General features: G+C 65.3%; 65 protein-coding genes, 1 tRNA gene and 1 pseudogene (1 of these 67 running past the window's edge). 31 read left to right on the top strand and 36 right to left on the bottom strand.

Annotated elements, in window-relative coordinates; translation table 11 throughout:
• The 5 genes from hisF to EJC47_RS16025 form a co-directional block, all read left to right on the top strand.
• Positions 1-599, top strand: the 3' portion of a protein-coding gene (hisF, locus tag EJC47_RS16045; protein ID WP_126848902.1) for an imidazole glycerol phosphate synthase subunit HisF. Its footprint begins 169 nt before the window's first position; the window shows 599 of its 768 coding nt (coding positions 170-768); its start codon lies beyond the left edge, outside the window; its stop codon occupies positions 597-599.
• A gap of 74 nt (positions 600-673) precedes the next feature.
• Entirely contained in the window at positions 674-928 is a 255-nt protein-coding gene (locus EJC47_RS16040) for a hypothetical protein (RefSeq protein ID WP_260591613.1), read from the top strand.
• Between the two features lie 31 nt (positions 929-959).
• On the top strand, positions 960-1,280 hold the full coding sequence (locus tag EJC47_RS16035; RefSeq protein WP_126848901.1) for a phosphoribosyl-ATP diphosphatase: 321 nt from the start codon (positions 960-962) through the stop codon (positions 1,278-1,280).
• 147 nt (positions 1,281-1,427) lie between these two features.
• Positions 1,428-1,805, top strand: a complete 378-nt coding sequence (locus EJC47_RS16030; RefSeq protein WP_126848900.1) for a histidine triad nucleotide-binding protein — start codon at positions 1,428-1,430, stop codon at positions 1,803-1,805.
• Between the two features lie 91 nt (positions 1,806-1,896).
• Positions 1,897-3,486, top strand: a complete 1,590-nt coding sequence (locus EJC47_RS16025; protein WP_126848899.1) for an amino acid permease — start codon at positions 1,897-1,899, stop codon at positions 3,484-3,486.
• Between the two features lie 100 nt (positions 3,487-3,586).
• Here EJC47_RS16025 and EJC47_RS16020 read toward each other — a convergent pair whose 3' ends face one another.
• From EJC47_RS16020 to EJC47_RS15940, 16 genes are all read right to left on the bottom strand, one after another.
• Positions 3,587-4,585: an adenosine kinase gene (locus EJC47_RS16020; RefSeq protein WP_126848898.1), complete on the bottom strand. Its 999-nt coding sequence runs from the start codon at positions 4,583-4,585 to the stop codon at positions 3,587-3,589.
• A 70-nt stretch (positions 4,586-4,655) separates the two neighbouring features.
• Positions 4,656-5,588 carry a 50S ribosomal protein L11 methyltransferase gene (locus tag EJC47_RS16015; protein ID WP_126848897.1) on the bottom strand — a complete coding sequence of 311 codons (933 nt, stop codon included), beginning with the start codon at positions 5,586-5,588 and terminating at the stop codon, positions 4,656-4,658.
• 216 nt (positions 5,589-5,804) lie between these two features.
• Positions 5,805-7,013 carry an ABC transporter permease gene (locus EJC47_RS16010; protein ID WP_126848896.1) on the bottom strand — a complete coding sequence of 403 codons (1,209 nt, stop codon included), beginning with the start codon at positions 7,011-7,013 and terminating at the stop codon, positions 5,805-5,807.
• Positions 7,013-7,801: an ABC transporter ATP-binding protein gene (locus tag EJC47_RS16005; RefSeq protein WP_231565285.1), complete on the bottom strand. Its 789-nt coding sequence runs from the start codon at positions 7,799-7,801 to the stop codon at positions 7,013-7,015. The genes EJC47_RS16010 and EJC47_RS16005 overlap by 1 nt, the downstream gene beginning before the upstream one ends.
• Entirely contained in the window at positions 7,776-9,161 is a 1,386-nt protein-coding gene (locus EJC47_RS16000; protein WP_126848895.1) for an efflux RND transporter periplasmic adaptor subunit, read from the bottom strand. Before EJC47_RS16000 ends, EJC47_RS16005 begins: the two co-directional genes overlap by 26 nt.
• Positions 9,162-10,631, bottom strand: a complete 1,470-nt coding sequence (locus EJC47_RS15995; RefSeq protein WP_126848894.1) for an efflux transporter outer membrane subunit — start codon at positions 10,629-10,631, stop codon at positions 9,162-9,164.
• Between the two features lie 77 nt (positions 10,632-10,708).
• Positions 10,709-12,796, bottom strand: a complete 2,088-nt coding sequence (locus EJC47_RS15990) for an acetyl-CoA carboxylase biotin carboxylase subunit (protein ID WP_126848893.1) — start codon at positions 12,794-12,796, stop codon at positions 10,709-10,711.
• Between the two features lie 113 nt (positions 12,797-12,909).
• Positions 12,910-13,209 carry a hypothetical protein gene (locus tag EJC47_RS21580; protein ID WP_409574490.1) on the bottom strand — a complete coding sequence of 100 codons (300 nt, stop codon included), beginning with the start codon at positions 13,207-13,209 and terminating at the stop codon, positions 12,910-12,912.
• 28 nt (positions 13,210-13,237) lie between these two features.
• Positions 13,238-13,621 carry a lysozyme inhibitor LprI family protein gene (locus EJC47_RS15980; RefSeq protein WP_126848891.1) on the bottom strand — a complete coding sequence of 128 codons (384 nt, stop codon included), beginning with the start codon at positions 13,619-13,621 and terminating at the stop codon, positions 13,238-13,240.
• Positions 13,621-14,613: a biotin synthase BioB gene (gene bioB / locus EJC47_RS15975; RefSeq protein ID WP_126848915.1), complete on the bottom strand. Its 993-nt coding sequence runs from the start codon at positions 14,611-14,613 to the stop codon at positions 13,621-13,623. The genes EJC47_RS15980 and bioB overlap by 1 nt, the downstream gene beginning before the upstream one ends.
• Before the next feature lie 98 nt (positions 14,614-14,711).
• Positions 14,712-16,853: a methylmalonyl-CoA mutase gene (scpA, locus tag EJC47_RS15965; protein WP_126848890.1), complete on the bottom strand. Its 2,142-nt coding sequence runs from the start codon at positions 16,851-16,853 to the stop codon at positions 14,712-14,714.
• A gap of 143 nt (positions 16,854-16,996) precedes the next feature.
• Complete coding sequence (locus EJC47_RS15960; RefSeq protein WP_126848889.1) at positions 16,997-17,779, bottom strand: enoyl-CoA hydratase-related protein; 783 nt, start codon at positions 17,777-17,779, stop codon at positions 16,997-16,999.
• A gap of 42 nt (positions 17,780-17,821) precedes the next feature.
• Complete coding sequence (gene mce, locus EJC47_RS15955; protein ID WP_126848888.1) at positions 17,822-18,250, bottom strand: methylmalonyl-CoA epimerase; 429 nt, start codon at positions 18,248-18,250, stop codon at positions 17,822-17,824.
• A 31-nt stretch (positions 18,251-18,281) separates the two neighbouring features.
• On the bottom strand, positions 18,282-18,812 hold the full coding sequence (locus EJC47_RS15950; RefSeq protein WP_126848887.1) for a hypothetical protein: 531 nt from the start codon (positions 18,810-18,812) through the stop codon (positions 18,282-18,284).
• Complete coding sequence (cobS, locus tag EJC47_RS15945; RefSeq protein WP_126848886.1) at positions 18,812-19,813, bottom strand: cobaltochelatase subunit CobS; 1,002 nt, start codon at positions 19,811-19,813, stop codon at positions 18,812-18,814. The genes EJC47_RS15950 and cobS overlap by 1 nt, the downstream gene beginning before the upstream one ends.
• Before the next feature lie 70 nt (positions 19,814-19,883).
• Positions 19,884-20,561 carry a winged helix-turn-helix transcriptional regulator gene (locus tag EJC47_RS15940; RefSeq protein ID WP_260591612.1) on the bottom strand — a complete coding sequence of 226 codons (678 nt, stop codon included), beginning with the start codon at positions 20,559-20,561 and terminating at the stop codon, positions 19,884-19,886.
• 81 nt (positions 20,562-20,642) lie between these two features.
• Here EJC47_RS15940 and EJC47_RS15935 point away from each other — a divergent pair, with 81 nt between their 5' ends.
• The 3 genes from EJC47_RS15935 to EJC47_RS15925 are packed head-to-tail and all read left to right on the top strand — an operon-like array spanning position 20,643 to position 22,283.
• The gene (locus EJC47_RS15935; RefSeq protein ID WP_126848884.1) at positions 20,643-21,074 is read left to right on the top strand and encodes a VOC family protein; all 432 of its coding nucleotides are present in this window, start codon (positions 20,643-20,645) and stop codon (positions 21,072-21,074) included.
• A gap of 46 nt (positions 21,075-21,120) precedes the next feature.
• Positions 21,121-21,471, top strand: coding sequence for a DUF1428 domain-containing protein (locus EJC47_RS15930; RefSeq protein WP_033967136.1), 351 nt, complete (start codon positions 21,121-21,123; stop codon positions 21,469-21,471).
• 23 nt (positions 21,472-21,494) lie between these two features.
• Positions 21,495-22,283: a VOC family protein gene (locus EJC47_RS15925; RefSeq protein ID WP_126848883.1), complete on the top strand. Its 789-nt coding sequence runs from the start codon at positions 21,495-21,497 to the stop codon at positions 22,281-22,283.
• 4 nt (positions 22,284-22,287) lie between these two features.
• Here EJC47_RS15925 and EJC47_RS15920 read toward each other — a convergent pair whose 3' ends face one another.
• Positions 22,288-22,908, bottom strand: coding sequence for a J domain-containing protein (locus EJC47_RS15920; RefSeq protein ID WP_126848882.1), 621 nt, complete (start codon positions 22,906-22,908; stop codon positions 22,288-22,290).
• 39 nt (positions 22,909-22,947) lie between these two features.
• Between EJC47_RS15920 and EJC47_RS15915 the strand changes: the two genes are divergently transcribed.
• The 5 genes from EJC47_RS15915 to EJC47_RS15895 all read left to right on the top strand — a co-directional run bounded on the left by EJC47_RS15915 (position 22,948) and on the right by EJC47_RS15895 (position 26,307).
• A complete protein-coding gene (locus EJC47_RS15915; protein ID WP_033967138.1) occupies positions 22,948-23,250 on the top strand; it encodes a BolA family protein in 303 nt (100 codons plus the stop codon).
• A 3-nt stretch (positions 23,251-23,253) separates the two neighbouring features.
• Positions 23,254-23,964 carry a glutathione S-transferase gene (locus tag EJC47_RS15910; protein WP_126848881.1) on the top strand — a complete coding sequence of 237 codons (711 nt, stop codon included), beginning with the start codon at positions 23,254-23,256 and terminating at the stop codon, positions 23,962-23,964.
• Positions 23,961-24,404: an NUDIX hydrolase gene (locus EJC47_RS15905; RefSeq protein WP_126848880.1), complete on the top strand. Its 444-nt coding sequence runs from the start codon at positions 23,961-23,963 to the stop codon at positions 24,402-24,404. Before EJC47_RS15910 ends, EJC47_RS15905 begins: the two co-directional genes overlap by 4 nt.
• Complete coding sequence (locus tag EJC47_RS15900; RefSeq protein ID WP_033967142.1) at positions 24,401-25,303, top strand: pirin family protein; 903 nt, start codon at positions 24,401-24,403, stop codon at positions 25,301-25,303. The genes EJC47_RS15905 and EJC47_RS15900 overlap by 4 nt, the downstream gene beginning before the upstream one ends.
• Before the next feature lie 116 nt (positions 25,304-25,419).
• The gene (locus EJC47_RS15895; RefSeq protein WP_126848879.1) at positions 25,420-26,307 is read left to right on the top strand and encodes an alpha/beta fold hydrolase; all 888 of its coding nucleotides are present in this window, start codon (positions 25,420-25,422) and stop codon (positions 26,305-26,307) included.
• A gap of 3 nt (positions 26,308-26,310) precedes the next feature.
• On the opposite strand, the gene EJC47_RS15890 is transcribed toward EJC47_RS15895, so the two are convergent.
• Complete coding sequence (locus EJC47_RS15890; protein ID WP_126848878.1) at positions 26,311-27,414, bottom strand: DUF2332 domain-containing protein; 1,104 nt, start codon at positions 27,412-27,414, stop codon at positions 26,311-26,313.
• 66 nt (positions 27,415-27,480) lie between these two features.
• Here EJC47_RS15890 and hisG point away from each other — a divergent pair, with 66 nt between their 5' ends.
• The 4 genes from hisG (at position 27,481) to EJC47_RS15870 (ending at position 30,370) form a co-directional block, all read left to right on the top strand.
• On the top strand, positions 27,481-28,143 hold the full coding sequence (hisG, locus tag EJC47_RS15885; protein ID WP_126848877.1) for an ATP phosphoribosyltransferase: 663 nt from the start codon (positions 27,481-27,483) through the stop codon (positions 28,141-28,143).
• Positions 28,144-28,255: 112 nt separating this feature from the next.
• The gene (gene hisD, locus EJC47_RS15880; RefSeq protein ID WP_126848876.1) at positions 28,256-29,542 is read left to right on the top strand and encodes a histidinol dehydrogenase; all 1,287 of its coding nucleotides are present in this window, start codon (positions 28,256-28,258) and stop codon (positions 29,540-29,542) included.
• Positions 29,543-29,720: 178 nt separating this feature from the next.
• Positions 29,721-30,191, top strand: coding sequence for a transcription antitermination factor NusB (gene nusB, locus EJC47_RS15875; RefSeq protein ID WP_126848875.1), 471 nt, complete (start codon positions 29,721-29,723; stop codon positions 30,189-30,191).
• A 2-nt stretch (positions 30,192-30,193) separates the two neighbouring features.
• Positions 30,194-30,370 (top strand): DUF4169 family protein, encoded by a 177-nt coding sequence (locus EJC47_RS15870; protein WP_126848874.1) that lies wholly within the window; start codon positions 30,194-30,196, stop codon positions 30,368-30,370.
• A gap of 83 nt (positions 30,371-30,453) precedes the next feature.
• Here the strand turns inward: EJC47_RS15870 and EJC47_RS15865 are convergent, their stop codons facing one another.
• The gene (locus tag EJC47_RS15865) at positions 30,454-30,816 is read right to left on the bottom strand and encodes a Rap1a/Tai family immunity protein (protein ID WP_126848873.1); all 363 of its coding nucleotides are present in this window, start codon (positions 30,814-30,816) and stop codon (positions 30,454-30,456) included.
• A 117-nt stretch (positions 30,817-30,933) separates the two neighbouring features.
• Between EJC47_RS15865 and EJC47_RS15860 the strand changes: the two genes are divergently transcribed.
• On the top strand, positions 30,934-31,989 hold the full coding sequence (locus EJC47_RS15860; RefSeq protein ID WP_126848872.1) for a thiamine-phosphate kinase: 1,056 nt from the start codon (positions 30,934-30,936) through the stop codon (positions 31,987-31,989).
• A gap of 113 nt (positions 31,990-32,102) precedes the next feature.
• Complete coding sequence (locus EJC47_RS15855; RefSeq protein ID WP_126848871.1) at positions 32,103-34,226, top strand: sodium-translocating pyrophosphatase; 2,124 nt, start codon at positions 32,103-32,105, stop codon at positions 34,224-34,226.
• A 58-nt stretch (positions 34,227-34,284) separates the two neighbouring features.
• On the opposite strand, the gene EJC47_RS15850 is transcribed toward EJC47_RS15855, so the two are convergent.
• Together EJC47_RS15850 and EJC47_RS15845 are read right to left on the bottom strand one after the other, a co-directional pair.
• Complete coding sequence (locus EJC47_RS15850; protein WP_126848870.1) at positions 34,285-34,572, bottom strand: hypothetical protein; 288 nt, start codon at positions 34,570-34,572, stop codon at positions 34,285-34,287.
• Complete coding sequence (locus EJC47_RS15845; RefSeq protein ID WP_148110555.1) at positions 34,572-35,372, bottom strand: hypothetical protein; 801 nt, start codon at positions 35,370-35,372, stop codon at positions 34,572-34,574. Before EJC47_RS15845 ends, EJC47_RS15850 begins: the two co-directional genes overlap by 1 nt.
• A 429-nt stretch (positions 35,373-35,801) precedes the next feature.
• Between EJC47_RS15845 and EJC47_RS15840 the strand changes: the two genes are divergently transcribed.
• The 8 genes from EJC47_RS15840 to EJC47_RS15805 all read left to right on the top strand — a co-directional run bounded on the left by EJC47_RS15840 (position 35,802) and on the right by EJC47_RS15805 (position 40,991).
• Positions 35,802-37,754, top strand: a complete 1,953-nt coding sequence (locus tag EJC47_RS15840) for an alpha/beta hydrolase family protein (protein WP_185867697.1) — start codon at positions 35,802-35,804, stop codon at positions 37,752-37,754.
• A 329-nt stretch (positions 37,755-38,083) separates the two neighbouring features.
• On the top strand, positions 38,084-38,299 hold the full coding sequence (locus EJC47_RS15835) for an AbrB/MazE/SpoVT family DNA-binding domain-containing protein (protein ID WP_126848868.1): 216 nt from the start codon (positions 38,084-38,086) through the stop codon (positions 38,297-38,299).
• 13 nt (positions 38,300-38,312) lie between these two features.
• On the top strand, positions 38,313-38,666 hold the full coding sequence (locus tag EJC47_RS15830) for a type II toxin-antitoxin system PemK/MazF family toxin (protein ID WP_221885180.1): 354 nt from the start codon (positions 38,313-38,315) through the stop codon (positions 38,664-38,666).
• A gap of 271 nt (positions 38,667-38,937) precedes the next feature.
• Positions 38,938-39,156 (top strand): translation initiation factor IF-1, encoded by a 219-nt coding sequence (infA, locus tag EJC47_RS15825; protein WP_010162480.1) that lies wholly within the window; start codon positions 38,938-38,940, stop codon positions 39,154-39,156.
• A 13-nt stretch (positions 39,157-39,169) separates the two neighbouring features.
• Positions 39,170-39,751 carry a Maf family protein gene (locus EJC47_RS15820; RefSeq protein ID WP_126848866.1) on the top strand — a complete coding sequence of 194 codons (582 nt, stop codon included), beginning with the start codon at positions 39,170-39,172 and terminating at the stop codon, positions 39,749-39,751.
• A complete protein-coding gene (locus EJC47_RS15815) occupies positions 39,744-40,700 on the top strand; it encodes a ribonuclease (protein ID WP_126848865.1) in 957 nt (318 codons plus the stop codon). The genes EJC47_RS15820 and EJC47_RS15815 overlap by 8 nt, the downstream gene beginning before the upstream one ends.
• The gene (locus EJC47_RS15810) at positions 40,700-40,885 is read left to right on the top strand and encodes a DNA gyrase inhibitor YacG (protein WP_029622962.1); all 186 of its coding nucleotides are present in this window, start codon (positions 40,700-40,702) and stop codon (positions 40,883-40,885) included. Before EJC47_RS15815 ends, EJC47_RS15810 begins: the two co-directional genes overlap by 1 nt.
• Before the next feature lie 30 nt (positions 40,886-40,915).
• Positions 40,916-40,991: transfer RNA gene (locus EJC47_RS15805), tRNA-Phe, on the top strand.
• Positions 40,992-41,012: 21 nt separating this feature from the next.
• On the opposite strand, the gene EJC47_RS15800 is transcribed toward EJC47_RS15805, so the two are convergent.
• From EJC47_RS15800 to EJC47_RS15780, 5 genes are all read right to left on the bottom strand, one after another.
• Positions 41,013-41,519 (bottom strand): hypothetical protein, encoded by a 507-nt coding sequence (locus EJC47_RS15800; RefSeq protein ID WP_126848864.1) that lies wholly within the window; start codon positions 41,517-41,519, stop codon positions 41,013-41,015.
• 269 nt (positions 41,520-41,788) lie between these two features.
• On the bottom strand, positions 41,789-42,586 hold the full coding sequence (locus tag EJC47_RS15795) for a hypothetical protein (RefSeq protein ID WP_260591611.1): 798 nt from the start codon (positions 42,584-42,586) through the stop codon (positions 41,789-41,791).
• Between the two features lie 2 nt (positions 42,587-42,588).
• A complete protein-coding gene (locus EJC47_RS15790) occupies positions 42,589-43,419 on the bottom strand; it encodes a hypothetical protein (RefSeq protein ID WP_126848863.1) in 831 nt (276 codons plus the stop codon).
• A gap of 40 nt (positions 43,420-43,459) precedes the next feature.
• The gene (locus EJC47_RS15785; RefSeq protein ID WP_126848862.1) at positions 43,460-44,347 is read right to left on the bottom strand and encodes a 3'-5' exonuclease; all 888 of its coding nucleotides are present in this window, start codon (positions 44,345-44,347) and stop codon (positions 43,460-43,462) included.
• Between the two features lie 113 nt (positions 44,348-44,460).
• Entirely contained in the window at positions 44,461-45,228 is a 768-nt protein-coding gene (locus EJC47_RS15780; protein WP_126848861.1) for a hypothetical protein, read from the bottom strand.
• Positions 45,229-45,421: 193 nt separating this feature from the next.
• Here EJC47_RS15780 and EJC47_RS15775 point away from each other — a divergent pair, with 193 nt between their 5' ends.
• Positions 45,422-45,739 (top strand): ArsR/SmtB family transcription factor, encoded by a 318-nt coding sequence (locus EJC47_RS15775; RefSeq protein WP_126848860.1) that lies wholly within the window; start codon positions 45,422-45,424, stop codon positions 45,737-45,739.
• Here EJC47_RS15775 and EJC47_RS15770 read toward each other — a convergent pair.
• From EJC47_RS15770 to EJC47_RS15755, 4 genes are read right to left on the bottom strand one after another with little or no spacing between them, the layout of a single operon-like run.
• Positions 45,736-45,921 carry a DUF6961 family protein gene (locus EJC47_RS15770; protein ID WP_126848859.1) on the bottom strand — a complete coding sequence of 62 codons (186 nt, stop codon included), beginning with the start codon at positions 45,919-45,921 and terminating at the stop codon, positions 45,736-45,738. The genes EJC47_RS15775 and EJC47_RS15770 overlap by 4 nt on opposite strands.
• A complete protein-coding gene (locus EJC47_RS15765; protein ID WP_126848858.1) occupies positions 45,918-46,142 on the bottom strand; it encodes a type II toxin-antitoxin system Y4mF family antitoxin in 225 nt (74 codons plus the stop codon). Before EJC47_RS15765 ends, EJC47_RS15770 begins: the two co-directional genes overlap by 4 nt.
• Complete coding sequence (locus EJC47_RS21065; protein WP_185867696.1) at positions 46,139-46,675, bottom strand: hypothetical protein; 537 nt, start codon at positions 46,673-46,675, stop codon at positions 46,139-46,141. Before EJC47_RS21065 ends, EJC47_RS15765 begins: the two co-directional genes overlap by 4 nt.
• 3 nt (positions 46,676-46,678) lie before the next feature.
• Positions 46,679-46,855, bottom strand: a complete 177-nt coding sequence (locus tag EJC47_RS15755; RefSeq protein WP_126848857.1) for a DUF3606 domain-containing protein — start codon at positions 46,853-46,855, stop codon at positions 46,679-46,681.
• Positions 46,856-47,432: 577 nt separating this feature from the next.
• Here EJC47_RS15755 and EJC47_RS15745 point away from each other — a divergent pair.
• Together EJC47_RS15745 and EJC47_RS21575 are read left to right on the top strand one after the other, a co-directional pair.
• Positions 47,433-47,906: an Hsp20 family protein gene (locus EJC47_RS15745; RefSeq protein WP_126848856.1), complete on the top strand. Its 474-nt coding sequence runs from the start codon at positions 47,433-47,435 to the stop codon at positions 47,904-47,906.
• A 924-nt stretch (positions 47,907-48,830) separates the two neighbouring features.
• A pseudogene (locus EJC47_RS21575) lies at positions 48,831-49,612 on the top strand (IS5 family transposase).
• A 48-nt stretch (positions 49,613-49,660) separates the two neighbouring features.
• On the opposite strand, the gene EJC47_RS15735 reads toward EJC47_RS21575, so the two are convergent.
• The 6 genes from EJC47_RS15735 to EJC47_RS15710 form a co-directional block, all read right to left on the bottom strand.
• Positions 49,661-50,107, bottom strand: coding sequence for a nuclear transport factor 2 family protein (locus EJC47_RS15735; RefSeq protein WP_185867695.1), 447 nt, complete (start codon positions 50,105-50,107; stop codon positions 49,661-49,663).
• Positions 50,108-50,112: 5 nt separating this feature from the next.
• The gene (locus tag EJC47_RS15730; protein ID WP_126848854.1) at positions 50,113-50,982 is read right to left on the bottom strand and encodes a fumarylacetoacetate hydrolase family protein; all 870 of its coding nucleotides are present in this window, start codon (positions 50,980-50,982) and stop codon (positions 50,113-50,115) included.
• 67 nt (positions 50,983-51,049) lie between these two features.
• Positions 51,050-51,466: a nuclear transport factor 2 family protein gene (locus tag EJC47_RS15725; protein ID WP_126848853.1), complete on the bottom strand. Its 417-nt coding sequence runs from the start codon at positions 51,464-51,466 to the stop codon at positions 51,050-51,052.
• 49 nt (positions 51,467-51,515) lie between these two features.
• A complete protein-coding gene (locus tag EJC47_RS15720) occupies positions 51,516-52,445 on the bottom strand; it encodes a 3-keto-5-aminohexanoate cleavage protein (RefSeq protein ID WP_126848852.1) in 930 nt (309 codons plus the stop codon).
• A gap of 28 nt (positions 52,446-52,473) precedes the next feature.
• Positions 52,474-52,830, bottom strand: a complete 357-nt coding sequence (locus EJC47_RS15715; protein WP_086486214.1) for a hypothetical protein — start codon at positions 52,828-52,830, stop codon at positions 52,474-52,476.
• Positions 52,827-54,083, bottom strand: a complete 1,257-nt coding sequence (locus tag EJC47_RS15710; RefSeq protein ID WP_126848851.1) for an aromatic ring-hydroxylating oxygenase subunit alpha — start codon at positions 54,081-54,083, stop codon at positions 52,827-52,829. Before EJC47_RS15710 ends, EJC47_RS15715 begins: the two co-directional genes overlap by 4 nt.
• Positions 54,084-54,121: 38 nt before the next feature.
• Between EJC47_RS15710 and EJC47_RS15705 the strand changes: the two genes are divergently transcribed.
• On the top strand, positions 54,122-54,218 hold a 97-nt coding region (locus EJC47_RS15705), incomplete at its 3' end, for a glycosyltransferase (protein ID WP_260591615.1).

Genomic DNA, 54,218 nt, shown 5'->3' with positions numbered 1-54,218 from the left:
ACGAAGCGCGCGGCACGATCCTCGAGGTCGTGCGCCGCACCGCCGAAGTGTGCTTCATGCCGCTGACGGTCGGCGGCGGGGTGCGCTCGGTCGAGGATGCGCGCGCGCTGCTGCTGGCGGGCGCGGACAAGGTCGCGATCAACAGCGCGGCGGTGGCGCGGCCCGAACTGGTCGCGGATCTCGCCGACCGCTTCGGCAGCCAATGCGTCGTCGCCTCGGTCGATGCCCGGCGGGTGGATGGCGGCTGGGAAGTGTTCACCCATGGCGGCCGGCGCGCGACGGGCATCGATGCAGTCGCGCACGCGCTGCGCCTGGCCGAGCTCGGCGCGGGCGAATTGCTCGTCACGTCGATGGACCGTGACGGCACGCGCCAAGGCTTCGACCTCGCGCTCACCCGCACCATCGCCGATCAGGTGCGCGTGCCGGTGGTCGCCTCGGGCGGGGTCGGCGGCTTGTCCGATCTCGTCGCGGGGATCAGCGAGGGCCATGCCAGCGCGGTGCTCGCCGCCTCGATCTTCCATTTCGGCGAAGCAAGCATTGCCGACGCCCATGCCGCGCTGGCGGCGGCGGGCATCGCGGTGCGACGGCCGGTCGCATGAGGTTTCTTTTCCGCCACCACCCCGGCGCACGCCGGGGCCCAGATGCGCCAGCGTCGGCAAGCCAGGACCGCACCATGATTTCCGAAGTTTCACGACTGGGCCCCGGCGTGCGCCGGGGTGGTGCTATGATGCAGCGCGCCTGTTCAGCAGCGATTCTCAGTCTGCAATTGGCCACCCCCGCCCTCGCCGCCCCGCATAGCGGTGTGCCAAAGGTTCGCACCGGGCCCGAACTCTCGGACATCGCCTTGTTCGTGGTCGCCGCGATCGGCGTGTTCGTGGTGCGCCGGGCCTTGCGCAAACGCTTCCTGAAGCGCCCGCCCAAGGATTGACGCGCGGCGGCACTTGCGCCAGCCGTGGCGCATGGCCCAAGACCCGATCGACCAGCTCGAAGCGACGATCCACGCCCGCAAGGGTGCCGATCCCGCAACCTCCTACACCGCCAAGCTGTTCGCGCGCGGCCGCCGCAAAATCGCGCAGAAGGTGGGCGAGGAAGCGGTCGAAACCGTCATCGCCGCTTTGGTCGAGGATAAGGCCGCGCTGGTGGGGGAGGCGACCGACCTCGTCTTCCACCTGCTCGTGCTGCTGGCCGATTGCGACGTCACGCTCGACGACATCCGTGCCGAGATCGCCCGGCGCGAAGGCGTGTCGGGGATCGACGAAAAGGCCGCGCGAAGGGCCTAATGCTCCCCTCCCGCTTGCGGGGGGCCTCTTCTTTCTCCCCTCCCGCTTGCGGGAGGGGCTGGGGGAGGGCATGAACCTCCAGCACCGCCGGGAGCCCCAGGAGGACAGCCCCTCCCCTAACCCCTCCCGCCCGCGGGAGGGGAATCTATGCCCGTCGACGCAACACTGCCCTATGACGACCAGAACGTCTTCGCCAAGATCCTGCGCGGCGAGATTCCGGCGACGCGGCTGTACGAGGACGACTACGCCCTCGCCTTTCCCGACATCAACCCGCAATCCCCGACGCACATCCTGGTGATCCCCAAGGGTGCCTATGTCTCGTGGGATGATTTCAGCGCAAAGGCGTCCGATGCCGAAATCACCGGCTTCGTCCGCGCGGTTGGCAAGGTCGCGCGCGACGCCGGATTGGTCGCCTCCGGATACCGGCTGCTCGCGAATACCGGCACCGATTCGCACCAGGAAGTGCCGCACCTTCACGTCCATATTTTCGCCGGACGCGCGCTTGGGCCGTTGCTCGCGCGCTAAGGGGATTGCGCGCGCCCGTTTTGGCTTTAGGCTCGTATAGTAAGCGCGCGTATCGGTGGATCGCGCAGCACACACGTGGGGATCCAACTGCATGATTTTTGACAGGGTGAAATCTCTGGACGCGATTCTCGCGACCGCCGAAAAGAAGGGTCTGCATCGATCGCTGGGCGCGTTCCAGTTGACGATGCTCGGCATCGGCGCGGTGATCGGTACGGGTATCTTCGTGCTCACCTCCGAAGCCGCGCAAAAGGCCGGGCCGGGCATGTTGCTCAGCTTCGTCGTGGCGGGCTTCGTCTGTGCCGTCGCCGCGTTATGCTATTCCGAACTGGCTTCGATGGTGCCGGTCTCGGGCTCCGCTTATACCTACACCTATGCCGTTACCGGCGAATTGCTGGCGTGGATGGTCGGCTGGGCGCTGATCCTCGAATATGCCGTCGGCGCGAGCGCGGTCGCGGTCGGCTGGTCGAACCATTTCGTCGGCTTGCTTACGGGTCTCGGCGTGCACGTGCCCGCCGCGATCAGTAACGCCGACGCTTTGATGGCGCATGTCGCGGTCGCCTTCGGTGCGACGCCCAATGCCGATCTGACCACGGCAATGGCGACAGGCGGCTGGATCAACTTTCCGGCGGTCGTGATCGTCGGCCTGGTGACCTGGCTGCTGGTGATCGGCACCACCGAGAGCGCGCGCGCCAACGCCGTGCTCGTCGCGATCAAGATCACCGCGCTTACCGCGTTTATCATCCTGACCATTCCGGTCCTCAAATCGAGCAATTTCAACCCGCTGATCCCGACCGGCACCGCCGGTGTGTTCGGCGCGGCGGCGTCGATCTTCTTTGCCTATGTCGGCTTCGACGCGGTTTCGACGGCGGCCGAGGAAACCAAAAACCCGCAGCGCAACGTGCCGATCGGCCTGATCGCGTCGCTTGGCGTGTGCACCATCTTCTATCTGCTCGTCGCCACCGGTGCGATCGGTGCGATCGGCGCGCAGCCGGTGATGAGCGGTGGCATTCCGCTGTCGCCGGGCTCGCCCGAGCTTGCTGGCCGCTGCGCCAGCATCGTCGCCAGCGGCACCTTGGAACCGCTCGTCTGCTCCAAGGAAGCGCTGGTGCATGTGCTGACGTCGATCGGCTGGCCCGCCATCGGTCGCCTGGTTGGCCTCGCCGCCGTGCTGGCGCTGCCGTCGGTCGTGCTGATGATGATGTTCGGCCAGACCCGCGTATTCTTCACGATGGCGCGTGACGGTCTGCTCCCGGCCAAGCTCGCTTCGGTCCATCCGAAGTTCCGGACCCCGCATGTGGTGACCGTCGTCACCGGCATCGGCGCGGCGCTGGCGTCGGCGGTGCTGCCGGTCGGCAAGCTTGCCGATTATTCCAACTCGGGCACGCTGTTCGCCTTCTTCATGGTGGCGGTGTCGGTGATGGTATTGCGCAAGACCGATCCGTCGCGGCGTCGTCCGTTCCGCACGCCGGCGGTCTACATCATCGCACCGCTGGCGATCATCGGCTGCCTTGGCCTGTATTTCTCGCTGCCGCTCACCGCTATTCTGGTGCTGCCGGGCTGGGGCGCGATCGGGTTGATCGTGTATTTCCTCTACAGCCGTTCGCGCAGCCATGTCGGGCTCGGCATCACCGAGGTGGTGTCGGACGACGATCTGGCACCCTTGCCGCCGGGCTCGACCTGAGCCGGGTCGCACCGCACACGAAAAAGGCCGGGGAGCGATCCCCGGCCTTTTTTATATCTCGCGCACGTCTCCCCTCCCTGAAAGGGAGGGGAGGAAGGTTTCAGCCGAGCTTGCTGGCGATCAGCGCCTTCAGGTCGACCTGCGCACGCGCGCCATAATGCGAGATGATCTCGGCGGCGCAAATCGCGCCCATCTTGAGCGACGCTTCGATGCTCTTGCCCTGCGCCTGACCGCGCAGGAAACCGGCGGCGAACAGGTCGCCCGCGCCGGTGGTGTCGACCACACGCTCGATCGGCTCGGCGGGGACGCTGACGGTCTTGCCGCCCGACACCGCGATCGCGCCATGCTCGCTGCGCGTCACCACCAGCATCGGCACTTCGGCCGAGGCGGCAGCCACCGCCGCGTCGAAATCCTCGGTGCCCATCAAGGCGGTGATCTCCGCTGCATTGGCGAACATGATGTCGATCAAACCATCGGCCATCAGCTTGCGGAAGTCGCCGCCGTGGCGCGAGATGCAGAACACGTCGCTCAGCGTGAAGGCAACCTTGCGCCCGGCCTTGCGCGCAACCTCGATCGCGGCGCGCATCGCCTGGCGCGGCTCTTCTGGGTCCCACAAATAGCCTTCGAGATACAGGATCGCGGCGCTGGCGATCAGGTCACGGTCGAGCGCAGCCTCGGGCAGGAATTGCGAAGCGCCGAGGAAGGTGTTCATCGTGCGCTGGCCATCGGGCGTGACGAAGATCAGGCAGCGCGCCGTCGTCGGTGCGCCTTCGCGCGCGGCGGTGGTGAAATCGATGCCGACCGCGCGAATGTCATGCGCGAAAATGTCACCCAATTCATCGTTCGCGACCTGACCGATGAACCCGCACTTGCCACCCATCGCCGCGATACCGGCGACGGTGTTGGCGGCAGACCCGCCGCTCGCTTCGATCCCCGGGCCCATCTTGGCGTAGAGCGCGTCGGCTTCCTCCGGCGAGAACATCAACTGCATCGAGCCCTTGGTCATCGCCGCCTCGGCGAGGAAAGCGTCGTCGGACTGCGACAACACGTCGACGATGGCATTGCCGATCGCGACGACGTCGTAGGTGGGCTCGGTCACAGAGGGTCTCCGGTCAAAAAAGGTTGCTGCGCCGTACCGGGGCCGTAGCCACGACGCAACCGCCCGCCAGTCAGAGGTCGAGCGCCCAGCCGTCGCGGCCCTTGGGGTCGATCGGCCTGGTCGGCACATAACGCTCCGCCCCCGCCGTCAAGCGCAGGATCGACCAGTCGCCGCGCCGGTCGACCGCGTCCAGCGTGCAGCCGCATTCGCCAAACGCCGCGACCACATCGCCGCGCTGCGTCTCCAGCAGCCCCGCCAGCACGATGGTGGCACCCGGGGCCGCGATCGCGGCGATCTCAGGCGCCATCGACACCAAAGGCCCGGCCAGAATATTGGCGATCAGCAAATCATACGGCGCACGCGCGGTGATGCTGTCGTCGAGCGCGCCATCGGCAACGATCAAGTCGATCGCCGGAATCGCGTTCAGCTCGGCATTCTCGCGCGTCACCACGATCGCGCGCGGGTCGATGTCGGTCGCGACGATCGTCGCCCCTGGCCACAAATGACGCGCAGCAAACGCCAAAAGCCCCGTCCCCGTCCCGACGTCGATGATGTTGTCGAAACCCCAGTCCGCCATCCCATCCAGCATCGCAAGACACCCCGAGGTGGTCGCATGATGCCCCGTCCCGAACGCCTGCCCCGCCTCGATCAGGAAAGCGCGCCCGCCCGGCGGCGGCGCGACCGGATGCGCGCTGGTGTGCACGACGAAACGCCCCTCGGCGATCGGCTCCAGCCCTTGCTGGCTGAGCGTCACCCAATCCTCGTCCTCCAGCTTTTCGGTCACGGGTGGCGCACCAGCGGCACTCGGCACCAGCGCACAAATCGCGGCGATCGTCTCAGGCGTGGGCTCCGCCTCGAGATAGGCGTCGAGCCGCCAATGTTCGCGGTCATCTTCCTCGATTTCGGTCGTCATCAGCACGACGCCCTCGGCGACATCCTCGGCGGCATCGATCGCCTCGGCTTCGGCGCGGGTACAAGGCAGGCTCACTTTCCAACTGGTCATGACAGCCTCCTGCCCCCGCCGCCCCGCCCGCGCAAGCGGCCCGAAGATCCTTCTTCGATCGCATCAAGCAACGCTTGGGCCACACCCGCTTCGTGCCTTTGTGGCTTTGTGCGAGATTTTCTACCTTCCGATACCGTTGCGAGCGCAGAAATTAGCTCGCACGAAGACGCAAAGGCACAAAGTTAAGAGAGAAGAAGAACGGTTCTGCGCTGCGCGCTATTCGTGGCGCAGCGCGTCGATCGGGTTGAGCGAGGCCGCGCGGCGCGCCGGGAAATAGCCGAACACCACACCGATCAACGCCGATATGCCAAAGGCGATGATGTTGATTTGCGGCACGAACAGGAAATCGACCTTCATCACGCCCGATAGCCCCAGTACCGCCACTTGCGCCACGATCAGCCCGATCACCCCGCCCAGCATCGACAAGGCAATCGCCTCGACCAGAAACTGCATCAGCACCTCATTCGCCACTGCGCCGATCGCGAGGCGGATGCCGATCTCGCGCGTGCGTTCGGTTACCGACACCAGCATGATGTTCATGATGCCGATGCCCCCCACGATCAGGCTGATCGCCGCCACCGTGGTGACGATGCCGGTGAGCAAGGTCGTCGATTGCGTCAGCGTCGCGGAAATCTGCGCGGTGTCGAAGATGTTGAAATCATCGTCCTTGCCGCCGGTGATGTTGCGCCGTTCGCGCAGCAGATTCTCGATCGCGGCCTGCACTGCGGCACTCGAATACGCCTGGTCGACGCCGACCAGCATCAGCTTCAGATCGGTCGAACCGGTAAAACGGCGCTGCACGGTCTTGAGCGGCATGATCACGACATCGTCCTGGTCACCGCCAAAGCCGGCCTGGCCGCGCTTCGATAGCAACCCGATCACATCACACGAAATCCCGCCGATCCGCATCCGCGTACCGAGCGGAGAGCCACCGCGATAAAGATTGTCGTTGACGGTATTGCCGATGATACAGACCGATTTGCCTGCAGCCTCCTCGGTCGGCGAGAAATAGCGGCCCTCGGTCAACGGCCATGGTTGCACCAGGAAATATTCGTTGGTGGTGCCGTTGACGGTCGTCGACCAGTTCGCGCCTTCGTAAATTGCGGTCGCGGAGGTGCCTGCCTGCGCCGCCACAGCGGTGACCCCGGCGATTTGATCGCGGATCGCGGCCACGTCCTGCGGCTTGAAATCGGGCGGGCGCGGTCCGCCGCCGCCACGGCCGAAGCCCTGTCCCGGACGCACTTGCAGGATGTTGGTGCCCAGCGACGAGATCGATTTCTGCACCGCCGCGGTGGTGGCGTTGCCGAGTGTCACCATCGTCACCACCGCCGCCACGCCGATAATGATGCCGAGCGTCGTCAGGAACGACCGCAATTTGTGCCGCGAGATCGAGCGCAGCGCGAGGATGAGCGTGGTGCCGAGCATCAGTCGAACGCCGGAACCTGGCCGGGCGCATGCTGCGTATCGACGCGCTCGACCAGGCCGTCCTTGAAATGCACGATCGTGCGCGCAAACGCCGCCATGTCGGGCTCGTGCGTCACCATAATCACCGTAATCCCGCTGTCGCGGTTGAGCCCGGCGAGCAATTGCATGATCTCGACCGAGCGTTCCGAATCGAGGTTGCCGGTCGGCTCGTCGGCCAGCAACACCGCCGGGCTGGTGACGATCGCACGCGCGATCGCAACGCGCTGCTGCTGCCCGCCCGACAGCTCGGCAGGCGTGTGATCCCACCAGTCGGCCAGCCCGACCTTGTCGAGCGCCGCCATCGCCGCCGCGCGCCGCGCCTTCTTCGCGTCACCGCGATAGAGCAGGGGCAGTTCGACATTCTCCAGCGCGCTGGTGCGTGCGAGCAGATTGAACCCCTGGAACACAAACCCAAGATATTTGCGCCGCAGCAAAGCGCGCTGGTCTCGATCCAGCGTTTCGACATGCACGCCCTTGAACTGGAAGGTCCCGCCGCTCGGCACGTCGAGACAGCCGAGGATGTTCATCGTCGTCGATTTGCCCGATCCGCTCGCCCCCATCACCGCGACGAAATCCCCTTCGGCGATGTCGAGGTCGATGCCCTTCAGCGCCAGGAACGCGGTCGCGCCCTCGCCATAGGTCTTGGTGACGCCGCGCAGGCTGATGATCGGCTGCCCCGCGGCGGGCCCGATCCGTGCGCCGCGCTCGATCGCGACGGGCGCGCTACTGGCCACCGCTCTGCCCGCCATTGCCCTTGCGCTTGCTCGATCCGGGAGCCGTAGCGCCGGTCGCCAATTGCCCGGTGATGACCTTGTCGCCGACCTTGAGGTCACCGCCGATAACTTCGGTCATCGTGCCGTTGCTCTCGCCCGTGGTGATTTGCACCGGCTGCGGCGTGCCCGTCGCATCGGCGACATACACTGTCTGCGATCCCCCGCGCTTGACCGTCTCGCCCTTGGTCGAGCCAGCCCCGCCGCGCCGCGGCCCGCGCGGAATCAGGGCTCCCGCAATACCGCTGTTCGCGCTGGCTCCCGTCGCCGCCGGCTTGAAGCGCAAGGCGGCATTGGGCACCAGCAACACATCGGTCTTGGCGCTGGTGATGATGTCGGCGGTCGCCGTCATCCCAGGGCGCAATTGCAGGTCGCCATTGGCGACACTGAGCGTTGCGCTGTACGACACCACCTGCCCGGTGGTGGTGGTTGTCGAGGTCGTGGTGGAGGTCTGCGCGCTCAGGTTCGACCCGAGATCGACGCGCGTGATCGTGGCGGGAAAGGTCTTGCCGGGAAAGGCATCGACCGTGAAGGTCGCCTTCTGCCCCTGTTTGACCGATCCGACATCGGCCTCATCGATCGCGACCTGCAATTTCATCGCCGACAGATCCTGCGCGATGACGAACAAGGTCGGCGTGCTGAACGATGCGGCAACGGTCTGGCCCGGCTCGATCTGGCGCGCGAGCACCACGCCGTTGACGGGCGAGCGGATCACGGTCTTGAGCAACTGCGTGGCGTTGGACGACAGCGTCGCGCGCGCCGACACCACATTGGCCTCGGCCGCCTTCACATTGGCGATGGCGCGGTCACGATCGGCAAGCCCCTGTTCCAGCTCGGTCTTGGCCGGTACGCGCCCGCCCGACAGGCGGCTGACTTCCTGCAAGCGCGCCAATTGCGCGACCGACTGTGCCAGCGTCGCCTGGTTCTGCGCCACGGTTGCCTGCGCGGCGTTGAGCGCGGCCTGGCTCTGGTTGACGGCATCCTGAAAACGCGAGGGATCGACCAAAGCGAGCGGCTGACCCTGGGTGACGCGGTCATTGACGTCGACCACCACCTTGGTGACCAGGCCCGACAATTCCGAGCCGACCTGCACCTGGTTGGTGGGAGCAAGCTTGCCCGTTGCGGAAACGCTGACCGATAGCGCGCCGCGGGCGACGGTTTCGGTGGCATATTCGGGCTTGGCGCTTCCGGCGAGGCAGCTCTTTAGCGCCAAAAGCAGCAGGATCACGCCAAGCGCGACCGCCCCCCATTTGGCCCAGCGCCGCCACGCAGGAACCGGCTTGGCCCCCAGAAAGGCGTCCAGATCGGGACGAGTGTTGGAGGTGGCGGGATCGGCCATTTATCGTACCTGCGCGGGAGAAGAAGGAGTCGGGAGCGTCGTCGGATCGGCAGCACTGTCCCAGCCGCCGCCGAGCGCGAGATAGAGCTGGACCAGGGCATTGGCGCGATCGGACTGCGCCTGCGACAAGCCGTTGCGCGCCGACAACAGGCTGCTCTCGGCGGTGTTGAGCGTGGTAAAATCGGTCAAACCCGCGCGATACTGGCTGCGCGACAGGATCGCGGTGTTGTTGGCGGCATCGAGCGCGATGGTGAATTCCGCCACGCGACGCTTGGCACTGTCGAGCGCGACCACGGCATTCTCGACATCTTCCAGGCCGGTCAGCACGGTCGACTTATACGCCGCCAGCGCACCGTCTGCGGCGGCTTCGTTGGCGCGGACTTGCGAATGCAGCCGCCCGCCATTGAAGATCGCCTGGGTCAGCCCGGCAAAGGCCTGCCCCGCAATCGTCTGGAACAAATTGCCGATCTTGGACGCATCGGTCGAAAAGCTGCCGCTGATCGCCAGCGCCGGATACAGTTGCGCCTTGGCCACGCCGATCTGCGCGACAGCGGCGGCCAGCGAGCGTTCGGCCGCGCGCACGTCGGGGCGCTGGCGCAGCGTATCGACCGGAATGCCCGTCGCGACCGAATCCGGCCCGGCGGGGATCGGTTTGACCGCTTCCAGCTCGGCTTTCAGCGCGCCCGGTGCCTGCCCCGTCAGCACGCCGAGCCGCGACACCGCCGCGTTGTAATTCTGTTCGAGCGTCGGGATGGTCGCCGCCGTGCTGGCGCGCTGCGAGCGCGCCTGTTCGGCATCGAGCGACGACACCAGCCCCGCTTGCACGCGGAAGCCCGCAATTTCGAGATTGTCGTCCTGCAGCACCAGCGAGCCGCGCGCATTGGCAAGTTGCGCCTGATACAGCCGCGCCAGCATGTAATTGCGCGCGGCTTCCGCCTGGGTCGACAGCAGGACGGTGGCATAATTGAAGCCCGACGCCTGATATTGCGCGCGGCTGGCATCGATGGTCCCGCGGATCTCGCCGAACAGCCCGGCCTGATACGACGCGCTTAGCCCGACCGACAGCGTGTCGCCGGAACCGCGCCCGGTGATGATCGTCGCCCCGCCCGGCAAAGTGGTGGTGCCGCCGACAATGCTTTGCGATCGGGTATAGCCCGCCGATCCACTCAGCGTCGGCAACAACTGCGCGCGCGACTGGATCAGCGCTTCGCGTGCCTGGCGCAACCGTGCGACAGCCTGCGCGATATCGAGGTTGTTGACGCGCGCGCGCTCGACGATGCTGGCCAGCAAGGGATCGTCGAAATTGGCCCACCATGTCGTGATGTTGGCCAAGGGCCGCGTGTCGGCGGCCACCGAATACCCATCGGGGACGCCCAGCGCAGCCGGGGTGGCGGGGTGGTAGGCGGGTCCGACCGAACACCCCGCAATCGGCAATGTCAGGGCGAGCAACAGGACGATCGGGGAGCGCATGATCCCTATTTGACTAATACACCACGCGCGGTCCACCGAAATTTCGTGACAATCTGTCGCGGAAACTACGTCTTGCGTTACTCCATTTCCAAAATGACCGCATCGACGGCGAGACTGTCGCCGGTTTTGGCGTTGATCGTCTTGACCGTGCCCGCTTTTTCGGCGCGCAGGATGTTTTCCATTTTCATCGCTTCGACCACGGCGAGCGGCTGCCCGGCTTCGACCTTGTCGCCTGCGGCGACATCGAGGCGCATCAGCAGGCCCGGCATCGGGCAGAGCAGGAACTTGGACAGATCGGGCGGGATCTTCTCGATCAGATGCTGCGCATAAGGCGCGACATGCGCGGGCAGCACGCGCGCAACATGGCTCGCGCCGCGCGTGGTCAGCTTGAAGCCGGTGCGCGTGCGCGCGATCTTCACGGTCAGCGGGGCGTCATCCAGCTCGGCCTCGACCACGCGGTCGCCCGGCGTATATTCGAGCGCGATATCGAGATCGGCATCGTCGACCGTGATCCCCGTCGTCGAAATCGCGACCAGATGCTCGGCGTCACCGATCTTGACCGACCAGTCCGACGGCGGCCGCAGGCGCTTGCCGAGTTGCCCGTCGATGCGGCGCGCGCGGTCTGCCTCAGCGGTCGCGGCAAAGGCGGCGATCGCAGCCAGCGCTTCGGACAGTTCGGGCGATGCGGGCGCGCCATGGAAACCGTCGGGATATTCCTCGGCGATGAAACCGGTGGTGATATTCCCGCTGCGGAAGCGCGGATGCTGCATCAGCGCCGACAGGAAATCCAAATTGTTGCCGGGCCCCTCAATCTCGAACGCGTCGAGTGCCGCGATCTGTTCGTCAATCGCCTCGATCCGCGTCGGCGCCCAGGTGATCAGCTTGGCGATCATCGGGTCATAGAACATGCTGACCTCGCCCCCCTCGCGCACGCCGTCGTCGACGCGGACATAAGACTCCCCTCCCGCTTGCGGGAGGGGTTGGGGGAGGGCATTTCCGGAGGACTCAGAGTTCGTCAGCAGCCCCTCCCGCAAGCGGGAGGGGGACGTATACGGCGTCCCCTTGCTCTCAGGCGGGTTATACCGCACCAGCCGCCCGATGCTCGGCAGGAAGCCGCGATACGGGTCCTCGGCATAAACGCGATTTTCCACCGCCCAGCCGTTCAACTGCACATCGTCCTGCCCGAACCCCAGCGGCTCGCCCGCCGCGACGCGAATCATCAGTTCGACCAGATCGAGCCCGGTCACCGCCTCGGTCACGGGATGCTCGACTTGCAGGCGCGTGTTCATTTCGAGGAAGTAGAAGCCCTCGCCGGTTGTATCCGCACCCGACACGATCAGTTCGACCGTGCCTGCCGAATAATAGCCAACCGCGCGCGCCAGCGCGACCGCTTGCTCGCCCATCGCCTTGCGCATTTTCGGCGTCACGAACGGTGATGGCGCTTCCTCGACCACCTTCTGATGCCGCCGCTGGATCGAGCATTCGCGCTCGCCGAGATAGACGATGTTGCCGTGCTGGTCGCCCATCACCTGGATTTCGATGTGGCGCGGGCTTTCGATGAACTTCTCGATGAACACGCGGTCGTCGCCGAACGACGCCAGCCCCTCGCGCTTGGTCGCCTCAAAGCCTTCGCGCACGTCCTGTTCGCTATAGGCCAGCCGCATCCCCTTGCCGCCGCCGCCCGCGCTCGCCTTCATCATCACCGGATAGCCGATATCGGTGGCGATCCGCACCGCTTCCTCGGTATCGGCAATCTCGCCCAGGAAACCGGGGACGACATTGACCCCGGCCTGCTTGGCCAGCTTCTTCGATTCGATCTTGTCGCCCATCGCGGCGATCGCGGCGGGCGGCGGCCCGACAAAGGCGATCCCCGCCTCGGCGCAGGCCTTGGCGAAGCTCTCGCGCTCGGAGAGGAAGCCATAGCCCGGATGGATGCAGTCCGCGCCGGTTTCCTTGGCCGCAAGCAGGATCAGATCGGCGAGCAAATAGCTCTCCCCCGCCGGCGGCGGCCCGAGCCGCACGCTCTCATCCGCCATCAGCACATGCGGGCTGCGCGCATCGGCGTCGGAATAGACCGCGACCGTCGCGATCCCCATCTTCTTGGCGGTGCGCATCACCCGGCAGGCGATTTCACCACGATTGGCGACCAGGATTTTCTTGAACATTCTACTCTCCCCTCCCGCTTGCGGGAGGGGCCGGGGGAGGCCGTCCGCAAGGGGTTGATGTCTTGGGGGGAGGAAGGCCCCTCCCCTAGCCCCTCCCGCAAGCGGGAGGGGAATTACGCGGCTGCCACCCGCATCGGCTCTTCGCCCGTCATCGGCACCAGCCCGAGCTTCGCCAGCAGCGCGGTGTCCCTGTCGTCACCGGCATTGCCCGTCGTCAGCAATTTGTCGCCGACATAGCCGAATCCGCCACCGCGCGACGTATCCTGCGCGTCGCGGCCTTTCATATAGGCATAGGTCCGCTTCCACTGCGCGGTCATCGCGGCATCCGCCCGCGCGTAGCTCGATCCCGCGCTACGGTTCATGTCCGCCTGGGTCTGCGGAGCCGCAAGAAGCAGCAGGAAACTCAACAACATCAAATGCATCCTTTTAAGAGCATGGCGATCACCCCTCGCGAAAGCCGACGGCGATAGCGCGCAGTTGCTTGATCCGCTGTCGGGTCATGTCGGTCACGCATTGGCTCGAGATGATAGCCTCCAAAGACCCGCCCTGCGCGTAATCGGCTTCGAGCGCGCATTGTTTGTCGCGGTACAACACCCAGGCGCGCTCGGCGGCGATCAAGTCCGCTGCGGCACTCGGTCGGGCTCGGCGTTGCGTAGACCCAAAACCCTTGTCGGCTGCGCGCGCAGAGGCGACCACATCGGGCCAGATTCGGTTGAGATCGGCATCGGCCGTCGCAGCAGCCACCGCCCAACACGCACTTATCTCCGCGTCGGCACCTGCTTCGCAGGCACCGACTGCCGAAGCCTGAAGCAGGAGCGCAGCCATCAGCACCTGGCGCAACTCTTCCGCATCGGCTCTTCACCCGTCATCGGCACCAGCCCGAGCTTCGCCAGCAGCGCGGCGTCCTTGTCGTCCCCGGCATTGCCGGTGGTGAGCAATTTGTCGCCGGTGAAGATCGAGTTGGCACCGCCCAAGAAGCACAAGGCCTGCGTCGCCTCGGACATGCTCTCGCGCCCGGCCGACAGCCGCACCATGCTCAGCGGCATGGTAATGCGCGCCACCGCCACCGTGCGGACGAACTCGATGTCGTCGATCTTGGCGAGCGGGGTGTCGGCCAGCATGTTGCCAAGCACGGTGCCCTTGACCGGCACCAACGCATTGACCGGCACGCTCTCCGGGTGGCGCGGCAAGGTCGCCAGCGCATGGATGAAGCCGACCCGGTCGCCGCGCGTCTCGCCCATGCCGACGATGCCGCCGCAGCACACGTTGATGCCCGCGCTCCGGACATGATCGAGCGTGTCGAGCCGGTCCTGGAAGGTGCGCGTGGTGATCACCTCCGCATAGTGTTCCGGCGAAGTGTCGATATTGTGGTTGTAATAATCGAGCCCCGCGTCGGCGAGCTGCTCGGCCTGGGTCGGCGTCAGCATCCCAAGCGTCATGCAGGTTTCCATGCCCATCTGGCGCACGCCCTGCACCATCTCGATGATCGCGGGCATGTCCTTGTCCTTGGGGTTGCGCCACGCCGCGCCCATACAGAAGCGCTGGCTTCCCGCATCACGCGCCTGCGCCGCCGATTGCAGCACCGCGCGCACGTCCATCAGCTTGCTGGCCTTCAGCTCGGTATCGGCGCTGGCCGACTGGTTGCAATAGCCGCAATCCTCGGGGCAGCCGCCGGTCTTGATCGACAGCAGCGTGCAGAGCTGCACCTGCCCCGCCGCATGATGCGCGCGGTGGACGATCTGCGCGCGGAACATCAGTTCGTCGAACGGCAGGTCATACAGCGCCGCGATTTCCGCGCGGGTCCAGTCCTGCCGCACACCGTTCGTTTCGAGCGCAGTCGAGAAACCCTGCGCAGCGCCCGAAACAGGCTTCTCGACTTCGCTCGAAGCGAACGGAGCATTAGGGGCCATAACGTTCATTCCACACTTTCCTCAACCGGGGGCATATTATGCCCCAGCAATCTAAGCACTTCGCCCGCCGCCTCGACCAGATTGGTGCCAGGCCCGAAAATCCCCTGTACGCCCGCATCGCGCAGGAACTGGTAATCCTGCGCCGGGATTACCCCGCCCGCGATCACCTTGATGTCACCGCGCCCGGCGTCGCGCAAATGGCCGATCAGTTCGGGGATCAGCGTCTTGTGCCCTGCCGCCAGGCTGGAGGCACCGACCACATCGACATCGCGGTCTATCGCGAGCTTGGCAGCCTCGGCAGGCGTCTGGAACAACGGCCCCGGCACCACCTCGAAGCCGAGATCGCCAAATGCCGACGACACCAGATTGGCACCGCGGTCATGCCCGTCCTGCCCCATCTTGGCGACCAGCATCCGGGGCTTGCGGCCATTGCGCGTCTCCAGCGAGACCACGCCCTCCTTCAAGCCCCGCCACGCCGCATCAAATTGGTGCGCGCCGCCATAAATGCCCGACACCGGCGTCGGCACGGTGTCATAGCGCCCGAACACATCCTCCATCGCCGAGGAAATCTCGCCCAAAGTCGCCCGCTGCCGCGCGCATTCGACCGCGAGCGCGAGGAGGTTGTCGCTCCCGCGCGCGCCTTCCCGCAACGCCGCCAGCGCCGCCTGGCACTTCGCCTCATCGCGCCCCGCCTTGGAGCGCGCGATCCGCGCAATCTGCGCCTCGCGCACCGCGACGTTATCGACGTCGAGAATGTCGATCGGGTCCTGCTCGGCCAGCTTATATTTGTTGACCCCGACAATGACGTCCTCGCCCTTGTCGACCCGCGCCGCGCGCGCAGCGGACGCTTCCTCGATCATCGCCTTGGGCCAGCCATTGGCGACGGCTTGCGCCATGCCGCCCTCGGCCTCGACGCGCTCGATAATCTCCCACGCTTTGTCGACCAGCTCCTCGGTAAGAGCCTCGATATAATAGCTGCCGCCCAGGGGATCGACGACCTTGGTCATCCCCGTTTCTTCCTGCAGCACGATCTGCGTGTTGCGCGCGATCCGTGCCGAGAAATCGGTCGGCAGCGCGATCGCTTCGTCCAGCGCGTTGGTGTGCAGCGATTGCGTCCCCCCCAGCATCGCCGCCATCGCCTCGACGGTGGTGCGGATCACATTGTTATACGGGTCCTGCTCGGTCAGCGACACGCCGCTCGTCTGGCAATGCGTGCGCAGCATCTTGGAGCGCTCGTCATTCGCGCCAAGATCGGTCATCACCCGGTGCCACAGCTTGCGCGCCGCGCGCAACTTGGCGACCTCCATGAAGAAGTTCATGCCGATCGCGAAGAAGAAGCTCAGCCGCCCGGCAAAGGCATCGAGATCGAGCCCGCTCGCCATCGCGGCTTTCGCATATTCGCGCCCGTCCGCGATCGTGAAGGCCAGTTCCTGCAGCTGCGTCGCGCCCGCTTCCTGCATGTGATAGCCGGAGATCGAGATGCTGTTGAACTTCGGCATATGCGCCGAGGTGTAGGCGATGATGTCCGAGATGATCCGCATGCTCGGCGCGGGCGGATAGATATAGGTGTTGCGGACCATGAACTCCTTGAGGATGTCGTTCTGGATGGTCCCGTCCAGAAGCTCCTGAGGAACGCCCTGCTCCTCGCCCGCGACGATGAAGAAGGCGAGGATCGGGATCACCGCGCCGTTCATCGTCATGCTGACCGACATCTTGTCGAGCGGAATCCCGTCGAACAGGATCTTCATATCGTCGATCGTGTCGATCGCCACGCCCGCTTTGCCGACATCGCCGGTTACGCGCGGATGGTCGCTATCATACCCGCGATGCGTCGCCAGATCGAACGCGACCGACAGCCCCTTCTGCCCCGCCGCCAGGTTACGCCGGTAGAAAGCGTTGGAGGCTTCCGCAGTCGAGAAACCCGCATATTGCCGGATCGTCCACGGCCGCCCCGCATACATTGACGCGCGCACCCCGCGCGTGAACGGCGCGAAGCCGGGCAGACCGGGATCGATCCCTGCCACATCAGCCGCAGTGTAGAGCGGCTTGACGTCGATCCCTTCCGGCGTGTGCCAGGTCAGATCACGCCCCTTCACCTCTTTCGCGGCGAGGGCCTGCCAGTCTTCAAGGGTGGGTTTGTCTGTCATCGGTCCATTCCTCCTCTCCCATCGGGAGAGGATACGAAGGCTTAGCCGCGCAGCGGCTTAGCCGAAGTTGGTGAGGGTGACCCTCACCCTTCCGCCGCCTTACGGCGGCTCCCTCCCTCTCCCAAAGGGAGAGGGAATGCAACTCACGCCCCTTTGAACACCGGCTTGCGCTTTTGCAGGAAGGCGATGCCGCCTTCCATCGAATCCGCACTGCCGCGCACGGTGCGCTGATTCTCGGCTTCCTGCAGCATCGCGGCGGCATAATCGACTTCATAGGCATGGCGGATCTGCCGCCGCATCAGCCCCAAGGCGAGCGTCGGCCCCGCCGCCAGCCGCTCGGCCAAAGCGAACGCCTCGGCGTCAAGCGCATCGTCGGCGACGACCTTGTGGATCATCCCCCAGTCGAGCGCCTTGGCCGCCGCGATGCGCTCGCCCAGCAGCATCATTTCGGTCGCGCGCGCCCGGCCGATCAGGCGCGGCAGCATCCAGCTTGCGCCGCCGTCGGGCACCAGCCCGATATTGACGAACGCCTGCAGGAAATAGGCGGTCTCGGAGCCCACGCAGAAATCGGCGGCCAGCGCCAGGCTGCAGCCGATCCCCGCCGCCGGCCCGCGCACCGCGCTGACCACCGGAACGCCCAGATCGGCGATCGCCGCGATCGTCGGGTTATAGGCCTCGGTGAGGGCGGCGAAGGTAGCATTGCCGGGATCGTCGCTGCCCAGCGCCCCGCCCGCGACATCCGCACCCGAGCAAAACCCCCGCCCCGCCGCCGCGATCAGCACCGCGCGCGCACCGTCGAGCGCACCGAGCGCGCTCCGCAATTCCACGAACATTGCAGGCGGCGCGGCATTCAGCCGCTCGGGCCGGTTGAGCGTCAGCACCAGCACATCGCCGCGCCGGTCGGCCTCGATCATCGTATAGCTCATGGCATTCCTCTCCTGTCCCCGGCACAACGCGGTGCCAAGGTATCAATGGGCGTCGGTCGGCGTCTCCATCAGTTCGACCAGTACGCCGCCCATATCCTTGGGGTGGACGAAGACGATCGGCGTGCCATGCGCGCCGATACGCGGCTCGCCCAGAATGGTCGCCCCCTTCGCCTTCAACGCGGCGACGGCGGCATGGATTTCGGGCACTTCGAAACAGACATGATGCTGCCCGCCCGCCGGGTTCTTGCGCAGAAAGCCCGCAATTGGCGAACTTTCATCATAGGGCTCGATCAGTTCGATCTGCGTGTTGGGCGTGTCGATGAAACAGACCTTCACGCCCTGCGCCGACAAATCGAAGGGTTCGCCAATCCGGGTCGCACCCAGCACGTCGCGATACAGCGCGATCGAACCTTCGATCGACGGCGTCGCCACGCCGACATGGTTGAGCCGTCCGAGCGTGAAGGCCGTCATCGGCAAATGCCTTTTGCGGGCGCAGGCAGGGTCATTGATCGTCCCCCGGCTCAGGGTTGGCTGGCGGAGTAGCGGCGGTTGCCGCCACGCGCGGCGGGGCCTTGCCGAATTCATAGCCGCAGGCCGACAGCACTTGTCGGATCGGCGCTTCGCCCGGACCGACGAACTGCGCCTCTACCACCTTTTCCTCGGGGTCGATCACGCGAACGCGGATCGATTTGCCGTGCGCGATCATGACGGACAGGTTGCTGACGACCGCATCGTTGCTGATGAAGGCACCGCTGCCGGGGAATTGCCAGTTGGTGCCAAGCCAGCCGCCATCATCGACATTGATCGATACCGGGCGCGGCAAAGCTGCCGAAAAGCCGGGCTTGGGGATGAACTGGATCGAAACGATCTTTTCGTTGGTCACGTCACAGCGCACGACCAGCCGCGCCTTGGCGTCGGTCGACCAGGCCGAACTCGAGGTCGATGTATTTGCGCCGTTGACGTGCGTTTGAATCGCCCACGGCGCTGCGGTGGGTGCGGGCGCTGCCGCCTGGAGCAGGAGCAGCGCGAGCATCACTGCGCCACCACGCTTTCGGGCAGATCCTTGCCGAACACCCGCTGATAATATTCCGCCACCAGACTGCGCTCGGTCTCGTCGCATTTGTTGAGGAAGGACAGGCGGAAGGCGAAACCGACATCGCCGAAGATCAGCGTGTTCTGCGCCCAGGTGATGACGGTACGCGGGCTCATCACCGTCGAAATGTCGCCATTGATGAAGCCGCGCCGCGTCAGGTCCGCCACGCGCACCATATTCTCGACTTGGCGTTTGCCCTCGGGGTGATCATATTCGCCCGATTTGGCGAGCACGATCCGCGCCTCGACGGCGGCAGGCAGATAGTTGAGCGTGACGACGATGTTCCAGCGGTCCATCTGGCCCTGGTTGATCTGCTGCGTGCCGTGATACAGGCCCGACGTGTCGCCCAGCCCCACCGTATTGGCGGTAGCGAACAAGCGGAAATAGGGGTTGGGGCGGATCACGCGGTTCTGGTCGAGCAGCGTCAATTTGCCCTCGGTTTCCAGCACGCGCTGGATCACGAACATCACGTCGGGGCGGCCGGCATCATATTCGTCGAACACCAAAGCGGTCGGCGTCTGCAACGCCCAGGGCAACAGCCCCTCGCGGAACTCGGTGACTTGCTGGCCGTCCTTCAGCACGATCGCATCGCGCCCGATCAAGTCGATGCGGCTGATATGCGCGTCGAGGTTGATGCGGATGCACGGCCAGTTCAGCCGCGCCGCGACCTGTTCGATATGCGTCGATTTGCCGGTGCCGTGATAGCCCTGCACCATCACGCGGCGGTTGTGCGCAAAGCCTGCGCAAATCGCGAGCGTGGTGTCCTTGTCGAACACATAGGTCGGGTCGAGATCGGGCACGCGCTCATCGGCTTCGCTGAACGCGGGGACCTGCATATCCGAATCGATCCCGAACAGGTCGCGGACCTTCTTCATCTGGTCGGGCGCGTCGAGGATCGTGGTCTCGCGGCTGTCGGGCTGAGTGTTCGGAATCGTGGTCATTGCTGAATGCTCTGCAAGGTGGTTGCCCCCTCCCTAGCCCTTCGCATCGCGCGAAGTCGAGACGTGAGTTTCATGCAATTTTGGGCGGCAGTTCGAACACAGTGCAGAAGCGTGCGGCGAGCGCGACATCGCCGCTGACCGCCAGCCGCCCCCACGACACCACCTCCGCCAACGGCGTCGTGCCGAACAGCGCGGGCAGAAAGGCGTTGGGCTCGCCTTCAAACACCGCATCGGGATCGGCGACGTCGCCGCGGCTGACCGTCAGCGCGCCATCGGCAATGCGGGCACCATAACGCTCCTTACCGAGCACGAAACCGAACGCCCCGGCAAAGCCCCGCGCTCGTTCGGGGTGAAACATCATGCGCAGCGCCAGCATCAGCGCCACGCGCGAAAAGGGCAGCGACGGGTCATGCGCGGGCGACCGCAACGCCCAGCGCCCCAGCGCCATCACGATCGGCTCGGCTTCATACCCCCACGGCGTCAGCGCATAGACCTGGACATTGGCGGGCGACGGCAGCGTCGCGCGCGCGAGAATCCCTGCCGCCTCCAGCCCCTGCAACCGCTGCGTCAGCACGTTGGCGCTCAGGCCCGGCAAACCGCCGCGAATTTCGCTGAAACGTCGCGGCCCCAGCAGCAATTCGCGGATGATCAGCAGCGACCAGCGCTCCCCCACGAACTCCAGCGCCAGCGCGGTTCCACACGCATCGTCATACCAGCGCTTCGTCGCGACCGGAGGAGTTTTGGTCACTTTTTCTAACTTCATGGTTGTTTTAAGTAACCTGAAGATGCATCAAATACAAACAGCGAGTCGCAAAAGGAGAGGTGCGCCGTGGCCAACGCCGTCTTTATCAATTTGCCCGTTGCCAACGTCGCTGCGTCCATCGCCTTTTACGAAGCGATCGGCTGCACCAGGAACGAGCAGTTCTCCAACGCCTCCGGTGCGGCGATGACGTGGTCGGATTCGGTCAACTTCATGCTGCTCGCCCACGATCTGTACAGCAGCTTCACCCCCAAACGGATCATCGATGCGCACGCGACCAGCGGCGCGCTGTTCGCGCTGGCGCTCGATTCGCGCGAGGCGGTGGATGCGTTTGCGGCGCGCGCGCTGGCGGCGGGCGGGCGCGAGGCGCACGGCGCGGAGGACGAAGGCTTTATGTATTCACGCGGGATCGAGGATCCCGACGGCCACGGCCTCGGCCCGTTCTGGATGGATGCCGACGCCGCGCCCGCTGCGCAGCCGCAGGCGGAAACGGCCGGCTGACCCGATCAATCCCGCCACCCACCCTCGAACGATCAGGAGAGGACGCATGTATATCGACGGCTTCGTGATCCCCGTGCCGACCGAGCGCAAGGCCGAGTTCCTCGACCATGCGCGCCTGGTCGACGCGATGTTCCTGGAACTCGGCGCGACGCGCATCGTCGAGGGCTGGGGCGACGACGTTCCGGCGGGTCAGCACACCGATTTCGCACGCGCCGTCGCCGCGACGGCGGAGGAAACGGTGGCGTTTTCGTGGATCGAATGGCCCGACCGGGTGACGCGCGATGCGGCAATGGAAAAGATGCGCAGCGACCCCCGGATGGCGGACACGCCGATCCCGTTCGACGGCAGGCGCATGATCTTCGGCGGGTTCGACCCCGTCCTCGACCTCACGGCCTGACCTTAACGCGAGAGGAGCGCCCCATGACCAACCCACACGGCACCCCGATCTGGTACGAGTTGCAAAGCATCGACCCGCCCGCGTCGAAAGCGTTCTACGATCACGTCATCGGCTGGTCGATCGGCGAGCCCACTCCCGAAATGGATTACCGCATGATCGAAACCGGGCACGGCGCGGTCGGCGGGGTGATGCGGCTGACGCCCGAGATGGCGGCGGGCGGGGCGAGGCCCGGCTGGCTGTTCTACCTTGGCGTAGACGATGCCGATGCGACTGCCGATGCGATCAAGGCCGCAGGCGGAACGGTGCATATGGGCCCATGGACCATGCCGGGGGTCGGCCGCATGGCGGTGGTCGCCGATCCGCAGGGCATCCCCTTCTACATCATGCGCGGCGACAGCGACGCATCGAGCACCGCTTATGAGCGCACCGGCATGGGCAAGTGCAACTGGAACGAGCTGATCACTCCCGATCAGGACGCCGGCGACGCCTTTTACCGCAGCGTGTTCGGCTGGAACTATCCCGACGTCATGCCGATGGGGCCGATGGGCGAATATCGCTTCATCGCGGTCGGCAACCTGACCTTCGGTGCGACGATGCGGCATGACGGCTCGGGCCCGCCGCCCGGCTGGCGCTTCTATTTCCGCGCGCCCGATATCGAGGCGGCAGCCGCCAAGGTGACCGAGGCGGGCGGCAGCGTGACGATGGGGCCGATCGAGGTCCCCGGCGGCGACCGCATCATCGTGGCGAGCGATCCGCACGGCATCGTCTTCGGCGTGGTCGGCCCGGGTGACGCTGCCGTCGCTGAGCATTGAGCGTTCAGGCGAACGCCGCCGCGCTCTTTAGCTGGGTGTAGGCTGCGATCACGTCCTGCAGCTTGCTCTCGAAACTGCGGTCGCCGCCATTGCGATCGGGGTGATATTTGCGCACCAATTCGGCATAGCGTTCGCGCAAACCGCGCCGGTCGACATCGGGGGCGAGCCCCAGCACCTTGAGCGAGCGCCGGTCGACCTCCGACAAAGGCCGCCCGTCCTTCCGCTCTGGCTCCATCTTGCGCCGGAAACGCGCGCCGATCGCGTCGAGCGGATCGCTGAAATCAGACCATTTCGGCGGCACGTCCCCGCCCGAATGCGCGAAGGCGCGCGTCTCGCGCTCCCATCCGGCGAACGGGCGCTGTTGCGCGTGGATTTCCTCGGGGCTCATACCGTTGAAGAAATTGTAGCGCGCGTTGAACGCGCGGACATGGTCGAGGCAGAACCAGCGATAGCCACGCGGGCCATCCGCACCGAAACGCGGTCCATCGCCCGCCGGCGCGCGAAATTCACCGGCTTCGTCGCAGCCCGGTTCCTCGCACACGCGCCCGCTTCCCTCCACGCGTCCGTGGAAGCGCGGGGCGGGCCGCTCTCTCGCGCCATCTTTCTTGTCGTCGTCGCGGGCCACGCGGCTCCCTCAAATGCAAAAGCGGTCTATATAGGCGCGATGACAGACCCTGCCACCGCCCCCCATCCGATTCCGCGCCCGATCGTCGACGAGATTCGCGACCGCCTCGTCGCCGCCCTCTCCCCGACCGCGCTCGATGTCTCCAACGACAGTGCGCAGCATGCCGGGCATCTCGGTGACGACGGCACCGGCGAATCGCACTTTACCGTCACGGTCGAATCCGGGGCCTTTGTCGGTCTGTCGCGCGTTGGGCGACAGCGTTTGGTCAATCAGGCGCTGGCGGACCTGCTGCGGGACCGCATTCACGCCCTCGCGATCCGCGCCCGGGCTCCGGGAGAATAAGCGATGCGCTACGGTCTGTGGTATTGGCCCGGAATCCAGGGGCGTGGCGAATTCATCAGATTGCCGCTGGAGGCAGCGGGGATCGCCTATGTCGAATGCGGCCGCGTCGAGGGTGAGGACGCGCTGGTCGCCAACATGGCCAAACATGCCACCAAGCGCGGCCCCTTCGCGCCGCCCTATCTTGAACTCGACGGCATGGTGATCGCGCAGGTCGCCAACATCCTGCTTTTTCTCGGCGACCATCATCAGGTCGGCGCATCGCGCATTGCCGACCGGTTGTGGCTCAACCAGTTGCAATTGACGATCGCCGACATGGTCACCGAGGTCCACAGCGTCCACCACCCGATCGCCGGGTCACTGACCTATGAGGCGCAGAAGGACACTGCGCTCGCGGTAGCCAGGGTGTTCCGCGAGGAGCGCATGCCCAAATTCCTCGATCACTTCGAGCAGGCGGCCAATAGCGGCTCGGGCGAATGGCTAATCGACCATCACTGGACCTATGCCGACACGTCGCTGTTCCAGTTGGTCGAGGGGCTGCGCTATATGTTCCCCAAGCGGATGGCCGCGCTCGAGCCCGCTTATCCCGGCCTGATCCGCATCCACGATCTCGTCGCCGATCTGCCCGGCATCCGCGCCTATCTGAAGAGCGAACGCCGCCTGCCCTTCTCGCAGAACGGCATCTTCCGCCATTATCCCGAGCTCGACGCTGCATGACCCGCACCCCCCGCCCCGCCGCGCGCATCGTGTTGCTCGATCCGGCGGGACGCGTCCTGCTGTTCCGCTTCGACCCCGATGACCGCCCGCCTTTCTGGTGCACGCCCGGCGGCGCGCTCGATCCGGGCGAAGACTACCCCGCCGCCGCCCGACGCGAATTGCTGGAGGAAACCGGCTTCGATCTCGATCCAGGCCCCGAAATCCTGCGCCGCGAGGTGGATTTCATCACGATCGAAGGCGTGCCCGTCACCGCCGACGAACGCTATTTCCTCGTCCGCGCGCCGCACGACCGGATCGAGACGCACGGTCACACCGCGCTCGAACAGCGCGTGATGACGCGCTGGCGCTGGTTCACCCGCGCGGAACTGACGCAAGCGACCGAGCCCTATTTCCCGAGCGACCTGCTCGCCCTTCTCGCCGATCTGGAGGCACAGCCATGACCAATGACGATCTGATCCTGCAGACGATCACCCCCTCGACCCACGATCTCGGCGGCTTCAAGGTGCATCGCACCTTGCCGTCGCGACCGCGCACGATGGTCGGCCCGTTCATCTTCTTCGACCAGATGGGCCCCGCACGGCTGGAGGTCGGCACCGGCATCGACGTGCGCCCGCACCCGCACATCAATCTGGCGACGGTCACCTATCTGTTCGCAGGCGCGCTCGGCCACCGCGATTCGATCGGCAGCGACGTGGTGATCGAGCCCGGCGCGGTCAATCTGATGACGGCAGGGCACGGCATCGTCCATTCCGAACGCTCGCCCAGCGCCGAGCGCGCGGTCGGCCCCGAATTGTCGGGCATCCAGACCTGGCTTGCCTTGCCCGAAGCGGATGAAGAGCGCGATCCCGCCTTCGAGCATGTCGCCAAGGCCGATCTGCCGACGGTCGAGACGCCGGGGGCCCGTGCGCGCGTGGTGATGGGCAGCCTATGGGGGCAGAGCGCGCCGACCACCACTTATGCCAGCACGATCTATGCCGACATCGTGCTCGATGCAGGCGGCGCGGTGCCGATCGATGCAGAGGCCGACGAGCGCGCCATCTACATCGCGATTGGCGAAGCGACGCTCGACGGCATGACGCTGGAGCCGATGACGCTCTATGTGCTCAAACCCGGCGTCGCCGCGACGCTGCGCTCCGCCACCGGTGCGCGCGCGATGCTATGCGGCGGCGAGGCGTTCACCACCCCGCGCCACGTCTGGTGGAATTTCGTCTCGTCCAACCGCGACCGCATCGAAGAAGCCAAGCGCGCCTGGACCGCAGGCGAATTCCCCAAGGTGCCCGGCGACGACAAGGAATGGATCCCGATCCCCGGCGTGCCGAAGACCGTGAGTTATCCCTAAGCCTATCCGTCACCCCGGGCTTGTCCCGGGGTCCACCGTGCCGCAAGATCGCCTGCGGCTGGCGAAGACCAGCAGTGGACCCCGGGACAAGCCCGGGGTGACGCCGGGAGATGACGATGACCACCTTCACCCTTACCCCCATCCCCCTGCCGACCGGCGTCACGCTCGACGTCGCCACCGCCGGCGACCCGGCGCACCCGCCGATCATCCTGCTCCACGGCTTCCCCGAATCGCACCGCACCTGGCGGCATGTCATCCCGCAGCTCAGCGCCGATCATTTCGTCATCGCGCCCGACCAGCGCGGCTTTGCGCGCTCGTCCAAGCCAGCAAATGTGTCCGATTATACCCCCGACAAGATGGTCGCCGATTTGCTCGCGCTCGCCGACCATTTCGGCCTCACCACCTTCACGCTGGTGGGCCACGATTGGGGCGGTGCGATCGCGTGGATGGCGGCACTGCAAAACCCTAAGCGCATCACGCGGCTGGTGATCGTCAACGCGCCGCATCCCTTCGTCTTTCAGCGCACGCTGTTCGACGACATGGCGCAGCGCGCGGCGAGCCAATATATCCGCGCCTTTCGCAACCCCGATTTCGAAAAGCACGTTGCCGGAATCGGCCTGTCGGCGTTCTTCGACGGCAGCTTTTCGGCGCATACCGATCTCGCCAAGCTGGCCGAGGAAAAGCCCATCTATCTCGACCAATGGGGCCAGCCCGGCGCGCTCACCGCCATGCTCAACTGGTATCGCGCCAGCCCGATTATCGTCCCGGCAATGGACGAAACGCCCGAGCGCCCGGCCTTTCTCGACGCGCCGTTTCCCCCGATCCAGCAGCCGACGCTGGTGGTGTGGGGCCTCAAGGACGCCGCCCTCCTGCCAAGCCAGCTCGAAGGTCTCGACGCGCTCGTCCCCGACCTGACGCTGGTCAAGGTCGATGCCGGGCATTTCGTCCCCTGGGAAAACCCCGACGCGATCGTCGCGGCAATCCGGGAGTGGGAGCGCCCCTGATCCTCAAACCCGCACCCGCGCCGCCTCGGGCAACGCGACCGAAGGCGACGCATCGCCCGCCTCCCCGCGCGTATCGATCCACGTCCCATGCGCATGCGCCGTCGCAACCGTGGTCCACGCGCCATCCCCCGGCCATGACCGCGCCCGCACCACCTGATGCCCCAGCGCCCGATCGGGCTCCATCATCACCCAGCCGAGCGGCCGGTCCGCGCTCGCCCGCGCGCCCGCCGCCTTCATCGCAGCGCGGATGCGCTCGGCCACCGGCTCGGGCAGATATTGCCACACCACCGAATGCATCAGCACGCGCGTCACGCCCGCCGCTTGCGGCTCGGCCAGCCGCGCCTCGATCCAGTCGGCGGCATCGGCCTGCACCAGATCGACCCCGCGTTCGACCTGCATCGCGATCGCGGCCCGCACCCGCACCAGCCGTTCGGGCGTCTCGGGCCAGACATAGGCTGCCAGCCGCGCCGCCACCGTGCGATCGGTCGCATCGAGCGGCTGGACGTCGCAGCCGCGCACCGACACGATCTCCAGCGGCACCACCGGCGCGGGCGGCCCGCTCCACACCGGCGTGATCGTCACTGGCGAATCGGCCGGCCCATAAAAGGTCCCGCCCAGATCGAAGCGATAACGGTCGATCAGCAAATTCAGCCCCGCGCTCGACCCGATCTCGAGCAGCTCGAGTCTCGGCCCGCGCGCCCGCGCAATCTCGATCAACCCCAGCAGCAACGCCGCCGATCGCCCCGGCTCATTGGTCTGCGGCGGCCCGTCGAGCCACGGCAGCAGCGCCGCTTCGTGATCGGCCAGCACGCGCTCCAGCGTGGCGACAATCTCGGCCTGCTCGGTCACCACGCCCGCAAACACCGCCGCCAGCCCGTCATCCTTGCCCGCCTGCACCAGCGCGTGCAACCCGCCAAAAAAGCGCAGCGGCAGCGCATCGCGCGTTGGCTCGCCCGGCCAATCGAGGATGCGCGCGCCTATCACGCTATCGCGCGTCAGCCCAGCCGCCACCGCGCCCGCCATCCGGCCATAGATCGGCGCGGCATTGGCGTCGCAATAATGCTGCTGGATCAGGAACGCCCCGCGATTATTCTGCTCGCTCGCCATAATGGTCCTCCGTCTGTCCGCCCTGTTGTTGCGCCCACCCCCGCGCCTAAGTAAAGCCCGGCGGATATGGCCGATCCCATCATCATCGCCGTGCCCAAGGGCCGCATCCTCGCCGAGGCTGTTCCGCTGCTCGAACGCGCCGGAATCGTTCCCGAAGCCGCCTTCCGCGACGAGGATTCGCGCGCCTTGCGCTTCTCGACCAACAATCCCGGCATCGACTTGATCCGCGTCCGCGCGTTCGACGTCGCCACCTTCGTCGCGCACGGCGCCGCGCAACTCGGCATCGTCGGGTCGGACGTGCTGGCGGAATTCGATTATTCGGAACTCTACGCCCCGGTCGATCTCGGCATCGGCCATTGCCGCCTGTCGGTGGCGGAACCCGCCGACATGGCCGCCAATGACGATCCGCGCGGCTGGAGCCATGTCCGCGTCGCCACCAAATATCCGCACGTCACCGAAGCGCATTTCGCGGCGCGTGGCGTGTCGGCGGAATGCGTCAAGCTGAACGGCGCGATGGAACTCGCGCCCCTGCTCGGCCTTGCCCCGCGCATCGTCGATCTGGTGTCGTCGGGCCGCACGCTGAAAGAAAACGGCCTGGTCGAGGTCGAAGTGATTTGCGAGGTCACCAGCCGCCTGATCGTCAACCGCGCCGCGTTCAAGACCCGCGGCGAAGTGGTGCCGCTGGTCGAGGCGTTCCGGCGGGCTGTAGCGCAGGAGGTGGCGGCGTGAACGCCTATCACCCTCACCCTTCCGTCGCTTCGCTCCTCCCTCCCTCTCCCAATGGGAGAGGGAAGGGGCCCGCGCGGCAAAGCCGCGTGGGAAGGGTGAGGGTGACCAACCAATGATCCGCCTCACCACAACCGCCCCCAGCTTCGCCGCAGACTTCACCGCGTTGGTCAACGCCCGCCGCGAAGCCGATGCCGATGTCGCGCGCGACGTAACCGCCATCATCGCCCGCGTGCGTGACGAAGGCGACGCGGCGGTGCGCGCCTACACCCAAAGCTTCGACCGCCACGATCTCGACGCCACCGGCTGGCAGATCGACCGCGAAGAATGGCGCGCCGCCTATGACGGCCTCGCCCCCGATCTGCGCACCGCGCTCGATCTCGCGGCGGAGCGCATCGCCACCTATCACGAGAAGCAGAAGCCGCAGGGCAGCGACCTGACCGACGCGCACGGCATCCGCACCGGTGCGCGCTGGAATGCGATCGAAAATGCCGGGATCTACATTCCCGGCGGCCGCGCGGCCTATCCCAGCTCGGTGCTGATGAACGCCATCCCCGCCAAGGTTGCGGGCGTCGACCGCGTCGTGATGGTCACGCCGACCCCCGATGGCGAGATCAACCCGCTGGTGCTCGCCGCCGCGCATATTGCCGGGGTCGATGAAGTGTGGCGCATCGGCGGCGCGCAAGCCGTCGCCGCGCTCGCGTACGGCACCGATCGCATCGCCCCCGTCGACGTCATCACCGGCCCCGGCAACGCCTGGGTCGCCGAAGCCAAGCGCCAGCTCTACGGCGTGGTCGGCATCGACATGGTGGCGGGCCCGTCCGAAATCGTCGTCGTCGCCGATGGCCAGAACCGCGCCGACTGGATCGCCGCCGATCTGCTCTCGCAGAGCGAGCATGACCCGACCAGCCAGTCGATCCTGTTCACCGATGACGCCGCCTTTGCCGATGCCGTCGCGGCGGAGGTCGACGCCCAGATCGCCACGCTCGCCACGTCCAAGGTCGCGCGCGCGGCGTGGGATGCGAACGGCGCGATCATCCTGGTGCGCGACCTCGACGAAGCGCTGCCGCTGGTCGACCGCCTCGCGCCCGAGCATCTCGAACTGGCGTGTGATGATCCGCAACCGCTGTTCGACCGCGTCCGCCATGCCGGATCGGTGTTCCTCGGCCGCCACACGCCCGAGGCGATCGGCGATTATGTCGCAGGCCCCAACCACGTGCTGCCCACCGGCCGCCGCGCGCGCTTCGCCAGCGGCCTGTCGGTGCTCGATTTCATGAAGCGCACGAGCTTCCTGCAATTGGACCCCAAGGGTCTGGCGGCGATCGGCCCGGCCGCGGTGGCGCTCGCCGAAGCCGAAGGCCTCCCCGCCCACGCCCGCTCGGTCGCGCTGCGGCTGAAATAACCTCCCCGTCACCCCGGGCTCGTCCCGGGGTCCACCGCGCCGCATAGTCGGCAAACGATCGTCACGGACGACGGTGGACCCCGGGACAAGCCCGGGGTGACGGTCTGCGCGGCTGGTCCGGTGCCCCCCAAAAACACCCAACTTCCCGTTCCCCGCTTTTTCGCTTAAGGGCCGCGCCATGTCTTCCCACGCCACCCCCCGTACCGCCGCCCGCTCCAAAGCACGCGCCGCCGCCCGTCTCGCTGCCGTCCAGGCGCTGTATCAGCATGATATGGAAGCAACGCCGATCGCGCAGTTGCTGAGCGAATTCCACAATCACCGCCTCGGCGCGACGATCGAGGATGCCGAATATGCCGAGGCCGAAGTCGGTTTCTTCGACGATGTCGTAAAGGGCACCGAGGCGCGCCTCGGCGAAATCGACACCGCCATCGCCGGAAAGCTCGCCAAGGGCTGGAACCTCACCCGGCTCGACAAGGCGATGCGCGCGATCCTGCGGGCGGGCACCTATGAATTGCTGGCGCGCGCGGATGTGCCGGTCGGCACCGTCATCACCGAATATGTCGATGTCGCGCACGCTTTCTTCGACAAGCGCGAAGCGGGCTTCGTCAACGGCCTGCTCGACGCCATCGCCAAGGACGTCCGCGCATAAAGATGGCGGAGGTCATCAACCTCCGCCGCGCCCGCAAGGCGCACACCCGCAAAGCAGCGGAAGCCACCGCCACCCTCAACCGCGCCGCCTTCGGCCGCACCAAGGCCGAACGCGAGGCGGCGGCGGTAGAGGCAGCGCGGCTGGAACGCGGGCTGGACGGGGCGAAGCGGGGGGAGTGATTGAGGCCGATTGTACGCTCTCCCCCAATTTCGGCCATAAACGCGCCCGTTCAGTACTACCCAAAGCGGTCATTTCTTGCTGATCATTTTTTGGCGCAAGGATAGCTGTGAATTAGGCTCGCTCCAACAAAAGACACTGCGGGCATCGTCACGTCCTTAGGAAACATTGCAACGTCACCCTTGGCGAGACGCTTGACGACAGCGACGATCTCGGTTTGGGTCACGCCCTCCGGGATGCAGAAATGCTTCGTGTCGTTTGCCACGCCGGAAGCTAAGTTCGTGCCTTCCATGACGCCTAAGATATAGAAGCGGCAGGCCTCCCCCGGCTCGCGATCCGCGCACAGCACCTGCAGATCGCCGAGCGTCATCTGACCGCGTGAGGCGGTAATAGGATCCTCATCCGGAGCGAGGCTTAGCGCAGCGGCAAGGGCAAATAATGCGATCATTGCGCGAGGCTATAGCTCATCCGATAATTTGCCTAGCCACGTCTAGAGTTTAAAAACTGACTGACCGCTCTCCACCACCCGCAGACATCCGCCCCCACCCCCGCTAAACCGGCGTGCATGACCGAAGCCGATTTCCTCGCCGCCTTGCGCGCGCTGCCGCTGCATCCCGGCGCGCTGGGCCTCAGCGATGACGCCGCGAGGCTCGGGCGACTGGTGCTGACCAGCGATACCTTGGTCGAAGGCGTGCATTATCTCGCCAGCGATCCGGCCGGGGATGTCGCGTGGAAGCTGGTCGCCACCAACCTGTCCGATCTCGCCGCCAAGGGTGCGGTGCCGGTCGGGGTGATGCTGAATTATCCGTTGCGTGCTTCGCAGCCGCCGCCCCCGCGCTCAACCCGTCACCCCGGGCTTGTCCCGGGGTCCACCGCGCCGCAAGACCAACCGCCGCAGGACACGCCGCACCGTGGACCCCGGAACAAGTCCGGGGTGACGGGGACGGGCACTGCGGAAGCGACCATGGGCGATGCCGAAAATTGGGACACCGCCTTCCTCACCGGCCTCGCCGAGGCGCTCACCAGCTTCGCCGCCCCCATCCTCGGCGGCGACACCGTCTCGCTCCCGCCGCACGCCCCGCGCGTGCTCACGCTCACCGCGCTCGGCGACAGCGCGCACGCGCCCAGCCGCAGCGGCGCGCAAGCAGGCGATGCGCTCTATGTCACCGGCACGATCGGCGATGCCGGGGCCGGGCTCGCCATTGCGCGCCGGGGAAGCGGCCCCGCCGATCTGCTGGCCGCCTATCGCCGCCCGCAGCCGCGCCTCGCCGAGGGGCAGGCGCTCGCGCCGATTGTCAGCGCGATGATGGACGTGTCGGACGGCCTGCTGATCGACGCGCACCGCATGGCCCAAGCGAGCGGCCTCGCCGTCACCATCGACCTCGCCACCGTGCCGCTCTCCGCCGCCTACCGCGCCTTCGCCGGCGACACGCTGCCCACGCGCCTCGCCGCCGCCACCGCAGGCGACGACTATCAATTGCTGTTCGCGCTCTCCCCAGACCAGCCCCTCCCCGTCCCCGCCACCCGCATCGGCAGCTTCGCGCGCGGGGAAGGCCTCACCCTCACCGACGCGGGCACACCGGTCGACCTGCCGCCCCGGCTCGGCTTTCAGCACGGGTAACAACCGCCGCTTGCCAAGCCATCCCCCGGCGCTAGTCTGGCGGCCAAGCGTGGGGGCGCAAGGAGAGTCTGTCCGGGCGACCATCCCACCGGAAACCATGGGAAAGGATACGCATGACGATCGTCTATGCCGCCATCATCTGTGGGCTGATCGCCGTCGCCTACGGCATCATCACCAGCGCCCAAGTCCTCCGCGCACCGCCCGGCAACGAAAAGATGCAGGACATCGCCGCCGCCATTCAGGAAGGCGCGAAAGCCTATCTCGGCCGCCAGTATCGCACCATCGCCATTGTCGGGGTGATCGTGCTCGCTTTGGTGTGGGTGTTCCTCGACGGGATGCGCACACCCATCTCCGCCGTCAGCTTTGCGCTCGGCGCGGTGCTGTCGGGCGTGGCGGGCTATGTCGGTATGAACATTTCGGTGCGCGCCAATGTCCGCACGGCGGAGGCCGCGCGCACATCGCTGCAAGGCGGGCTGACGATGGCGTTCCGCTCGGGCGCGGTCACCGGCTTGCTGGTGGCAGGGCTCGGCCTGCTCGCGATTTCGGGCACCTTCTGGTATCTGGCGGGCGCGAACGGCGTCGGCGCGGGCGGCCCCGTGGTGGTCAAGGCGCTGACGGCGCTGGCATTCGGTGCCTCGCTCATCTCGATCTTCGCGCGCCTGGGTGGCGGCATCTTCACCAAGGCCGCCGATGTCGGCGCCGATCTGGTCGGCAAGGTCGAAGCCGGCATCCCCGAGGACGACCCGCGCAACCCGGCCACCATCGCCGATAATGTCGGCGACAATGTCGGCGATTGCGCCGGCATGGCCGCCGATCTGTTCGAGACCTATGTGGTGACGATCGGCGTGACGATGATCTCGGTCGCGCTCGCGCTCAAAAATGCCGATCATCTGCTGCAAGTGATGACACTGCCGCTGATCGTCGGCGGCGTGTGCATCCTCACCTCGATCCTCGGCACCTTCTTCGTGCGGCTGGGCAGCAGCGGCTCGATCATGGGTGCGCTGTACAAGGGCTTCTGGGTCAGCGTGGGCCTGTCGATCCCCGCCATCTATTTCGCCACCCAATATACTTTGGGCGACATGACCGCGTCGATCGGCGGCAACGCCTTTCTCGGCGATGTCGGCACCTTCACCGGCATGAAATTGTTCGGCGCGATGATGATCGGCCTCGCCGTCACCGGGCTGCTGGTGTGGATCACCGAATATTATACCGGCACCAACTTCCGCCCGGTGCGCAGCATCGCCAAGGCGAGCGAGACCGGCCACGGCACCAACGTCATCCAGGGCCTGGCGATCAGCCTCGAATCGACCGCGCTCCCGACGCTCGTCATCGTCATCGCGGTGATCGCAGCGTATCAGCTGGCGGGCGTTATCGGCATCGCCTTTGCCGCCACCGCCATGCTGGCCCAGGCCGGGATGGTGGTCGCGCTCGATGCCTATGGCCCGGTCACCGACAATGCCGGCGGCATCGCCGAAATGGCGGGCCTGCCCGATGACGTGCGCCATCGCACCGATGCGCTCGATGCGGTCGGCAACACCACCAAGGCGGTGACCAAGGGCTATGCGATCGGCTCGGCCGCCCTCGCAGCGCTCGTATTGTTCAACGCCTATACCTCGGACTTGGGCCGTGATTTCCCCGATCTCACGGTCAATTTCCAGCTTTCCAACCCCTATGTCATCGTCGGGCTGCTGCTGGGCGCGCTGCTCCCTTATCTGTTCGGTGCGATGGGGATGACCGCGGTCGGCCGCGCGGCGGGCGCGGTGGTGGAAGAAGTGCGCGCGCAGTTCCGCGACAATCCCGGCATCATGGCGGGCACCAGCCGCCCCGATTATGCGCGCACGGTCGATCTCGTCACCCGCGCCGCGATCAAGGAGATGATCGTCCCCTCGCTGCTGCCCGTGCTCTCCCCGATCCTGGTCTATTTCGTCATCACCGGCGTGGCCGGCCAGGCCGAGGGCTTTGCCGCTTTGGGCGCGATGCTGCTCGGCGTGATCGTCTCGGGCCTGTTCGTCGCGATTTCGATGACGTCTGGCGGCGGCGCGTGGGACAATGCCAAGAAATATATCGAGGACGGCCATCACGGCGGCAAGGGCAGCGAAGCGCATAAGGCCGCCGTCACCGGCGACACCGTGGGCGATCCGTATAAGGATACGGCAGGCCCGGCGGTGAACCCGATGATCAAGATCACCAATATCGTAGCACTACTGCTGCTCGCGGCCTTGGCGGCGGCAGGATAAGGTTCACGGCGCGGCGGCGGCGCTTCATCCGCCGCCGCGCCGCGCGACATTCCATCGATCAGGTCGGTCGGTAGGCAGCGACGCTCTGCATCGCCGCGCTCACCAGGCAATTCGCCACGCAGATCAGCACATGGCCGTCTTTCTCGGGCGGATGTCCGCTATACACCTCCAGCACCGCGCGCTTGCCCACGGCGGGGCTGGCACCAATCTGCAAGGTCATCACATTATTGGGGGCCTGCGCCATCAGCCCGGTAAGCGGGCCGTAAATGCCCTCCTCCTGCTGCACCACCGTCTGCAGATAGCTGAGCGGCTGGTTGCCGTCGCACGCCTTTTGAACAATGGACATTAGCAGGGTCCTCCGATCGAAACCGTGAAACGTTGGCAAAAGGTCTCGAGTTTCTCCGTCGTCCGTGCGGAATCGAGCAGGTTCAGCGCGTTGATGAGCGGATCGGCATCGCTCGGCTCCCCGCCCGACACGCGCTGCAACAGCCCGAGCTGCGCGGGCGTCGCGGCCTTCAGCAGGGTCGCGATCTTTTCCCGGCGGTCCTGCAGATCCTGGGCGACCGGCGCGACGATCTGGATTTCCTTGATGTCGGCATTTGCCTGCGTCGCCTGCACCCCGGCGTGATTGGAAATCTCGGTGATGGCACCGGGAAGCGTGCCAGCAAAGGCGTAGTCATCGATGTCGTTGAGCGCGCGAAACAGCGAATATGCGGCGACATCCTGCGATTCGCCCTCGCGGATGCGGGCCAGCACTTCGCGCCGTTTCGCCACCATCTGCGCCAGCATCGCGGGCATGGTCATGTTGTACAGCGCCTGCTTCTCGAACGAGGCGCGCGCCCCCAGTACGCCGGCCGAGGCCGCCGACAGCGCCTTCGACGCCGCGCTCACCGAGCCGACCCCGTTCAGCGCAAGCGCGATCCAGTCGGTTCCGACACCGAAGCCGACCCCTTCTTTGTAAAGATTGCGCTCATATTCGCCAAAACGCAGGTCGATCGCGCGCAGCCGGGCGTCGATGATATCGTTGCGGCACGCCTTCTTGGCCTGGCAGGAGTCATAGGCGGTGACCTTTGCCGCCAGCAGATATGGCGCAATCTCGGCATTGACTTGCGTAGTATCGAACGCCGAATTTGGAAATCCGCTCACGGTCGCGCACCCGGCAAGCGACATGGCAAATCCCCCGACGGCCACTCTTCGCAAAACATCACCCATCCCGCGCGCGATGATATTGATCGAAACTAATGGATCACCTGGCACCTCCACCCCCTCCCCATATTGTTTATTAGAAAGCAAACTCAAACTGACATAGTGTGCTGTTATTATCAATAAAATGATGTTTTCTACAGTCGAGTTATATTTCAGATATTTATGTGCCATCTCGTGTCAGGCACGCTGCAACCATGCCTGCGGAGTCTTTGGATCGGCATGGCAGGTACAAAGAAACGGCTCCGCACTCGCACATTTTGTAACGGGTGGTCGTTTTCACACAATAATCGCGTTTTTTCTTTTCATCCCCCTTGTCAGCGCGCGCGTCGGCAATAAAGCTCGGCTGCATCCTGGGGGAGGAAAATCACCGTGATACTATACCGTTACTGGCAGGCGCTGGCGATCGTGACTGCGGTATCCGCCGGTGTCGTCCACGCGCAGGGGCCCGCGCCGGTTGCCGCCCCCACCGCCGCCACCGCGCCGCTCCCCGCCGAAGCCTTTGCCAGGCTCCCCTTTCTGCAAAGCCCCGAACTCTCGCCCGATGGCACGCGCGTCGCACTCCGGATGGCGATCAAGGGCGAGCAACGCTTCGTGATCATCCGGCTCGACGACACCAGCAAGATGGTGATGATCAACCCCGGCCCCAACGATCTCAACAGCTGGGCCTGGGTCAATAATGACTGGCTCGTCGCCACGATCGGTGCCACCGCCCCGGTCGAGGGCGACAGCTGGTATCTGCGCCGCACGATCGGCGTCAGCGCCGATGGCAAGAAGATCAACGTGCTCGGCAAGGATCTCGCCGCGCAAGGGGCCGATGACATCCTGTGGATCGCGCGCGATGGCAGCCCGCACATCCGCCTCGCGCTGCAAACCTCGATCTACCGCGATACCGCAGGCTTCTGGCCCGAAGTGCGCGATTTCGATGTCACCAACGGCCGCAGCGTGCAGGTGCAGCCGCCGCGCGACACTGTCATGAACTGGTATGCCGATGGCACCGGCACGGTGCGCTCAGGGCTCGCTTATGACGATGACGCGCGCTCCTACCGCTTGCTCTACCGCGACAGCGCCGCCCAGTCCTTCCGCACGCTCGTCAAGGCAAAGGGCAAGGATGCCGATCTCGGCAACACCCCCGCCATGTTCCTGCCCGAACCCGGCAAGGCGCTGTCGATCAGCGATGCCGATGACGTGACCGCGCTCTATCCGCTCGATCTCGCCACGCTCAAGACCGGCCCCAAACTGTTCGGCGTGCCCGGTTATGATATTGACGGCATCATCAGCGACGAGAGCGGCACGCGCCTGGTCGGCGTGAACTATACCGACACGCGCTCGCGCACGCACTGGATCGACCCCGCGCTCGCCGACATCCAGACCAAGCTCGATGCCGCAGTCGGCAACCGCACCGCGCGGATCGTGTCGTGGAGCAAGGATTTCCAGGTGCTGATCGTCCATGTCGGCGGGGCCGATCGCCCCGGCGCCTATTATGTCTATCGCCAGGCCGAAGGCGTGATGCACATGATGGCGATGGTCAATGAAACGCTCGGGCTGAAGGCCTATGGCCCGGTGCGCACGGTGAAATATAAGGCGCGCGACGGGCTCGAAATCTCCGCCGTGCTCACGTTGCCGCGTGGCAAGGACCCTAAGAACCTGCCGCTGATCCTGCTGCCACATGGCGGCCCGTTCGCGCGTGATGACGAAAGCTGGGACTGGTGGACGCAATTCCTCGCCAGCCGTGGCTATGCCGTGCTGCAACCCAATTATCGCGGCTCCTCGGGCTATGGCACCGCCTTCACCAAAAAGGGGCGCGGGCAATGGGGCCTCGCCATGCAGGACGATTTGACCGACGCGGTCAAATGGGCGGCGGATAGCGGCATCGCCGATGCCAAGCGCGTTTGCATCGTCGGCGGCTCCTATGGCGGCTATGCCGCGTTTCGCGGGGCGCAGCGCGATGGCGCGGTGTATCGCTGCGCGGTGTCCTTTGCCGGCGTGTCGGATATGCCCGCCATGCTGCGCTATGACGGGGCCTTCCTCAATGGCGGACGCAACAAGGATTATCTGCGCGACCAGGCCCCCGATCTGAAGGCGGTCTCGCCCGTTTACGGCGCAGCGCAATTCTCGATGCCGATCCTGATCATGCACGGCAAGAAGGACACCGTCGTGCCCGTCAAGCAATCGCGCGACATGGCGGCGAAGCTGAAGGCGGCGGGCAAGCCCTATGTCTATATCGAGCAACCGCTGGGCGACCACCATTTCAGCCGCGAGGCCGACCGGCTGGAGTTTCTGAAGGCGATGGAGGCGTTTCTGAAGGAGCATAATCCGGCGTAGCGCCCAAGGCTGACGGCGCAGCCGTTAGCCGCGGATCAGCGCAAGCCCGGCCGACGACCGCGCGGGGCACCGCGCGCGTCGACCGACGACGCGGCTTTGCCGCGGCGCTAACCTAATCCTCCCCGGCACGGGGAGGGGGACCGGCGCAGCCGGTGGAGGGGGTCGGCACAACGCGTAGCGCCAGCGGAGAGCCCCCTCCGTCATCGCTGCGCGATGCTACCTCCCCGCGAGCGGGGAGGATCGAAGACCACCAAGGACCTGATATTCCGCTCTCTATACGCCGTCCTGCCCCCTTGCCCCAGGTAAGGAAAACCCTTACCTTCCCCTTCATGATCCATTCGCGACTCTCCACCAAGGCGCAGACCACCGTGCCGCGCGCGGTGCGGGTGGCGCTCGGTCTGCGCGAGGGGGATACGCTCGCGTACAGGATCGAGGGGGACCGCGTGATCCTGACGCGCGCCGCCGCCGCGCCGCCCGACGATCCCTTCGCGACCTTCACCGAATGGGGCGACGCTGCCGATACCAAGGCTTATGCCGGGCTTTGAGGCGGAGTCCGTGGTGGCGACGTTCGTCGCCGGGACGATCGTCCGCGTGCCCTTCCCCTATACCGATCGCGACACTCGCCAGCATCGCCCGGCACTGGTCGTCTCGCATGGCGGGCTCGGCCCCGATCGCGCTTTATTGTGGGTGGCGATGATCACCAGCGCCAGCAACCGCCGCTGGGCGGACGACGTGGCGATCGAGGGCGATCACGCCACCGTTGGCCTGCCGGTCGCTTCGCTGGTGCGCACCGCCAAGCTCGCCACGATCGACGCCGCTGCCGCAACACCGCTCGGCACGCTCGATGCAGCGCGGTTCGCGCAGGTCCGCGCGGCGCTGGCCGGGCATTTGGGGCTGGCCGGAACGGGCTAAATTTCGGGCGATTTCGCGGTCGCGGGCCAAAATCGGCGCAAAAGGGCGCAAACCGCGCCTTCCGGGCGCGTTTGCGGACGATCTTGGCCAATGAAGCTGCCTTTCACGGCGCATTTCGGGGCGTTTTCGGCCGGATCTCAGGGCCCTGTCCTACACCGCGCCGCGCTGTTATGCTCGGGGCGCTGCGGCCCATCGCGCGCGGCTTTCCTTTTGGCGCATCATCGGCTAAGGCGCGCCCTTCAAGAATTCCCCAAAATCACCAGAGGTTTGTTTGGCAAAAGAAGAACTGCTCGAAATGCGCGGCCAGGTGGTGGAGCTTCTGCCCAACGCCATGTTCCGCGTGAAGCTTGAGAACGATCATGAAATTCTCGGTCACACCGCCGGCAAGATGCGCAAGAACCGCATCCGCGTGCTCGTCGGCGACGAAGTGCTGGTCGAACTGACGCCCTATGATCTTACCAAGGGGCGGATCACCTATCGTTTCAAGTGACTCGGACGCGGTGGTGCGCCAGAGCCCGCCGCTCGTCCTCGCCTCCACCTCCCCGCGCCGCGCCGATCTGCTCGCGCGGCTGGGGGTAACGCCCGCCCGCATCGCCGCGCCCGACGTCGACGAGGCACCGCTCAAGGCCGAGCCGCCGCGCGCCTATGTCGAGCGCGTCGCGCGCGCCAAGGCGCTGGCCGTCGCGCGTGCGCCCGGCGAAATCGTGCTGGCGGGCGACACCACCATCGCGCTTGGCCGCCGCATCCTCGGCAAGGCGGAGGACGATGCCACCGTCCGCGCGATGCTCGGAATGCTCTCGGGCCGCCGCCACCATTGCCTGAGCGCGGTGTGCGTCATCGCCGCCGATGGCACGCTGCGCCAGCGCCTGTCGGACACGATCCTCGCCTTCAAGCCGTTGTCGGTCGCCGAGATCGACGCCTATGTCGCCAGCGGCGAGGGGCTCGGCAAGGCCGGGGGCTATGCCATTCAGGGCCGCGCCGAGGCGTTCGTGCGCTTCCTGTCGGGCTCGCATTCCGGGGTCATCGGCCTGCCTCTGTTCGAAACGCGCGCGCTGTTGCTGGCGGCAGGTATAGCGCTTGGCTGAATGGCTGTATGAGGCCGGGATCGGCGAAGCCCGCGCCGCTTTGGTCGAGCATGGCACCATATTGGAAGCGCGACTCGCCCCCGATCGGCCCGGCCCGGCGCTGGGCGCGGTGCTGGCGGCCCGGCTGGTCGAGATCACCGTCAAGGGCCGCGAGGGCCGCGTCAGCTTCGCAGGCGGCGAGGCGCTGCTCTCGCCCCTCCCCCCCGGCATCACCCAAGGGGCCGCGCTGAGCGTCGAACTGGTGCGCGAGGCGATCCCCGAGCCCGGCCGCGCCAAGCTCCCGCGCTGCGCCCCCGCCGAGGGGCCAGAACGCGCAGGGCCGACCTTGCTCGACCGCATCACCGCGACCGGCGTACCGGTGCGGATCTGCCACGCGCATGAGCCCGATCATCTCGAAGCGGCGGGCTGGTCGGAGGTGCTGGAGGAAGCGCTGACCGGCGACATCGTCTTCAGTGGCCCGGTCGGCGGCGCGCTCCGGATGAGCCCCACGCCCGCGATGACGCTGTTCGACGTCGACGGCTACCCGCCGCTCGATCCGCTCGCGCTCGCCGCCGCGCGTGCGGTCGCCGCCGCGATCGTGCGACTCGACATTGGCGGCTCGATCGGGGTCGATTTCCCGACGCTGCAAGGCAAGGCCGCGCGCGCCGCAGTCGATGCCGCGCTCGACGCCGGCCTCCCGCAACCGTTCGAGCGCACCGCGATGAACGGCTTCGGCTTCGTCCAGATCATCCGCCGCCGCAGCCGCGCCTCGCTGCCCGAACTGCTCCGCGCCGATCCTGCCGCAGCGCAGGCGCGCGCACTGCTCCGCCGAATCGAGCGCACCCCGCCCCCCGTTCCGGCGCACAACCGCGTGCCCGCGGCGGTGCAAAAGGTGCTGGCGGCCAATCCGCACTGGATCGCCGAGCTCGCCCGGCGTACCGGCGTGGCCCCGATCTTCGAGGTGGCATGATGGCGCGCTCCAAACCCTGTCCGCTGTGCGGAAAGCCCCCGGTGGCCGCGCATGCGCCGTTCTGCAGCCAGGGCTGCCGCGACCGCGATCTGCTGCAATGGCTGGGCGAGGGCTACGCACTTCCCGTATCGACTCCACCCGGAGAAGAACAAGACGGGCTAGACAGCACGCCAGAGCGCGATTAAGAGGCCGCTTCCCCGAGCAACTTCGGGTGTGCCCGAGTAGCTCAGTTGGTAGAGCATGCGACTGAAAATCGCAGTGTCGGTGGTTCGAATCCGCCCTCGGGCACCATTTTCTCAGTAATCGGACCCGCTAAGAAGCGCCGTCCGACCCGCTAACAGCGCCACAGACATCATTAAGACCCTCATCGGGGGCTTTGTGCGTCGTTGCGAGGAGTGTGGTGAGCGGCTGACAGCGGATCAGCGCACCCGCCCCACGGTCGATGATGGCTTCAATCTCCAGCTCTCGCGGCAGGAAGGCGAAGTCGAACTTGTCACACAGCAACCCACGTCCCGTGCTGGCTCGGGCAACGTGCGGCAGCACCGCCAAGGTGAGATCCGTGTGAGTTGAATCGGCGTGGACTGCCCAACCATCGCCGATGATCGTCGCCTCAATATCCTGGCCGCGAGAGGCGATGATCGTTGTCGCGTTCAACACGCACGGGCGCAGGTTGTTGTGAGGATCGCCCGATGCAGGGATGCAGTGGCTGCGCCCGGGCGAGGAGAGCTTCAGCACGGTGGCTATAAGGCCCGCCGGTGCGTCGCATCTGCGGGCCAGATAATTCAGCAATGCGGTCGGGACGCGCAAGGGCGGCGTCACTACGGAATCAGATGCCTCGCGAGGCTCGCCCAAGATCGAGGGCCAGGAAGATGAGCTCATTGAGGGCTATCGCCGAACACGGGCAAGCTCCAAAAGTCGACGCTTCGGAAGGGCAGCTTCATAGGAAACCTCCCGCGGGAACGGTCCAGCAACGACTGCCGCTCCGCGCATCACCCTTGATGTTCGACCACTGCCCACCATCCGGGCACTGTGTCGCTGCTAACCGTTAACATCATCCTGAAAATGCCGGAGCACCTCTTCAGACATCTTCAAGTGCTCGGGACTCCGCCAGCGAGGATGAGTGTGAGAAGACGCTCAGACAGCGCAGGCGCACCTCTGCGATACGCCAGTTCACCCCAAGCATCCCAGCGATCGATCCGGGCCGCCAGCCATGCGAACAGATCATCCCGAGTGGCAGCGTCCGTGAACGCCATGGACCAGGTCACCCTCCTCACGGGCATGTGAGCGCCGCGCCCGGCGGGCATACTGGTCAACGTGACGACGTACGAGCGTCCGATGCGCTCGCGTGCGAAGACGTGGCGGCGAAGCCCGATCGAAGCCTCGAATGCCTTCAACGCACGTTCCCGCGCATCCTCGTCCGCAGTGCCTGCCGAGGACGTCACAGCTGCGATGATTTCAGCCATGGGGAGATCCACCCACGACGGATCCCGTGTCGCGCGAAGCATCAGCAACACCGATCGCCCTTCGTCACTTAGCCGGCCCTCAAGCGGGCTGACCTGCATCCCAAGCCGGTTCGACAGGTCGAGCATGCCGGTCGATGCGAGCCAGCACTGATAGAAGCGCCAGAACAACATATCGCCGCTGAAGAGGTCGTGCCGGTGTTCGGTCGCGTCGGCACAAGGGCTGTCGAGCGCAGACAAGGCGCGGAGCAGCAGCTCGTGCTGCTCAGGGGCGAAATGGACATCCGGAAAGTTGAGCTCGCCCTGCCAGAAGGCATCCCGCACGGAGCGCCAAGTGCGTCCGTCCTCATCCTCGAGCACCCCATCGCGGACGCGCAACCACCAGCCCCAGGGCAGGTCTCCCGGCCTGTGTCGATCACGAACCACTGTCAGCCTCCACGCTTCGGATCGAGGCCAATCGACGGCAGCGGCGGTCCGTCGCGCGCCGGCACGGGTTCGCCCAGGGCGAGCGCCTTTAACTGCGCAGCCAAGTTGAGGATCTCACGAACGACGTAAGCGTCGTCGCGATATTCAGCATGGGTCTCCGCCCCCATGAAGCCCTGGCGGTGCTGCGGCCTTCCGGGGACCACGTCGTAGAGGTGGTTGCACTCGAACCCGAGCCACCATTGGCCACTATGGACGCGGTCATCGGTCGTATTCAGCGATGCGTGTCCAACGACGACATGACAGATCCGATGCGCCTCAGCTTCGAGGCTCCACTGCGGGCTCGGTTCGTCGTTGCAGATCCGGGAATAGGTAAGGCCGCCATGCACGTCGATGCCGATCTCGGGCGCGATGGCCTCATGGTCCCAACCGAAGAGCGGGTGATCCTCGGGCACGCCCACGTATCCGCTGAGGAACCCGTCGGGATCGTGGCGCAGCATGATGCATTCATAGCCAGTCCGGGGATCGATCCAGGCCACCTTGTCGGCCTCGTTCAGCCAGGGTCCGGAATTTCCGAGCTTCTTCCGGGCTACGAAGTAGATCTCGGACGCAGGCACTGTCTCCGCATCAGTCGCGTAGTCACGTCCGGTCACCCGGACGATGCCGGACTGGTGGATGACCTCGCCGCCGGTGCCCGGCATCTTGGCCAGCGGCCCTTCCGAGCCAAGGGTCTTCGCGAGCGTCACCTCTCCGGAGGGAGTGAGGGCCTTGCGCTTGATGGTAGCCAGCGCGGTCGACGGCGAGGTGCTGGTCGCACCGATCCTGTTCTTGGCCATGGCATGGTGTCCTTCGTGCTTGGGGGGACCGGCTCGCCGGTCAGAGGAAGCGGGTACGAGGCGTGACACGCACGGTCTCGGGACAGATCTTCTGGGCGCGCGCTTCGGCCGAGTAGACGTTGTTCGCGAGCCAAAGCTGCTCAGGGACGAGCTGGTCATCGGCGACCTCACGCCACCAGACCTTCCGACCGTCCGCCGCATCCCAGCGGTATCCGCGAGCGCGCAGCTTGTCCTTCAGATCGAAGTGGGCACCACGCGCGCGGACGATCCAGCTCGGCTTGGCACCGTTCTCGATCATCTCCGCCAGGGCCGTGCGACCATCGGCATCACGATGACGCAGCATCTCGATCATCGCGTCGACGTCGTTCGCCGCCCGGTGGCCGCAGAAGTAGAAGCCATTCTGCACGAGCAGGTAGCCGAGAGCCTTGCCATCGAACCCCCTTCCCCGCCAATCCACCTGGGCCATCGAGCAGCACCAGCGAAGCCCGGCGGCCTCCGGCAGCCGCGCCTCGATCCAGCGCCGGTCGAAGGCGCTGTTGTGGGCCACTACGAACGATGCTGACCGGAGGAGCCGGACGGCCGCATCCGTGTCGATCTCCTGGCCGGCGAGATCCTCGTCGGTGAGCCCCGTCAGCCGAGAAACCTCCTCGGTCAGCGGTTCGCCGGGATCCTCCCGCCACTCGTACGCCCGATCGATGTCCGTGATGGTGCCGTCGCGATCATAGCGCACGCGACGCAGCGCCAGTTCGATGATGCGCCCGGTGCTCCAGTCGAGGCCCGTCGTCTCGCAATCGACGGCGACGCCGATGTAAGGCCCCCGCCCGGATCCTTCGCCGGTCGGCCCTTCCTGCAATCGCAGCGGATGGAGGAGGCGCACGCCTCCGGCAGCGGGCGCGTCCAAGCGCCCGACCTTGGTCTGGGTATCCATGAAGGTCTCCGTAAAGCGGAGTTTCAGTCGAGGTGGGCCGAAGAGCCTATTCGCGCGCCGCGGCGACGGCCGCGCCTTTCGCCCACGCGAGCATCGTTAGGCGGCTGGTCCGACTACGCCTGAATGCACTGCTGGATGTCGACGGCGAACGTGCGCGCGGCGACCGTGCCGCAATCGCGATCCATCTGACGGATCATCTCGATGACGGCCCCCGGTACGAGAGCCACCACCAAGGGAGACGCCGTATGCACGCCGATGCGAATGTCGGCTGCGTCCGCAAGATCGGGACCGAAGCGGCCGGCAAGGCGAGCACGGATTTCGCCCGAGTTGCGGGCGACCGATGCGTGAAAGGCCTGGGTCATCACGTTGTCACGGGTCTCGGCGATGGTCGCGGTGTAGAGGCGAAGGCGCGTACCACGACCTGTCCGTTCGCGCTTCGAGCGCCCGGCACCGCCGAACTGCCCTTCGTAGAGATGGCGGAACTCGTGATCCTCGAAGTCGTCGTCATCGGATGACATGAGCGTGTCGATCGCCGCGCGGTCGACATCCAGTCCCAGCCCCAGGCCATGGATCAGGACGCCGCGCATGCAATCGTCGCGGTCGAGACATGCATCGACGGGAGCCGCACCGTCGAACACGCGACGCGGCGCCAACATCCAGCTCATGGGATCATACGGAAGCGCTTCCCGCTGGAAGCGCATGCCCACCTCAGTCGCCACCAGCGCCACGCGACCGATGGCACGGCGCGTGGTGACGACGATCTCGTCCGAGCGATCGTCGAGCTCGAGCGGATCCGGAAACCTCGCGCCGGAAGGCGCGGAATGGATGACGTCCAGGTCGGACTGAGGTGAAGCCTCTATGCTTCCCGTGATCGCGTTCATGGTTCACTCCATCATCATCGATGTAGGTCTGCCGCAGCCGGCTAGGGCCGCTGACGCACCACAATATGGAACGCTGCCGGAACATTACAACGCTTCGCGAATTATTGTAGTATTAGCGCCGCGCTAACGCTATCTTGGCGAGGCGGCTTGGCTTGGGGCGCCGAGCGGACCTAGAGTATCAGGAGTGGAAAAGATGCATGCCCTTCAGGTGATGTCCGCGCTGTCCCAAGCGACCAGGCTCGCCACGTTCCGCCGTCTGGTGGAAGCTCTTCCAGAAGGCATGGCCTCGAGCGACATCGCGGCGGCAGTCGGCACGACGCCCAACACCATGTCGGCCCATCTGGCCGTTCTCCAGCGGGCGGGACTCGTGTCCTCGGAGAAGGTGGGCCGCACCGTGGTATACCGGGCGGAGACCGCTCCTGCGGAAGGATTGAGTGAGTTCCTGGCCCTCGCGTGCGAGCGGGGGAAGAAAGCACGCGCAGGCCAGAAGCAGGAGAATCGCCGCGCCTAGACCTCGGGCGCGCGCATCAGTTCGTCGAGCGGGCGCGCGCTTTCAATGAAGCGAAGCACGCCGGCTTCATCGCCCGCCAATGCAAGCGAACCAATACGTTCGACTATCCATCGAGGCGCATCCGCGCCGTGCATGCGCTCAATCGCAAGGGCCTCCGCGTAGCGCTCCTGATCCGGCGTCACGCTTCTGCATCGTCGCACACGGTCACCGACAGCTTCAGGACGGACAGCACGGCCAACACCTTGTCCAACTGCAGGCTGGATTTTCCGCCCTCAAGCTCGACCACGAAGCGAGGCCCGACGCCGGCCGCCGCAGAGAGCACGTCTTGAGTCAGCCCGGCCGCCTTCCGCGCCCGACGCACGGCATTGCCAATATCGGCTGAACTGGTGACCACGACCTTCATTCCCGTACGGGAAGATAGCCGTTGTCACGTTCATGAGCCAAGCGGAGGCATCGGTCCCACAGGACATCCAGCGCATCCACGCGCCATATTGCCGAGGAGCGGTCAGCCGAGCATGACTCGGAGATGAGCAACACCGTACAATGGCGCGTCACCGTCGACTCAGACACGGACGCGCTGGTCAGGTCACAGCTGTCCAAGGAAGGTCCTGCGGCCAACCTGAATGAGCTAGTTGAGCGCGCGGTCAGTCGGGACAGGGCATGCTTGGACCTGGGCGATGACCCGGCGGCAGGCTTCGTCCTGGGCAGCGCGGCCAAATGTTCGCGTTGGCTTCCGCGCTTGACCTTTATGACCTGGCCGGGCGCAGCCAGGGGGCCTTTGACCAGCTTGGGATCGGTGACCTGCTCGGCCAGGCCGGTCCCGAACAAATTGGTACTCGAGCCCCAGGCTTCGAGCGCCGCCTGCTGGCTTGGCGCCGCAACATAGGCGTCGTGAAAACCGATCGATGTGCGGAAGACCTTCAGCTTCCGCGCCATCGGTCAAGCCCTCAATGCGCGTTCGACGGCCTCGGCACGCACGCCAGCCTTGTCGAGCGCGGCGTGCAGCCGGCCGTCGGGCACGCCGGATTTATCCAGCCGGTAGCGCCGTTCATAGTCCTCGTCGACGTTGACGCCCGCTGCATCCCGCGGCCCGCGAACATTCCTGTCATCAGCCATGGTCTTCCCCCTTCGTCGCTCCAACGTACGAAGATTTCGCAGGTTCACGCCAAAAAGGGTGGGGAGGGCGGGCCTTGATTGATTTCCGCCCTGGATGGCCCGCCCCGGACATCATGCTCCTCCGCGATCAAGAGACTTCAGGGCAGTCATCACATCGTCGAATGCGAAGGGGGGAACGGATCGACCTGGTTTCCGCAAAGACGGGTGGCGTTCGACGGCGGCGGCGTCCGAGGCTCATGAGCCAGGATGGCACGCTTAACCTCGGATTCCAATGCGGGGTGCGTGCTGATGTCAACCGGGTGACGAAAATGGGAGAGGGACATGGCAACTGCCTCCATTCTTCCAGTCTCTCATTCCATATGGCATATCCCGCACGCAAATTTGCGTGTGGCCGCCCAGCCGTCAAGTCCTTGGCCTGGCCTGATAAAAAAATTCCAAGTGGTCGGGGTGGACCTCTTGACGATAAATCCGCTCAAACTATCTCGCCGATCGCCGGGTGCCATTGGGTCCGGCACAGCGGGAGCGTCGGCTCTTCCGGCGCTTCTCATGCTCAGATTGCTCATAGGAGGATTTGAATATGAGGACCAATTTCGACTTCACCCCCTATCGGCGCTCGACCGTAGGTTTCGATCGACTGTTCGACCTTCTCGAGAACAGTGCACGGACCGAAGGCGGCGACGGTTATCCGCCCTTCGACCTCGTCAAGGATGGCGATGACAGCTATCGCATCACGCTCGCCGTGGCCGGCTTCCGGCCGGACGAGATCGAGATCGTTGCCCAGCAGAACCAGCTGCTCGTGACGGGGCGCAAGGACGAGACCCCCCAGGAGGGCTATCTCCATCGGGGTATCGCTACCCGACCGTTCGAACGTCGTTTCCAGTTGGCCGACTTCATCGAAGTCCGTTCGGCCCGTTTCGAGAATGGCTTGCTGACGATCGTGCTCCAGCGGGAGGTTCCCGAAGCGATGAAGCCTCGCCGGATCGAGATCGGTACAGCTGCCAATGACGGCGGACTTCTGCCACGGCTCAAGGGCAAGTCCAAGGCAGCGTGACAGTTGGGCCGGCAGCGGTTCGCCGCTGCCGGCATCGCACGCGAACCGGGGATTGACGCCATGACTATGGCCGAGAAAATCAGATATTTTGAGGAGCGGGCTGCGCAAGAGCGAAAGGCGGCAGCGGCCGCTCGCTGCTTGGCGGCTCGGCAATCTCATCTTGGGCTTGCGCTGGAGCACGATCGGGCTGCGGAACGTGAACGCGCAAGGCTGGTGCAGCATCGCGCCGCTTGATCGCGACCTCAGCGAAGCGCGGCGAACTATGAACTGTTTCGACACGGACAGGCCGGTCGAATCGTACCCCCGCCGGGCGTCGCCTTGCGCTGAGCCGCGATGCCCGGCCTTATACGCGCTTGCGAAGATGCTGACGCATCCGCAATCGCGTATAAGGCCAACGGACCAAGTGTCTTTGAGTGTCGGGATGCCCTGAGATCAGGTCAGTAGCATGACTCGGTCGGCTCCGTAGCTTTCTGTCGAGGTTGCTAGAGGATGCAGGCGGTTGCTACAAATTGTTCCGCTAGGCAGCGTGGACAAATTCCGGTGAGCGCTGCGGCGCTCAGTCAGGGTTATTCCGCTTAGCTGCTTTGACTACCGAGCGCACGAGAAGGCCGACCCCGATTGCGATAACAGCGGAGGGCAGCAGGACTTGGGTCAGAAAGCCCTTCTTGCACGCGGTGTCCGGCGCGCAGTCGCCCAGCGCATCGGCAAGTAGTAGAAACATGAATGCGGGCACGCCCAAGACGGCGGAAGCTATACAACCCCATCGGCCTTCGACCGTTGCCCCACCCTTATATCCGCCGTCGCTCATTGGCATGGGATAGCCGAATGCCCTGTCTTCGCAAAGAAGACCGTCCATCTGGATTCAAGGACCAGATTGACGCGAGCCGGCGACATTGATTCAAGGCTGCTTTTTGGGAGGCAGGCTTGAGCAGAGGCGATCTTACCGAAGCGGAATGGCGCGTTCTGAAGGGCTTGCTGCCGATCGAGCCAGAAAAGCGTGGCAGAGGCAGACGGCCCGAGCGGAACCGCTCCATCATCAACGGCATACTCTGGCGACTTCGCTGTGGAGCGCCGTGGCGTGATGTCCCGCCTAAATATGGCAGTTGGAACACGATCTATCGCCGGTTCCGACGCTGGAGCGAGGCTGGGGTCTGGGAGACCGTAGCTGTGACCCTGGCTGAAATCATGGCGGACAGCGGCCATTACAGCATCGACAGTACCACAGTCCGCGCCCACGTCTCGGCAGCGGGCGGAAAAGGGGGACTCATCGACGCGCTCTTGGCCGCTCGCGGGGCGGGTTCACCAGTAAGCTTCACTGCCTGGCTGATGCCCTCGGACGGCCGCTCGCCTTCCATCTGACGGTCGGCGAAGCGGCAGACTGCAAGGCGTATGAAGCCCTGATCGGCTTGCCAGAGCAGACACCTGACGCCTTGCTTGCGGACAAGGGCTATGATGCCGATGCCATCCGCGCCGACCTTACCGAGCGTAAGATCGAGGCTGTCATCCCCGGTCGATCAAACCGCCGTGTGAAAATCGAGCATGATCGGGCACTGTACAAGCAGCGCAACCGCATCGAGCGCATGTTCGGCCATCTCAAAATCAACCGCGCTATCGCCACCCGCTACGACCAGCTTGCCAACAGCTTCCTCGGCATGGTCCATATCGCCACCGCCAGATACTGGCTCAAATTTGTCCACGCTGCCTAACTTGATCTCTTAAACATGGCCGCGCTCGTTTTCCCGCCTCGGTTACGTTCAGGAAAGGCCGGGCCATGTCGGAGATTGGAGTACCGCGTGCGCATGCCGATATGCAAATCGCCATGATCCATCGACCATCGCAAAGTCGTCCTGGAACCAAACGACCCGAATCGCCGAAAGAGGATCGAATGTTCTGACCGCCTTAACCGGCTCGCCAGGCGAATGCAGGACCATGTTATAGACGGTGCCCCGCGCGGATAAGCTGTCCAGCGCAATAAGCTGAAAATTGTTCACGAAATGAACCGTCGTGACATCGGGCCGCTTCGCATAGGCATCAAGAATGGCAGCCCGGCCCGAAAGATGCTCGTCGTTGCGCACGAAGACGCCGTCATGCGTGAACAGATCGGCCAGTGCTTCGAAATTACGCTGGTCCAGATGCCAGGAGAAGGCGTTGCACAGCCGTTCGCATGCGAAGGAGGCGCTCATCCATTCAAGATCGTTCATGGCCGTCATTCTCCTTCCTGCCGCACAGAGTTGGCCAAGACGCCGATACCCTCGATCTCCACCTCAATCTCGTCTCCGGGCTCGAGCCATATCGGCGGCGTCCGCGCCGCGCCGACGCCGCTGCACGTCCCGGTCGATATGATGTCGCCAGGATTCAGCCCGTGAATATCGCTGACCAGCGCGATGATGGAGGCGACATCGAAGATCATCTGATCGGTATTGCCGTCCTGCATCACCTGGCCGTTGAGGCGTGTCTGCAAATGCAGCCCTCGCGCACCGGGAGGAAGATCTTCGGCCGTAACGATGCAGGGCCCGCACGCGCCAGAAGAATCGAAATTCTTGCCGGCTGCCAGTGCCTTGTTCAGCTGATAATCCCGCACCGAGCCATCGTTCACGATCGTATAGCCAAACACATGTTCGAGCGCGCGTTCAGCCGGAACACGCTTGCACGACCTGCCGATCACGATGGCCAGCTCACCCTCGAAGTCGAGCTGGCACGACGTCGCGGGCCGAAGCAACGCGGCGCCATGCGCGGCGAGCGAAGAGGGCACCTTGTGGAACAGGCCGGGAAAGGCCGGCGCTTCGCCGACCTTCGCTTCACTGAGGTGGTCGGCGTAATTGAGGCCGACGCATATGATCTTGCCGGGATTCGATATGGGCGGAAGCAGAGTCAGCGTGGCGGCGGTCAGCCGCAGATGCTCGGGCGCCGCCGCGCACGCTTGGGCGATCGCGGGCAGGATATCGCGATCCGCCTCGATCAGCGATGCCATCGACGCAGGGAATTGCGGGCCAAGGCGAGCGACTTCGATCACCGCATCCCGATATTGCACGCCAAGCGCCGGCTTTCCTGCGTTGTCGAAGGTGATGAACTTCATGGCGCTTTGTCCTTTATTTTCGCCAATATGCCGGCCTGCCGTGCCGGCAGGCGGGGGCCACAGAAAATCACATGTCGGCCGGTACGATCTTATTGCCGAAGAAGGCGATCTCCAGCATCGCGGTGTCGACGAACTCGACGATCTCAACGAGCTGATCGTCGCGGACACGCGTGACGAATGCGCAATGCGGCTGGTCGTAGACAATGCCAGTTGGCCCGACACCGCGGCCGGCGGCGAGCAGGACGGCGCGGTCGCCTTCGATGATCGGTGTGGAGAACGTCAGCTTCGGGGGATGCGCGAATGTCGCAAGCGCCGGAACCAGTGTCTCGAGCACTTCGCGTGCGCCGACATAGGTTCGGGATGCCGGCGTCTGGCCGACGATCGTGTAGCACCCATCTTCGGCCAGCATGCCGAACGCGCCGGCGAAATCGATCGCCTCAAGGCGTCGCATGAACTCGCCGACCACGGCTTTGGTGGATGTCATAGCCGGTCTACGCTCCTGTGTGATTTTGCGCCGAACCTCGTCGATGCGATTAGAAGTTCACCTTGGCCGACCCCTTCAGCGCCAATATTGCCCGCGCCTCGTCCGGGGTCGCGACCTCTCGGCCGAGACCGTGGATGACCTGCACGGCCTGGCGGACCTGTGAAGCGTTCGATTCGGCGAGCCTGCCCTTGCCCGCCCAAAGATTGTCCTCGAGCCCGACCCGGATATGCCCGCCCAGCGCGGCGGACTGCGCGGCGATCGCCATCTGACTGCGGCCCGCACCGAGCACCGACCAGTGATAGGCATCGCCGAACAGCCGATCGGCGGTGCGGCGCATATGCTGCACTTCTTCCGGATGGACCCCGATGCCCCCGAGCAGGCCGAAGCAGGTCTGGATGAACAGCGGCGCGGTAACGAGCCCTTCCTGGAAGAAATAGTTCAGGTTGTGCAGGTGCGCGGTGTCGTAGCATTCGAACTCATAGCGCGTGCCAGTCTCGTTCAGCGTATCGAGCGCGTAGCGGATGTCCTTGTAGCTGTTGCGGAACACGAGGTCGTGCGAGCCCTCCAGCATCGCGGGCTCCCAGTCATATTTGAACTCGGTGTGCCGTTTCAGCATGCGAAACAGGCCCAAATTCATCGATCCCATGTTTAGACTGGCGATCTCGGGCTTGAAGATTGCAGCGGGCTTCACCCGCGCTTCCATCGTCATATAGGGCGAACCGCCGGTCGTCAGGTTGATGACGACATCGGACTCCTGTTTGATCCTTCGCAATATCGGCTCGAACGCCTCGGGGCTCTGGTCGGGGCGCCCGTCCTCCGGATTGCGCGCGTGGAGATGGACGATCGCGGCGCCCGCCTCGGCAGCCCGCAGGGCCGAGTCCGCGATTTCCTCCGCTGTTACTGGCAGGAATGGCGACATTGACGGTGTATGGATCGCGCCCGTTATCGCGCAGCTGATAATGACCTTGCCGGATGTCATCCGATTGCCTCCCGAAAAACTTTGTGCCTCAGCCGAACGGCGCGACGCCGCTCAGCACGCGGATGCCATGCGGGAATGGCGTGTTGGGAGCTTGCGGCTGCCCGTGAACCTCCACCGCCATCGACGCTTGTCCTAGCGATAGCAGCAGGCAGAAAAGCGTCGCGTTCTCGCCTTCGATCGCATCCAGCGGAAAAGGTTTGAGATAATCGAGTATCGCTGGCGCGCGCTCGACCATGACGTCGTAAAGGAGCATGATGTCTTCCATCGAAGCTTCGCAGCGCGCCTTGGTGCGCGCCTCGATGGTTCGCCCCGCCCAACGGTCCACCAGCGGCTCGAGATCCTTGAACCCGGCGGGCAGGGTGGTCGCGATCTTCGCGTCGGTCATGCCAGCGCCTCCCGCACGGTGCTCGCCTTCACCCATTTATCGAGGGTTGAATGGAGATGGCGAATGGCGACCTCATTTTCCTGCAGATACATGAAGCCCTTTGCGCGCGATTGCATGCCTTTCTGGGTACGGGCGACATTGGCCAGATCCTCGAGCGCCACCTCGACGACCCGGCTGATGAAAAGCTCCTGCCGGAAGCGTTCGGCAACGGTCGCCGCAGGCGGCACGTAGAAGCGCGCTTCATACCGCGTGGTCTTGTGCGACGTCGGCCAGAAATTATGTGTCCAGAAACCGCCCGGCCCGACGTCGATATGGACGTGCGGAAAGACATGGTAGACGTCCTGCGCCCAACTCGTCGATTTGGTGGGATTGACCGCCGGATGCTCGAGAAAGCTAACCAAGGCAGGATCGTTGCTGCACGAGGTCACGCTCGCGGTGCTATGCGTATCCTGCCCCAGCCGTTCGACCTTGTTCGATGGCTTGGCAGCATAATTTGCGTTGCCATAGGTCGATATCAGCCTGTGCGCGCCGAGCATCCGCGCATCGAGCATGTGCGCGAACGGGTTTTCGGGAGAGGCGTAGGTCGTCCCGATCGTCTCGGCGTGGAGCACGGGGATGTGATAGGTCTCAATGAAGGCATCGCAGATCGCCTTCCAGTTGGCATCGATATCGGCCTGGATGACGATCGGATGGCCTGCGGCGGGATATGGTATGCCCGCCATCAGGTCAGCGAGCGGACCCAGAAACTCTCGCAACGAAACCTGCGGCTCGGGCGACAGGTTGATGAAGACCCATCCTTCCCAGACCTCGGCTGCGATCGGGGTAAGTCCGCAGTTCTTCTTGTCGAAATTGAAGAAGGAGGACTCATCGGGCACGCCGACCAAGCTGCCGTCGTTCTTGTAGGTCCAATTGTGATAAGGACAGACGAACTTCCCGGCATTGCCTGATGGCTTGAGGACGACATGGCTGCCACGATGCGAGCAGACATTGTGGAAGGCCCGCACATGGCCTCCCTTGGAGCGCGTGATCAGGACATTCGCATCGCAGACATCGATGTCGCGGGTGACGAAGTCCCCCGCATTTGGGATTTCCTCCTCCCGGCCCAGCAGCAGCCAGGCGCGACGGAACACCTGCTCCTTTTCCCGCGCATAATGTTCGGGCGAGATATAGGATTCGACCGATACCGGGCCGGTCGACAAACCCGCTTCCACCGTCACGTTGGATGGCGATAACTTGAAAAGCTGCTCGTTCATGTCGACTTCCTCTCTGTCCGCTCTGCTCGCAATGGGTTATCGTCGACGATTGCTCCACCGACGACACCGTCGCGGTGATCCGCAGCTTCGACGATCCGCGCATCCGGCTGATCCAGTCGCAGAAAAACCGCCGCG

This window comes from Sphingomonas sp. TF3 (assembly GCF_003985085.1).
Taxonomy (GTDB): domain Bacteria; phylum Pseudomonadota; class Alphaproteobacteria; order Sphingomonadales; family Sphingomonadaceae; genus Sphingomonas.
This window is presented reverse-complemented; position numbering and strand designations above follow the sequence as displayed.

Coding starts and splice junctions, on each gene's coding strand:
- EJC47_RS15870 (WP_126848874.1), top strand. CDS start 30,194: ATGGCGGAGGTCATCAACCTCCGCCGCGCCCGCAAGGCGCACACCCGC.
- EJC47_RS16035 (WP_126848901.1), top strand. CDS start 960: ATGGCCCAAGACCCGATCGACCAGCTCGAAGCGACGATCCACGCCCGC.
- EJC47_RS16000 (WP_126848895.1), bottom strand. CDS start 9,161: ATGGCCGATCCCGCCACCTCCAACACTCGTCCCGATCTGGACGCCTTT.
- EJC47_RS15990 (WP_126848893.1), bottom strand. CDS start 12,796: ATGTTCAAGAAAATCCTGGTCGCCAATCGTGGTGAAATCGCCTGCCGG.
- EJC47_RS15855 (WP_126848871.1), top strand. CDS start 32,103: ATGACGATCGTCTATGCCGCCATCATCTGTGGGCTGATCGCCGTCGCC.
- EJC47_RS21580 (WP_409574490.1), bottom strand. CDS start 13,209: ATGTTGTTGAGTTTCCTGCTGCTTCTTGCGGCTCCGCAGACCCAGGCG.
- EJC47_RS21065 (WP_185867696.1), bottom strand. CDS start 46,675: ATGGCGCGGAAGCTGAAGGTCTTCCGCACATCGATCGGTTTTCACGAC.
- scpA (WP_126848890.1), bottom strand. CDS start 16,853: ATGACAGACAAACCCACCCTTGAAGACTGGCAGGCCCTCGCCGCGAAA.
- EJC47_RS15710 (WP_126848851.1), bottom strand. CDS start 54,083: ATGAACGAGCAGCTTTTCAAGTTATCGCCATCCAACGTGACGGTGGAA.
- EJC47_RS15810 (WP_029622962.1), top strand. CDS start 40,700: ATGGCGCGCTCCAAACCCTGTCCGCTGTGCGGAAAGCCCCCGGTGGCC.
- hisD (WP_126848876.1), top strand. CDS start 28,256: ATGATCCGCCTCACCACAACCGCCCCCAGCTTCGCCGCAGACTTCACC.
- EJC47_RS15890 (WP_126848878.1), bottom strand. CDS start 27,414: ATGGCGAGCGAGCAGAATAATCGCGGGGCGTTCCTGATCCAGCAGCAT.
- EJC47_RS15905 (WP_126848880.1), top strand. CDS start 23,961: ATGACCCGCACCCCCCGCCCCGCCGCGCGCATCGTGTTGCTCGATCCG.
- EJC47_RS15995 (WP_126848894.1), bottom strand. CDS start 10,631: ATGCGCTCCCCGATCGTCCTGTTGCTCGCCCTGACATTGCCGATTGCG.
- EJC47_RS15850 (WP_126848870.1), bottom strand. CDS start 34,572: ATGTCCATTGTTCAAAAGGCGTGCGACGGCAACCAGCCGCTCAGCTAT.
- EJC47_RS15865 (WP_126848873.1), bottom strand. CDS start 30,816: ATGATCGCATTATTTGCCCTTGCCGCTGCGCTAAGCCTCGCTCCGGAT.
- EJC47_RS15900 (WP_033967142.1), top strand. CDS start 24,401: ATGACCAATGACGATCTGATCCTGCAGACGATCACCCCCTCGACCCAC.
- cobS (WP_126848886.1), bottom strand. CDS start 19,813: ATGACCACGATTCCGAACACTCAGCCCGACAGCCGCGAGACCACGATC.
- mce (WP_126848888.1), bottom strand. CDS start 18,250: ATGACGGCCTTCACGCTCGGACGGCTCAACCATGTCGGCGTGGCGACG.
- EJC47_RS15715 (WP_086486214.1), bottom strand. CDS start 52,830: ATGACCGACGCGAAGATCGCGACCACCCTGCCCGCCGGGTTCAAGGAT.
- nusB (WP_126848875.1), top strand. CDS start 29,721: ATGTCTTCCCACGCCACCCCCCGTACCGCCGCCCGCTCCAAAGCACGC.
- EJC47_RS16030 (WP_126848900.1), top strand. CDS start 1,428: ATGCCCGTCGACGCAACACTGCCCTATGACGACCAGAACGTCTTCGCC.
- EJC47_RS16015 (WP_126848897.1), bottom strand. CDS start 5,588: ATGACCAGTTGGAAAGTGAGCCTGCCTTGTACCCGCGCCGAAGCCGAG.
- EJC47_RS15860 (WP_126848872.1), top strand. CDS start 30,934: ATGACCGAAGCCGATTTCCTCGCCGCCTTGCGCGCGCTGCCGCTGCAT.
- EJC47_RS15950 (WP_126848887.1), bottom strand. CDS start 18,812: ATGCTCGCGCTGCTCCTGCTCCAGGCGGCAGCGCCCGCACCCACCGCA.
- EJC47_RS15925 (WP_126848883.1), top strand. CDS start 21,495: ATGACCAACCCACACGGCACCCCGATCTGGTACGAGTTGCAAAGCATC.
- EJC47_RS15730 (WP_126848854.1), bottom strand. CDS start 50,982: ATGAAGTTCATCACCTTCGACAACGCAGGAAAGCCGGCGCTTGGCGTG.
- EJC47_RS15720 (WP_126848852.1), bottom strand. CDS start 52,445: ATGACATCCGGCAAGGTCATTATCAGCTGCGCGATAACGGGCGCGATC.
- EJC47_RS16025 (WP_126848899.1), top strand. CDS start 1,897: ATGATTTTTGACAGGGTGAAATCTCTGGACGCGATTCTCGCGACCGCC.
- EJC47_RS15910 (WP_126848881.1), top strand. CDS start 23,254: ATGCGCTACGGTCTGTGGTATTGGCCCGGAATCCAGGGGCGTGGCGAA.
- EJC47_RS15780 (WP_126848861.1), bottom strand. CDS start 45,228: ATGAACGCGATCACGGGAAGCATAGAGGCTTCACCTCAGTCCGACCTG.
- EJC47_RS16040 (WP_260591613.1), top strand. CDS start 674: ATGATTTCCGAAGTTTCACGACTGGGCCCCGGCGTGCGCCGGGGTGGT.
- EJC47_RS15745 (WP_126848856.1), top strand. CDS start 47,433: ATGAGGACCAATTTCGACTTCACCCCCTATCGGCGCTCGACCGTAGGT.
- hisG (WP_126848877.1), top strand. CDS start 27,481: ATGGCCGATCCCATCATCATCGCCGTGCCCAAGGGCCGCATCCTCGCC.
- EJC47_RS15895 (WP_126848879.1), top strand. CDS start 25,420: ATGACCACCTTCACCCTTACCCCCATCCCCCTGCCGACCGGCGTCACG.
- EJC47_RS15775 (WP_126848860.1), top strand. CDS start 45,422: ATGCATGCCCTTCAGGTGATGTCCGCGCTGTCCCAAGCGACCAGGCTC.
- EJC47_RS15790 (WP_126848863.1), bottom strand. CDS start 43,419: ATGGCCAAGAACAGGATCGGTGCGACCAGCACCTCGCCGTCGACCGCG.
- EJC47_RS15930 (WP_033967136.1), top strand. CDS start 21,121: ATGTATATCGACGGCTTCGTGATCCCCGTGCCGACCGAGCGCAAGGCC.
- EJC47_RS15765 (WP_126848858.1), bottom strand. CDS start 46,142: ATGAAGGTCGTGGTCACCAGTTCAGCCGATATTGGCAATGCCGTGCGT.
- EJC47_RS16005 (WP_231565285.1), bottom strand. CDS start 7,801: ATGGCGGGCAGAGCGGTGGCCAGTAGCGCGCCCGTCGCGATCGAGCGC.
- EJC47_RS16010 (WP_126848896.1), bottom strand. CDS start 7,013: ATGCTCGGCACCACGCTCATCCTCGCGCTGCGCTCGATCTCGCGGCAC.
- EJC47_RS15915 (WP_033967138.1), top strand. CDS start 22,948: ATGACAGACCCTGCCACCGCCCCCCATCCGATTCCGCGCCCGATCGTC.
- EJC47_RS15835 (WP_126848868.1), top strand. CDS start 38,084: ATGATCCATTCGCGACTCTCCACCAAGGCGCAGACCACCGTGCCGCGC.
- EJC47_RS15980 (WP_126848891.1), bottom strand. CDS start 13,621: ATGGCTGCGCTCCTGCTTCAGGCTTCGGCAGTCGGTGCCTGCGAAGCA.
- EJC47_RS15755 (WP_126848857.1), bottom strand. CDS start 46,855: ATGGCTGATGACAGGAATGTTCGCGGGCCGCGGGATGCAGCGGGCGTC.
- EJC47_RS15735 (WP_185867695.1), bottom strand. CDS start 50,107: ATGAACGATCTTGAATGGATGAGCGCCTCCTTCGCATGCGAACGGCTG.
- EJC47_RS15725 (WP_126848853.1), bottom strand. CDS start 51,466: ATGACATCCACCAAAGCCGTGGTCGGCGAGTTCATGCGACGCCTTGAG.
- EJC47_RS15785 (WP_126848862.1), bottom strand. CDS start 44,347: ATGGATACCCAGACCAAGGTCGGGCGCTTGGACGCGCCCGCTGCCGGA.
- EJC47_RS15960 (WP_126848889.1), bottom strand. CDS start 17,779: ATGAGCTATACGATGATCGAGGCCGACCGGCGCGGCGATGTGCTGGTG.